Raw genomic sequence first — 47,430 nt, forward strand, 5'->3', positions numbered from 1 at the left:
CAGGTGTCGGGGGCTTTTTCTTAAACATCAGTAGCGCTGCCTACTAGCTGAGGCCAGACCTCCCCCCTTAGTGCCAAGCTCGCATATTTGAAGCGACGAAGTACAGCAACTGAAACTGATGAAGCTTCTTAAAAGCTAACAACCTGATAGCCAGTATGAGTCGTAAAGAGGCACATTTTTACAGCGACTAGCTTTTAAAAGTCGTGAGCTTCATCCCAAGCATGGATGAGTTCTTCCCGGCCGAGTGTGCGTGCAGCTTCTGCATAGGCTTCTAGGAATCTAGTGTCTTCCATCCAATCCTCTGCCCTTCCTTCGATCTTCCTTCCGTACACCTTTAGAAGCACGATCTGCATATCGACTTCGTCGTCTAATGTTTCCGCTTTGGCCATGCCCGAGTCACTGATTAGGGTCGTAAGCATTTCGACTTGGCTAATCGCCTCTGCTTGTGCCATCCGCACGAATAAGCTGACCATTCCCTCCGCGACCTCAACCGTTTCAATATACTCCCCCTGAGGCGAGCCATTGCGAACTGTCCGTGCCTGCTTGGCTTTCGCTTTTGCGCGCTTAACTCGTTTGGCCTGTTTTTTATCTGATGCCATGGTTACTTCCTTAGAGGGCTTTTTGATCGGCTAACAGCAGCTGAACGGGTGTTCCCCGAGGTTAACGCATTGAGTTAGCACTAAAACCTCATTTTTAGCGCCCGCGAAATTGATGGAAAACAGTTCAGAACGCTCAAGGGAGGGCATTAAGCGACTATCCTTGACGCTTCATTCTGATGAGTCACGGTCAATCGAGGGCAGCGACGCATCAAGCTTATCTTGGCTAATTCCGTGGCTATATGCGTTGTACTGCCATTTCAGAAACCGCTCTAGCAGGCGGCCATTTTCTGCTTTAAGACGATCGTTTTCGCTTTCAAGTCTTCTAATGCGCTGCTCTGCAATACTCAAGCTGGCAGGCCTTTTGGTCGCGACAAATCCGTTTCTAAGCTGTTCTTTCTTGTGCCCGAAGGCAATCTTTACTTGGACATGCGAGCTGAGCGTCTGTCGAGTAGGCCGCCCACCAATCAGAGGCGCAACCGCTCCGCACAGCGCATCCCAACCCAGTTTTCCTTCCCAGGCATCGATCAAGTTAACTAGGATCTCGATATCCTTGTTGGTCAAATGTTTAGCCATGATTTTCTCCAAACAGCGAGCGCAGCTCATCAAGTGCCGGCACTGTTGATGGCGATGGTGCAACAAGCTTGGGAAAACCTGAACGGGCAGCTAAATCACGCTTCAGTGCGCTGAATTCTTGATCGTTTCTCAACCGGATTACTGATCCCATCGGAACATTTGGCGACTCAAGTAACTCGATAAGCTGACTCACTCGTTGCAAAGTTTTTTGTTGATGCTGACTCCATCGATCAGCACCATACATCCCATCCAAAGTGGCCTCCCGTGCCTTTTCCAACTGCATACGAATGCCATTCCGCTGCAGCAGCAGACGCCCCAGCCTTTCCTCATCTCCCTTGATGCAAACCTGCTCAGTGCAGTTCAAGCAGTCTCGATGCTTCTGGCACGGCAACATAGAGAAATCATGCACGCAGAAGCCATACTCGGTTACGTGAGCGATACCCTCGCCTACGGCATCTAGGTCAGCAAACGTAACCGGAACATTTGTTTTAACTTTACCGAGAGCGCCCCCTACTCCAGCCAACCGAGCCAGATCAACGTATTCGTCGTCGCTCATGTGGTTGTAGGTAGCGTTCTGATGAATGTTCGCGCGACCTGACCACTTTGCGAGATCAAGCTGGCCGAGGTCCCCCCTTTGAGCAACTGTATTTAAGAAGTGCCGTAGCTGGTGCGAAGTCATGGAAATCTGCGTGCCATCCCGATTGGTGTAACCATGGCGACGCCAAATATTGCTTTCTTGGCCTGGGATGTAATTCAGATCTGTAGTAAAGGTGCTTTTGCCCGGAGTCCAAAGCAGCAAAGGACTGGTAGTACGATCAAGGTGCATCTCATGACGGCGGAAGCAGCAGAGTGCTTGCGAGTATCTGATGTGTCGTTCCTTGTTCTTCCAAGGCCAGCCTTCCGGTAGTTGGCTATGAGCAAACTTGTTCAGGAACGCCAAGGTCAAAGGCTCTCCTTTTTCCGTCAGCATCTGATAAGGCTCATAGCCCTTAAAGTACGGACTGAGATTCAGATGCTCCACCGACAACCCTAGCGCCTTTGCCGCCTGCTCATCTGTTAGCGGATCAAGCTCGCCAACATTTGGACAGTCCACGTGACGGTAGAACTTGTCAGGCTGCGTTTCATACCAAGTAGCCAGCCTACGCCCTTCTTCAGACATCTCGGTGAGGCGACGCACCGCCTCGACGGCTATCTCTCTCGTCACGGTTGAAACCCACTTGATATCAGCCCCGTAACCTTTACCGGCATAGAAACGCAGTCCAAGGCGCTCAACACCTTTGGTATCGATTTCTGAATGCAGGCAGTTCACCGGCAGGTCCTGGACCTCACTGATACGCGACGGTGCGCACATCAACAACGCAAAGGTCGAAGTTGTGAAGCGATCTCGAGGGGCTTGAGGATCGTTTGCGAACATCTCCCCCATGAATTCGAGTAAGTGCTGGTCGGGCATTTTTTCAGCCCGTTTCTTTTTCCCCTCAACGTCTGTCCGATGTATCTCCTTGGGTTTGGAGATCGGGTTTTTCCAAGTGATAGACGCTGGAATAATTTTACTTTCGTTGAGAAATTTAACGAGGTGAACCAGGCTGCTCCCTGCTTGATATGCCGTCGCGTTGTACTCTCGGGCGACCTCCGCAGCTACATCCATCACCTGAATGTCCGTCAGCGTGATATCGGCTCTCCCCTTGACTTGTAGAAGCGCTTTCTCGATGCAGCGGATCGCTTTGAACTCATTCTTGAGTTTGCTGGGGTTATGCCCTTGCTGATAGCGCACATAAGATTTGGCGAAAGGAACAATCTCGGGATTCAAAAGTTGGCTGTCGGTAAAGCCCCGAGCCGGTGCACCAATAACCGTGAAATTACCAACCCCCGGCCATGTGTCGCGACCCCAATCGAGATCAACGCCGAAAACCGTGAGCCTGTCACGACACATCTCGATGAAATCTTTGAGATTGGTTTTGGCATCAAGTAAATGCTTTGGCGTAAACAGGAGGACTTCAGCCACGAGCGACCTCTCTTCTCATTGCATTGCAGCGGCTAACCACATCGCTGACAGCAAGAATCAATCGGTCGTTAACGGAAGCAATTTTTCTGTCTTCCGTATGCTCTAGCACCCTGTCGCGCTCGTTGATCAAGCCATCCAGGACAGCTTCATGCGGACCGTTTAACCAAGGCTGGAAGTGATTGCAGGTGTAACAAGCAATAGGCGCCAATGCGCCGCAAAAACCGTAGCTGCCACAGTTGCCAAGGTTTACAGCGCCATTGGAAATTCTGCTGCTTGGGTCATTTCCTCGCTTTGCATGGCTCTCAGATACAACGAGCACACCTTGAAATGCTTGGGCGATGGGCGCTAGCTGCATAGCCACTGCCTTATCTATTCTCTCAACAATTTCGGGTATGTTCTTTACGTACACACCAGCATTCTGAATATCAGAATGATCGAGCGCCTCAGCGATGACGAACTCTCCCTTCCCTTCGCGAGCTAAGTTGGTACCAAGGGTGTAACGGAAGCGCGTTGGGTTGAGATGAACGGGCAAGCCCGTACGTTCGCTGATAACACTGATTATTTTCGCTACGCGATCCATCGCCTCTGTAACTGATGCGCTTGATGCGTGAAGGCGATCTCCGCGGAGTTGATCCTTCAGCTCCGACTCATCATTGAGAGCCTCCAAGGCCGGAAAAAGTGGTAACTCAGGAACCAACTCATCGGGAATTTTCGTCGCTAGCCTATTGGTAAATATTTGGCGAACCGCGAATGCCTGTTGCTGCAAAAGCAGCCAGAGGTCTTCGACCACGGCGAACTTATTGAACGTGGTACGCCAGGACTGATTCCGCTGCTTTGCACGGGGAAAATTGATGAAATAATTATCCGCCTGCCGGATGAGATCTTTTAGTTTCAAACCGGTGACCTGTACCGGACGCCTTCCCGTCATGGCCAATGTCATGGAGTAGCATGCGTCAACAAGGGAGAGTCGATTTTCGCTGTACGCCGAGACGACCGCCGCAACAACGCCTTCCATCTCAATATCGGTTAGCGGCCCACGGTCAGGGCACATGGACTGAACTGCATAGCCTTTCTCGTTTCCTTTGAGCGTCCATTTATCTAGCAAATTCAGCATCTCACTGGGAATACCGGCATATCCCAGTGCAGCCCATTGCCTGATAAACCCCCGCAAAGTACCCAACCGGTACTCGGTCTTATCATTTAACGTAGATCGAAACGATATCAACGACTCGACGCTGAATGGTGGATGCCCAGCAGTCGATTCGAGATAGTGCTTTCCGGAATAAAATATGTTCACTGCATGTGCTGGCGATCCTGTCTTGGCAAAAAATGCAAGTACATGTCTAAAAGACATATACATTTCCGTATTCAAATTGGCCGCCAATGCGGAAATCGGGATATCAATGTCCTTGCTCAGCTTCCAACGCATATCGTCAAACCTGACCCGATAGCCTTCACGTGAGTAAAACTCTTCGATAGTGATCGACTGCGCTACAGGCTTATTCATTCACCGCCTCCCTTCTGCGCTTTACTCAAATGCTTAATTTGTAGTTCAAGCACAGCCTTGCCGGCCTGTTCTTTAATATGCCTGCGATTGTAGGTCGCGGCAGTTCCAGAGGTTTCACTCCAGCCCATTAGATATGAACGGATCTTTTCTTCACGCTCAGGCGTGATGCCCTGCCCCTCGCAGGTTTTCGAGAACGAATAATTCCAGTGATGGCGTAGCGAGTGAGCATGAATGCCGCTCGCTCCTTCGACGATAGTACGCAACGCCGCCATGAATTTACCGAATCCAGCATTCGACAATGGCCGGCCTTGCGAAGGACCTAACTTATGTGTCACAAAAAGATAACCGTGCTTCTTGGCCCCAAGTACCTTATTGCGATGACTGAGCACATAACGATGGATCTCATCGACGAGTTCAGGAATCAACGGGAATGTACGCTCTCGCGTTTTGGCCACAGGCTGATAGGCTCTAACATCCTCCTTTGAGTCCGGGCGTCGAATGACTCTCAGAGTATTTTTTGCGAAGTCGATGTCTTCAATCATTAGATTCAACAGCTCACCGCGTCGAAGCCCCGTGATGCGGAGAATGGAAAACATCAAAGCGTTGCGCACCTGGACGGCATATTCGCGCACAGGATTGTTGCCTGCCCCTGGCTTCAATGCAGCTTCTAACTCATCAAGAAGCGTGTCGTCCAAGTGCTTTTCGTCTCTATCTATGCTGGATTTACTCGATGTCTTGGGACGGTTGGCTTTGATCTGCGCAACCATTCGCTCGGCACTGTCACGGCCAACAGGACTAGACGGCAATTGATGCTGGCCAGCAAGGAAGCCAAGGTAATCGGCTATCACTGACATACGCGCATATTGATTGCTTGTACTAACGGTTTTGGACCTGCGGGAAATCGAAACGACCTTGCCGTCATTTTCGTCGAGCAAAGGTTTCTGCATGAAATCACGCAGTGAATGGACTTCGTGGGCTTGGAGTAACTCGCGGCGTGAAAAGCGCGACTCGACATCAATGCCGTAATAGCTCTGCCAAGCGTATAAGGCCTTCAGCGCATTGAGCGCATTCTGGATTGTGTTCACGGCCAGCGACCGTCCACGCATATGCACAGTGACGTACAACGCGGGGTAGAAGAGGGGCATGCCCGACTCGTCGACGAGAACGACAAATCGCTCACCATTCGAGGACTTAATCCTGCGCACTGACAGTTCCATTGCAGCCCCTAATCTTTACGTTTTTACAGAGTATTAATTCAGCTCAGATTGCTCAAGGTATTTTTTACATCCGTAAAAACGCGAAACCCCCGCAGCGCGGGGGTCTCAAGACTAAACCTTACAATTTAGGCTAAGGTAACTCTCAGAACGGGATATCGTCATCAAAACTGTCGAAATCCGGAGCCGGTTGCGGAGCGGCCTGTTGTGGCGCTGGGCGCGACTCACGTTGTGGCTGCTGGCTTGGCTGCGGACGGGACTGCTGTGGGCGCGGTGCCGAGTTGGACATGCCGCCCTGGCCCTGTTGGTCGCCCTGTGGACGGCCGCCCAGCAGTTGCATGGTGCCTTGCATGTCGACCACGATTTCAGTGGTGTAACGCTTGATACCGTCTTTTTCCCACTCGCGGGTTTGCAGCTTGCCTTCGATGTAGACCTGCGAGCCTTTGCGCAGGTACTCACCGGCGATCTCTGCCACCTTGCCGAACATCGACACGCGGTGCCATTCGGTTTTCTCGACCTTCTGGCCGGTCTGCTTGTCGGTCCACTGTTCGCTGGTCGCCAGACTCAGGTTGGTCACGGCATTACCGTTAGGCAAGTAGCGAACTTCGGGATCCTGGCCGCATGTACCGACCAATATGACTTTGTTAACCCCACGGGCCATAACGTTCTCCTAAGCTGGGCGCGCTGTCGGCACTGGGTTGACCAGTTGCTCGAGCGTCGCGCGATCCAATAATTCGGTGTCCAATTTGATGTAAATGGCTGCTTCTTCAGCAACCACGACTGCATCGGTTACCCCAACGACGGCCTTGAGGCGCTCTACCAGACCGCTTTCACGGATCGCCTCGGGCGATAGCGGCAAACGCAGACTTGTGACGTAGGGAGGTTCGCGCATGGTAACAGCAAAGGCCAGCCAAAGTGCAGCCAGCCCGGCACATCCCAGGAACACAACCGACAAACCGCCGTGCTGGAACATCCAGCCACCCATGATGCCGCCCAGTGCAGAACCAAGGAACTGGCTGGTGGAGTACACCCCCATTGCCGTGCCCTTGCCACCGGCCGGTGAAACTTTACTGATCAGCGAAGGCAACGAGGCCTCCAGCAGGTTGAATGCGGTGAAGAACACCACCGTACCGATTACCAGTGCCCGCAGGCTGTCGCCGAACTGCCAGAAGAATAGCTCAGTGAGCATCAGCGTCGCGACGGCGCCGAGTAAAACTCGTTTCATTTTGCGTTTCTTCTCGCCGTAGATGATGAAGGGGATCATGGCGAAGAACGAAATCAGGAGGGCAGTCAGGTAGACCCACCAGTGCTGCTCCTTGGGCAACCCGGCTTTTTGCACCAGGGCCAGGGGCAAGGCGACGAAACTGCACATCAGCATTGCGTGTAATACGAAGATACCTAAATCCAGGCGCAGCAAATCCGGATGCTTGAGTGTCGGCAACAGGGCCTTGCGGGCGACGCCCGACTCACGGTGCTGCAACGTGCCGGTGGAGCGCGGCACCATGAAGGCCACGATCACGATCCCGAACAACGCCATGCCGCCGGTGGCCAGGAACAAGCCGTGCAAGCCAAAGGCGCGCGTCAGCAACGGGCCGACCACCATCGCCACGGCGAACGACAGACCGATGGTCATGCCGATCATGGCCATGGCCTTGGTGCGGTGTTGCTCGCGGGTGAGGTCGGACAGCAAGGCCATGACCGCTGCGGAAATTGCCCCGGCCCCCTGCAGGATACGTCCGGCGATCACGCCCCAGATCGAATCCGACTGGGCCGCGAGCACGCTGCCGAGAGCGAACACGATCAGCCCCAGGTAAATCACAGGGCGGCGGCCAATACGGTCGGAAATGATGCCGAATGGAATCTGGAAAATCGCCTGGGTCAGGCCATAGGCGCCAATGGCCAGGCCGATCAAGGCGGGGGTCGCTCCTGCGAGATCCATTCCATAGGTCGCCAGCACTGGCAACACCATAAACATGCCAAGCATACGGAAGGCGAACACCAGGGCCAGACCGCTTGCTGCTCGGGTCTCGCCGCTACTCATGCGTTCGCTGTGGGGATCGTGCATGGAAAAACCTCGTGTGAACCGGCGGCGATTCTACCAGTCCCATCGATTGAGAGGGTATATGCGGCGCTTTGCCGCGCAGCTTTCATGTAAGGCTGCACCCGGCACTTTGACAGTGTATATTCATCCAGTCTTTAGCCGTATACTCCTGCATTATTTACGCCCGCCGTGCGAGGCCATCTTGGACAAGATCCTGATTCGTGGGGCTAGAACCCACAACCTGAAGAACATCGACCTGACCCTGCCCCGGGACAAATTGATCGTCATCACCGGCTTGTCCGGCTCCGGCAAATCTTCCCTGGCGTTCGACACGCTGTATGCCGAAGGTCAGCGTCGCTATGTGGAATCGCTGTCGGCCTATGCCCGCCAGTTCCTGTCGATGATGGAAAAACCCGACGTCGACACCATTGAAGGCCTGTCGCCGGCGATTTCCATCGAACAGAAGTCGACGTCCCACAACCCGCGCTCCACCGTGGGCACCATCACCGAAATCTACGACTACCTGCGCCTGCTGTACGCGCGGGTGGGCATTCCCCGTTGCCCGGACCACGACATTCCACTGGAAGCCCAGACCGTCAGCCAGATGGTCGACCTGGTGCTGGCCCAACCGGAAGGCGCCAAGCTGATGCTGCTGGCGCCGGTGATTCGCGAACGCAAGGGTGAACACCTTTCCGTATTCGAAGAGCTGCGTGCGCAAGGCTTTGTGCGCGCACGCATCAACGGCAAGCTCTACGAACTGGACGAAGCGCCGAAGCTCGACAAGCAGAAGAAGCACTCGATCGATGTGGTGGTCGACCGCTTCAAAGTGCGGGCCGACCTGCAGCAGCGTCTGGCAGAATCGTTCGAGACTGCGTTGAAGCTGGCAGACGGTATAGCCCTAGTGGCGCCGATGGATGACGAGCCGGGCGAAGAGATCATCTTCTCCGCGCGCTTTGCCTGCCCGATCTGTGGCCATGCCATCAGCGAGCTGGAACCCAAGCTGTTCTCCTTCAACAACCCGGCCGGCGCCTGCCCGACCTGCGATGGCCTGGGCGTGAAGCAATTCTTCGACATCAAGCGCCTGGTTAACGGGGAGCTGACATTGGCGGAGGGCGCGATACGCGGCTGGGACAGGCGTAACGTCTACTACTTCCAGATGCTGGGGTCGCTGGCGTCCCACTACAAGTTCAGCCTTGAAGTGCCATTCAATCAACTGTCGGCAGAACAGCAGAAAGTCATCCTCAATGGCAGTGGCTCGCAGAACGTCGATTTCAAATACCTGAACGACCGTGGCGATATCGTCAAGCGCTCCCACCCGTTCGAAGGCATCGTGCCAAACCTGGAGCGGCGCTACCGCGAGACTGAATCGGCGAGCGTGCGCGAAGAACTGGCGAAGTTCCTCAGCACTCAACCCTGCCCGGATTGCCGCGGCACTCGCCTGCGCCGTGAGGCGCGGCATGTGTGGGTTGGCGAGAAGACGCTGCCGGCAGTCACCAACCTGCCAATCGGCGATGCATGCGAGTACTTCGGTGCACTCAAGCTGACCGGGCGCCGTGGGGAAATTGCCGACAAGATCCTCAAGGAAATCCGCGAGCGCCTGCAGTTCCTGGTCAACGTTGGCTTGGACTACCTGTCGCTGGATCGCAGCGCCGATACGCTATCAGGCGGCGAAGCCCAGCGGATTCGCCTGGCCAGCCAGATTGGCGCCGGCCTGGTGGGTGTGCTGTACATCCTCGATGAGCCGTCGATCGGTCTGCACCAGCGCGACAATGATCGTCTCCTGGGCACCTTGAAGCACCTTCGGGATATCGGCAACACGGTGATTGTGGTCGAGCATGATGAAGACGCTATCCGCCTGGCGGACTACGTAGTCGATATCGGCCCTGGGGCTGGCGTGCATGGCGGTCATATTGTCGCCGAGGGCACGCCCGCCGAAGTCATGGCTCACCCTGACTCGTTGACCGGCAAGTACCTGTCTGGCCGAGTGAAGATTGAAGTGCCAGCCAAGCGTACGCCACGTAACAAGAAGATGGCATTGCACCTCAAGGGCGCGCGGGGCAACAACTTGCGCAATGTCGACCTGGAAATTCCCCTGGGCTTGCTGACGTGCGTAACCGGTGTTTCCGGTTCAGGCAAATCCACGCTGATCAACAACACCCTGTTCCCACTGAGTGCCACCGCCCTGAACGGCGCGACCACCCTGGAAGCGGCGGCACACGACAGCATCAAGGGCCTGGAGCACCTGGACAAAGTGGTCGATATCGACCAGAGCCCGATTGGCCGCACACCACGCTCCAATCCGGCAACCTACACAGGGCTGTTCACGCCGATTCGCGAACTGTTCGCTGGCGTTCCGGAATCTCGCTCGCGGGGCTACGGGCCTGGCCGGTTCTCGTTCAACGTCAAAGGCGGGCGCTGCGAAGCATGCCAGGGTGATGGCTTGATCAAGGTGGAGATGCACTTCCTGCCAGACATCTATGTGCCGTGCGATGTGTGCAAGAGCAAGCGCTACAACCGCGAAACCCTGGAGATCAAGTACAAGGGCAAGAGCATCCACGAAACCCTGGAAATGACTATCGAGGAAGCGCGGGTGTTCTTCGATGCGGTCCCGGCGCTGGCGCGCAAGCTGCAAACGCTGATGGATGTGGGCTTGTCCTATATCAAACTTGGGCAGTCCGCGACCACTCTATCCGGTGGTGAAGCGCAACGGGTGAAGCTGTCTCGCGAGCTGTCCAAGCGCGATACCGGCAAGACCTTGTATATCCTGGATGAGCCAACTACCGGCCTGCATTTCGCGGATATTCAACAGTTGCTGGATGTCTTGCATCGCCTGCGCGACCACGGCAACACCGTGGTGGTGATCGAGCACAATCTGGATGTGATCAAGACGGCCGACTGGCTGGTTGACCTCGGCCCGGAAGGCGGTTCCAAGGGTGGCCAGATCATTGCGGTGGGCACGCCGGAGCAGGTCTCCGAAATGCCACAGTCCCACACGGGTTACTACCTCAAGCCCTTGCTGGCACGCGACCGGGCCTGATTTATCAAGCCCGATAAAAAGCCCCCGTCACTTCAGCAGTGACGGGGGCTTTTTTGTAGCCGGGAATCAGAACTGCGATTGCAGGTAATTCTCCAAGCCAACCAACTTGATCAGGCCCAACTGCTTTTCCAGCCAATAGGTGTGATCTTCTTCGGTGTCATTCAGCTGCACCCGCAGGATTTCCCGGGTGACATAGTCGTTGTGCTGCTCGCAGAGCTCGATGCCCTTGCAGAGCGCGGCACGCACCTTGTACTCGAGGCGCAGGTCGGCAGCGAGCATGTCAGGCACCGTGGTGCCCACATCAAGGTCATCGGGACGCATACGTGGCGTGCCCTCGAGCATCAGGATACGGCGCATCAGTGCGTCGGCATGCTGTGCCTCTTCTTCCATTTCGTGATTGATACGCTCATAGAGCTCGGTAAAGCCCCAGTCTTCATACATGCGCGAATGGATGAAATATTGGTCACGAGCAGCCAGTTCGCCCGTCAGCAACGTGTTGAGGTAATCGATTACGTCGGGGTGACCTTGCATCGCCCTACATCTCCCTGCTTGAAAGTCTGTAGTTTGAACCATGATGACTCCCAGGTCACGGGATCAACAGCAGAAAAGTGCAGATTTACTGAGAAAAGTGGTCGAATTAACGCAAAAACCGCCCAAATGAGGGCGGTTCTGCTTATCGTTTAGAGTCAGTTAAGCGATACACCGAGCGCCTTTGCGATTGCTTCTCCATAAGCAGGATCAGCCTTGAAAAAGTGCTGCAATTGGCGCTGAACGACATCGCTGGAAACACCGGCCATGGCTCCGGCGATGTTGCTGGTGAGCAACGCTTTCTGCTCATCATTCATCAGGCGGAACAACGCGCCGGCGTGGCTGTAATAGTCGGTGTCTTCGCGGTGATCGTAACGATCCGCCGCACCGCTCAGGGCCAAGGCAGGCTCAGCGTATTGTGGTGCTTGCTTCGGTGCGTCAGCGTAGCTGTTTGGCTCGTAGTTAGGAGCCGCGCCACCATTACTGCCGAATGCCATCGAACCATCACGCTGATAGCTGTTCACCGGGCTACGTGGGGCGTTTACCGGCAGTTGCTGATGATTGGTACCGACGCGGTAGCGGTGAGCATCTGCATAAGCGAAGACACGCCCCTGAAGCATACGGTCTGGAGACAGACCAACACCTGGCACCATGTTGCTTGGACCGAACGCTGCTTGTTCTACTTCGGCGAAGTAGTTCTGCGGGTTGCGGTTGAGTTCCAATTCACCGACTTCGATCAATGGGAATTCCTTCTGCGACCAGGTCTTGGTCACGTCAAAAGGGTTCTCGTAATGAGCGTTGGCCTGGGCCTCGGTCATGATCTGAATGCACACACGCCATTTCGGGAAGTCACCGCGCTCGATCGCACCGAACAGATCACGCTGTGCATAATCAGGATCGGTACCTGCCAGCCGCGCTGCTTCTGCCGGCGCCAGGTTCTTGATGCCCTGCTTGGTTTTGTAGTGCCACTTGACCCAGTGACGCTCACCCTTGGCATTAATCAGGCTGTAGGTGTGACTGCCGAAGCCATGCATGTGACGGTAGCCATCAGGAATGCCTCGGTCCGAAAACAGGATAGTGACCTGATGCAGCGCCTCTGGAGAGTGCGACCAGAAGTCCCACATCATCTGCGCGCTCTTCAAGTTGCTTTGCGGCAGGCGCTTTTGGGTGTGAATGAAGTCAGGGAATTTCAACGGATCGCGGATGAAGAACACCGGGGTGTTGTTACCGACGATGTCCCAGTTGCCTTCTTCGGTGTAGAACTTCAAGGCGAAACCACGTGGATCACGTTCAGTGTCAGCCGAACCACGCTCACCACCTACTGTGGAGAACCGCAGGAACGTCGGGGTTTGCTTGCCCACGGCTTCGAACAGCTTGGCACTGGTGTATTGAGTGATGTCTCGGGTGACCGTGAAGGTACCGTAGGCGCCCGAACCCTTGGCGTGCACACGACGCTCTGGAATATTTTCGCGGTTGAAGTGGGCGAGCTTCTCGATCAGGTGAAAGTCGTCGAGCAGCAACGGGCCTCGTGGGCCGGCGGAACGGGAATTCTGGTTGTCCGCAACGGGTGCACCGCTGGCGGTGGTAAGGATTTTGTTCTGGCTCATGTTCAATTTTCCTCTGGTCGGACTTGGAACTACAGGCTAATCGGCTTGGAGGAAGTATTAATCATCAACATGACGGCTACAAATTCATTAAATTGTGAGCCTCAATAGAAAATTTCTACCAACAATCCAAGCCCCATAGTGCCCAACGCCACAGCAGGAAACTTGTACATATCGCGCTTTTGTCGCGCGCACAAAAAACCGGGCACTAGGCCCGGTTCTTCGTTACAGACTGTCGTCTTACTCGGCGCTTACAGCTTCGCCGGCAGTAGCACGATCAACCAACTCGACGTACGCCATAGGCGCGTTGTCGCCAGTGCGGAAACCGCACTTGAGGATGCGCAGGTAGCCACCCTCACGGGTAGCATAACGCTTGCCCAGGTCGTTGAAGAGCTTACCAACGATAGCTTTCGAACGAGTACGGTCGAAAGCCAGACGGCGGTTAGCCAGGCTGTCTGTCTTAGCCAAAGTGATCAGCGGCTCAGCAACGCGACGCAGTTCTTTAGCTTTCGGCAGTGTAGTTTTGATCAGCTCGTGCTCGAACAGCGACACCGCCATGTTTTGGAACATGGCCTTGCGGTGCGAGCTGGTACGGCTCAGGTGACGACCACTTTTACGATGACGCATGGTTCATTCCTTACCAAACTCACGTTCGGTGATTACGACGATCAGGCAGTCGCCTTGTCGTCCTTCTTAAGACTTGCAGGCGGCCAGTTGTCGAGGCGCATGCCGAGGGACAGACCGCGGGAGGCCAGAACGTCCTTGATTTCAGTCAAGGATTTCTTGCCCAGGTTCGGAGTCTTCAACAGTTCTACTTCGGTACGCTGAATCAGGTCGCCGATGTAGTAAATGTTTTCCGCCTTAAGGCAGTTAGCCGAACGTACAGTCAGTTCCAGATCGTCAACCGGGCGAAGCAGGATCGGATCGATCTCGTCTTCCTGCTCGATTACCACTGGTTCGCTGTCACCTTTGAGGTCGACGAACGCAGCCAACTGCTGTTGCAGAATGGTTGCAGCGCGGCGGATAGCCTCTTCAGGATCCAGAGTACCGTTGGTTTCCAGATCAATAACCAGCTTGTCCAGGTTAGTACGCTGCTCGACACGGGCGTTTTCCACCACGTATGCGATACGGCGAACCGGGCTGAACGAAGAGTCAAGCTGCAAGCGACCAATGCTGCGGCTTTCGTCTTCATCGCTCTGACGCGAGTCGGCCGGTTCATAACCACGACCACGAGCTACAGTGAGCTTCATGTTCAGGGCGCCGTTAGACGCCAGGTTAGCGATTACGTGATCGGGGTTAACGATCTCGACATCATGATCCAGCTGAATATCGGCAGCGGTAACCACCCCCGAACCCTTCTTCGACAAGGTCAGCGTAACTTCGTCACGGCCGTGCAGCTTGATAGCCAGACCTTTAAGGTTCAACAGGATTTCAATTACGTCTTCCTGTACACCTTCGATGGCGCTGTACTCGTGGAGCACACCGTCAATCTCGGCCTCGACTACTGCACAGCCGGGCATTGAGGACAACAGGATGCGGCGCAGCGCGTTGCCCAGGGTGTGGCCAAAACCACGCTCGAGAGGCTCGAGAGTGATCTTGGCGCGGGTTGGACTGACAACCTGCACATCAATATGGCGGGGTGTCAGGAACTCATTTACCGAAATCTGCATGGATGCACCTATTTTCTAGCCCTTACTTGGAGTAGAGCTCGACAATCAGGCTTTCGTTGATGTCGGCGGACAGATCACTGCGAGCTGGAACGTTCTTGAAAACGCCCGACTTCTTCTCAGTGTCTACTTCTACCCATTCTACGCGGCCACGTTGGGCACACAGATCGAGAGCTTGGACAATGCGAAGTTGGTTTTTTGCTTTCTCGCGAACTGCGACCACGTCACCAGCACGAACCTGGTAGGACGGAACGTTTACGGTCTGGCCGTTAACGCTGATCGACTTGTGCGATACCAGCTGACGGGATTCGGCACGAGTAGAACCAAAGCCCATACGGTATACAACGTTGTCCAGACGGCATTCGAGCAGTTGCAGCAGGTTTTCACCGGTTGCACCTTTCTTGCCAGCAGCTTCTTTGTAGTAGCCGCTGAACTGACGCTCGAGAACGCCGTAGATACGACGGACCTTCTGCTTTTCACGCAGTTGGGTGCCGTAATCGGACTGGCGACCGCGGCGTTGGCCGTGGATACCAGGTGCTGCTTCGATGTTGCACTTCGATTCGATCGCGCGCACGCCGCTCTTCAGGAAGAGATCGGTGCCTTCGCGACGAGCGAGTTTGCATTTTGGACCAATGTAACGAGCCATTCTTTACAATCTCCTGGATTACACGCGGCGCTTCTTCGGCGGACGGCACCCGTTGTGCGGGATTGGCGTCACGTCGGTGATGCTGGCGATCTTATAGCCACAGCCGTTCAAAGCACGGACAGCAGACTCACGACCTGGACCTGGACCTTTGACGTTAACGTCGAGGTTTTTCAGGCCATATTCCAGCGCAGCTTGACCAGCACGTTCAGCAGCTACTTGAGCAGCAAACGGGGTGGACTTGCGGGAACCGCGGAAACCCGAACCACCGGAGGTAGCCCAAGAAAGCGCGTTACCTTGACGGTCGGTGATGGTCACGATGGTGTTGTTAAAAGATGCATGGATGTGGGCGATGCCATCAACCACTGTCTTTTTAACTTTTTTACGAGGACGAGCAGCAGGTTTTGCCATGATAATTTTCCTGTCGATTCGCTGGGGCGATTACTTGCGGATCGGCTTACGCGGACCTTTACGGGTACGCGCGTTAGTCTTGGTACGCTGACCGCGTACTGGAAGACCACGACGATGACGCAGACCGCGATAGCAACCGAGGTCCATCAAACGCTTGATTTTCATGTTGATTTCGCGACGCAGGTCACCTTCAGTGGTGAACTTCGCCACTTCGCCACGCAGCAATTCAATCTGCTCGTCGCTCAGATCCTTGATCTTAGCGGCTGGGTTTACCCCAGCAACTGCGCAAATTTTCTGCGCAGTAGTGCGACCAACACCATAGATGTAGGTCAGCGAGATAACAGTGTGCTTGTTATCTGGAATGTTAACGCCTGCAATACGGGCCATTCAGTGGGACTCCAATTGACAGCTACCTACGCCCCGGAAGCCAAGAAATAGGGCGCGAGATAATATCGCTGTAATAACAAATAATCAACCCGGCAGCGCACTAGCTGCCGGGCTTCAAGCGGATCACACTCAGCCTTGGCGCTGTTTGTGACGCGGTTCCGCGCTGCAAATTACTCGAACAACACCTTCGCGGCGAATAATCTTGCAGTTACGGCACAGCTTTTTCACCGATGCACGAACTTTCATCACCAACTCCTCGAACCTTATGGGTACTCAGCGCAACATGCCGCTGCCGTAACCCTTCAGGTTGGCTTTCTTCATCAGGGATTCGTACTGGTGCGAAACGAGGTGCGATTGTACTTGGGACATGAAGTCCATCACAACCACGACCACGATCAGCAACGAGGTCCCGCCAAGGTAGAACGGAACGTTTGCTGCAACCACCAGGAACTGGGGCAACAAGCAGACGGCCGTCATATATAGAGCACCGAACAGGGTCAAACGAGTCAGAACGCCATCAATGTAGCGTGCAGACTGCTCACCTGGACGGATGCCCGGAATAAAGGCACCGGACTTCTTCAGGTTTTCCGCTACGTCTTTCGGATTGAACATCAACGCCGTATAGAAGAAGCAGAAGAAAATAATCCCTGCACTAAACAGCAGAATATTCAACGGCTGACCAGGAGCGATCGACTGAGAGAGGTCCTGCAGCCAGCCCATATTTTCAGACTGACCAAACCAGGTACCCAACGAAGCCGGAAACAGCAAGATGCTGCTCGCGAAGATTGCCGGAATAACACCGGCCATATTCACTTTCAGCGGCAAGTGGCTGGTCTGCGCAGCAAAAACCTTGCGGCCCTGCTGACGCTTGGCGTAGTGAACAGCAATACGACGCTGGCCACGCTCAATGAACACCACAAAACCGATAATCGCTACTGCCAGCAAACCGATGGCAACCAAGGCGAAAATGTTGATATCACCCTGACGTGCAGACTCGAAAGACTGCCCGATTGCTCTCGGAAGACCGGCGACGATACCTGCGAAAATCAACATCGAGATACCGTTGCCAACACCACGCTCAGTAATCTGCTCACCCAGCCACATCATGAACATCGCACCAGCCACAAACGTGGATACCGCGACGAAATGGAAGCCAAAGTCACCAGTGAACGCAACACCCTGCCCCGCCAGGCCAACGGACATGCCGATAGCTTGAACCAGGGCGAGGATGACAGTGCCGTAGCGGGTGTACTGGCTAATCTTGCGACGGCCAGCTTCACCTTCCTTCTTCAACTGCTCCAGCTGCGGGCTGACGGCTGTCATCAGTTGCATGATGATCGATGCCGAGATGTACGGCATGATCCCCAGTGCAAAAATGCTCATCCGTTCCAGCGCGCCGCCAGAAAACATGTTGAACAAGCTAAGAATGGTCCCCTCATTCTGTCGAAACAGGTCTGCGAGTCGGTCCGGATTGATACCTGGAACCGGGATGTGTGCGCCTATTCGGTAGACGATAATCGCCAGGAACAGAAAACGCAGACGAGCCCAAAGTTCAGACATACCGCCTTTGCCGAGCGCTGAGAGAGCACCTTGCTTAGCCATTTATTCCTCGAACTTGCCGCCAGCTGCTTCGATAGCCGAACGCGCACCTTTGGTGGCGCCGATTCCCTTGCCGATAGTGACAGCGCGAGTCACTTCACCGGACAGCATGATTTTCACACGCTGTACGTTGACGTTGATCACGTTGGCATCTTTCAGGGTCTGCACAGTAACGATGTCGCCTTCCACTTTAGCCAGCTCGGACAGACGCACTTCTGCGCGGTCCATGGCCTTCAGGGAAACGAAACCGAACTTAGGCAGGCGACGATGCAGCGGCTGTTGACCGCCTTCAAAGCCTGGAGCAATGGTGCCACCGGAGCGGGAGGTTTGACCTTTGTGGCCACGGCCACCAGTCTTACCCAAACCGCTACCGATACCACGGCCCGGACGATGCTTTTCGCGACGGGAACCCGGCGCTGGACTCAGATCATTGAGTTTCATCGATTAACCCTCGACACGCAGCATGTAGTAAGCCTTGTTGATCATCCCGCGATTCTCGGGAGTATCCTGGACTTCTACAGTGTGACCGATGCGACGCAGACCCAAACCCTTAACGCACAATTTGTGGTTAGGGATGCGGCCGGTCATGCTTTTGATCAGCGTTACTTTAACGGTAGCCATGATCAGAAGATCTCCTTGACGCTTTTGCCACGCTTGGCGGCAATGGATTCAGGAGATTGCATAGCTTTCAAACCTTTGAAAGTGGCGTGAACCACGTTTACCGGGTTAGTCGAGCCGTAGCACTTGGCCAGAACGTTCTGAACGCCAGCAACTTCGAGGACAGCACGCATAGCGCCGCCAGCGATGATACCGGTACCTTCAGAAGCAGGCTGCATGTACACCTTCGAAGCGCCATGAGCAGACTTCATTGCGTACTGCAGAGTGGTGCCGTTCAGGTCAACTTGAATCATGTTGCGACGAGCAGCTTCCATTGCCTTCTGGATCGCAGCAGGCACTTCACGTGACTTGCCACGGCCGAAGCCAACACGCCCTTTACCATCACCAACCACGGTCAACGCGGTGAAAGTGAAGATACGGCCGCCTTTAACGGTTTTGGCTACGCGGTTAACTTGAACCAGCTTCTCAATGTAGCCTTCGTCGCGCTTTTGGTCGTTATTTGACATAACTTAGAACTCCAGCCCAGCTTCACGAGCAGCATCAGCCAGCGCTTTAACGCGGCCGTGGTACTTGAAGCCAGAGCGGTCGAAAGCCACTTGCGAGACGCCAGCGGCCTTAGCACGCGTAGCGACCAGCTGGCCAACCTTTGTGGCCGCGTCGATGTTGCCAGTGGCACCATCACGCAGTTCTTTATCCAAAGTCGAGGCGCTGGCCAGGACTTTGTTGCCGTCGGCCGAGATGACCTGGGCGTAGATGTGCTGCGACGAGCGGAACACGCAGAGACGCACGACTTCTAGTTCGTGCATTTTCAGGCGTGCTTTGCGAGCGCGACGCAGTCGAGTAACTTTTTTGTCGGTCATTTGCTATGCCCTACTTCTTCTTGGCTTCTTTACGACGGACGACTTCGTCCGCGTAGCGCACACCTTTGCCTTTGTACGGCTCTGGTGGACGGAAGTCGCGGATCTCAGCGGCCACCTGACCTACCAGCTGCTTATCGATGCCCTTGATCAGGATATCGGTCTGGCTAGGAGTCTCAGCGGTGATGCCTTCCGGCAGTTCGTAATCCACTGGGTGCGAGAAGCCAAGGGCCAGGTTCAAAACCGAGCCTTTTGCTTGCGCTTTGTAACCAACACCGACCAGCTGGAGCTTACGCTCGAAGCCTTGGCTTACGCCTTGGACCATGTTGTTTACCAACGCACGCGTGGTACCGGCCATTGCGCGAGTTTGTTGATCGCCATTGCGAGCAGCGAAACGCAGCTCACCAGCTTCTTCAACGATCTCAACGGACGAATGGATGTTCAGTTCAAGAGTACCCTTGGCACCCTTCACCGAAAGCTGTTGGCCTGCGAATTTGACTTCGACACCGGCTGGCAGCTTAACGGGGTTCTTAGCGACGCGAGACATGCTTATCCCCCCTTAGAACACAGTGCAAAGAACTTCGCCGCCGACACCGGCAGCGCGCGCAGCACGATCCGTCATCACACCTTTGTTGGTGGAGACGATAGACACGCCAAGACCGCCACGAACTTTCGGCAGATCCTCAACGGACTTGTACTGACGCAGGCCTGGACGGCTAACGCGCTTCACTTCCTCGATGACCGGACGGCCTTCGAAGTACTTCAGCTCGATGGACAGCAGTGGCTTGATTTCGCTGCTGATCTGATAACCCGCAATGTAGCCTTCGTCTTTCAGGACTTTGGCAACAGCTACCTTCAACGTGGAAGATGGCATGCTTACGACGGACTTTTCAGCCATCTGGGCATTACGGATACGAGTTAGCATGTCCGCTAACGGGTCCTGCATACTCATGGGCTAGACGCTCCTAATACAAAAAAATTAGCCTTACGGCTACATATGTCGCTGAGTATCTCCGGGCATAGAAAACACGGGCTCAGGCGAGCCGGGTATTCTAGACACACTCCGGAAATGAAACAAGCCCCAAAAGGGGCTTGTTCCAGATTCAAGGTACCGGCGGTCAGTATCTTGCGATCCCGACCACCCGGACTTTGAAAGTACTTACCAGCTGGCTTTAACCAGACCAGGTACGTCGCCACGCATTGCCGCTTCACGCAGTTTGTTACGGCCGAGGCCGAACTTGCGGTAAACGCCGTGTGGACGACCAGTCAGGCGGCAGCGGTTACGCATGCGCGAGGCGCTTGCGTCACGTGGCTGCTTCTGCAGAGCAACTGTAGCTTCCCAACGCGCTTCTGGACTTGCGTTCAGATCAACGATGATTGCTTTCAGTGCTGCACGCTTCTTGGCGTACTTGGCAACCGTGAGCTGACGTTTCAGCTCGCGGTTTTTCATGCTCATCTTGGCCATGGTCCTACTCCAATCAGTTGCGGAACGGGAATTTGAAAGCACGCAACAGGGCGCGACCTTCATCATCGTTCTTGGCAGTGGTGGTCAGGGTGATGTCCAGACCGCGGAGAGCATCGATCTTGTCGTAGTCGATTTCCGGGAAAATGATCTGCTCTTTCACGCCCATGCTGTAGTTACCACGACCATCGAAGGACTTGGCATTCAGGCCGCGGAAGTCGCGAACCCGAGGCAGGGAGATCGACAGCAAACGATCCAGGAATTCGTACATACGCTCACGGCGCAGAGTCACTTTGACGCCGATCGGCCAACCTTCACGGACTTTAAAGCCAGCGATGGATTTCCGAGCGTAAGTCACAACGACTTTTTGACCGGTGATCTTTTCCAGGTCAGCAACAGCGTGCTCGATGACTTTTTTGTCGCCGATCGCTTCGCCCAGACCCATGTTCAGGGTGATTTTGGTAACGCGCGGAACTTCCATCACGTTCCCGAGCTTAAGTTCTTCCTTAAGCTTGGGGGCGATTTCCTTCCGGTAAATCTCTTGTAGTCGTGCCATGGTCTTATCTACCTAGCAGTGTTCAAGCATCAACCGCTTTTTGGGTCGACTTGAAGACACGAATTTTCTTACCGTCTTCTACTTTGAAACCAACACGATCAGCCTTGTTGGTTTCGCCGTTGAAGATGGCGACGTTAGAAGCGTGCAATGGCGCTTCTTTCTCGACGATACCGCCCTGTACGCCCGACATCGGGTTAGGCTTGGTATGACGCTTGACCAGGTTCAGACCACCAACGACCAGACGGTCGTCAGCGAGAACCTTCAGCACCTTACCGCGCTTACCTTTGTCTTTGCCGGCGATCACGATGATCTCGTCGTCACGACGAATCTTTTGCATGTCGGATCTCCTTACAGCACTTCTGGGGCGAGCGAGACGATCTTCATGAACTTCTCAGTACGAAGTTCACGGGTCACTGGCCCAAAGATACGGGTGCCGATCGGCTCTTGCTTGTTGTTCAGAAGAACAGCAGCGTTGCCATCAAAGCGGATAATGGAGCCATCTGCACGACGTACGCCGTGACGAGTGCGGACTACAACAGCAGTCATCACTTGGCCTTTTTTCACTTTACCGCGAGGAATTGCTTCCTTGACGGTAACTTTGATGATGTCACCGATACCAGCGTAACGACGATGGGAGCCACCCAGCACCTTGATGCACATAACACGGCGAGCGCCGCTGTTATCGGCCACATCGAGCATGGATTGAGTCTGAATCATATAATTTCTCCGACCCCTAGTCCTTAGACTTCCACAGCGCGTTCGAGAACATCAACCAGTGCCCAAGACTTAGTCTTGGCCAGCGGACGAGTTTCACGAATAGTGACTTTGTCGCCGATGTGGCACTGATTGGTTTCGTCGTGCGCGTGCAGCTTAGTCGAACGCTTAACATATTTACCGTAGATCGGGTGCTTAACGCGACGCTCGATCAGAACGGTGATGGTTTTGTCCATCTTGTCGCTGACAACACGGCCAGTCAGCGTACGGACAGTCTTTTCGGCTTCAGCCATGATCACTTACCTGCCTGCTGGTTGAGCACAGTCTTCACGCGAGCAATGTCACGCTTAACTTGCGAGAGCAGATGAGACTGCCCCAACTGGCCAGTTGCTTTCTGCATACGCAGATTGAACTGGTCGCGCAGCAGGCCGAGCAGTTGCTCGTTCAGCTGCTGTGCGGATTTTTCACGAAGTTCATTCGCTTTCATCACATCACCGTCCGTTTAACAAAGGCGGTGGCGAGCGGCAGCTTTGCAGCAGCCAGGGCAAAAGCCTCACGCGCCAGCTCTTCAGTTACACCCTCGATTTCATACAGGACTTTGCCTGGCTGAATCTGGGCTACCCAGTATTCCACGTTACCCTTACCTTTACCCATCCGAACTTCGAGGGGCTTTTTGGAAATCGGCTTGTCCGGGAATACACGGATCCAGATCTTGCCGCCACGTTTTACGTGACGGGTCAGAGCACGACGCGCTGACTCGATCTGACGAGCGGTGAGACGACCACGAGCTACAGACTTCAGCGCGAATTCGCCGAAGCTGACTTTGCTACCGCGCTGAGCCAGACCACGGTTGTGGCCTGTCATCTGCTTGCGGAACTTCGTACGCTTTGGTTGCAACATTTGGCGTACCCCTTACTTAGCAGCTTTTTTACGAGGCGCTGGTGCTTGTGGTTTCAGTTCTTCTTGGCGACCACCAATTACTTCGCCTTTGAAGATCCAAACCTTTACACCGATCACACCGTAAGTGGTGTGAGCTTCGTAGTTGGCATAGTCGATGTCGGCACGCAGGGTGTGCAACGGCACACGACCTTCGCGATACCATTCAGTACGTGCGATTTCAGCACCGCCGAGACGACCGCTCACTTGGATTTTGATGCCTTTGGCACCAATGCGCATGGCGTTCTGTACAGCGCGCTTCATAGCGCGACGGAACATTACGCGACGCTCCAGCTGCTGAGCTACGCTCTGCGCAACCAGCATACCGTCGAGCTCCGGCTTGCGGATCTCTTCGATATTGATGTGCACAGGCACACCCATTTGCTTGGTCAGGTCCTGACGCAGTTTCTCAACATCTTCACCTTTCTTCCCGATAACGATACCTGGACGAGCGGTGTGGATGGTGATACGTGCAGTTTGCGCCGGACGATGGATATCGATACGGCTTACGGACGCGCTTTTTAGTTTGTCTTGGAGATACTCACGCACCTTCAGATCAGCGAACAAATAGTCCGCATAAGTCCGACCGTCTGCGTACCAGACGGAGGTGTGCTCCTTGACGATTCCCAGGCGAATGCCAATGGGATGTACTTTCTGACCCATCTCTTCGACTCCGTTACTTGTCAGCAACCTTGACAGTGATATGGCAAGACCGCTTGACGATGCGATCAGCACGGCCTTTGGCACGCGGCATGATACGCTTCAGCGAACGCCCTTCGTTGACGAAAACGGTGCTGACCTTCAGGTCATCAACGTCTGCGCCTTCGTTATGCTCGGCGTTGGCTACGGCCGACTCCAGCACTTTCTTCATGATCTCGGCGGCTTTCTTACTGCTGAAAGCCAACAGGTTGAGCGCTTCGCCCACCTTCTTCCCGCGGATCTGGTCGGCGACCAAGCGGGCTTTCTGGGCGGAGATTCGAGCGCCCGACAACTTAGCGGCTACTTCCATTTCCTTACCCCTTAACGCTTGGCTTTCTTGTCTGCCACGTGCCCACGATAAGTGCGGGTACCGGCAAACTCGCCTAGTTTGTGGCCGACCATGTCTTCGTTAACGAGAACTGGGACGTGCAGACGACCGTTGTGTACTGCGATGGTCAAACCGACCATTTGTGGCAGGATCATCGAACGACGCGACCAGGTCTTAACTGGTTTGCGATCGTTCTTTTCCGCCGCCACTTCGATCTTCTTCAGTAGGTGAAGATCAATAAAAGGACCTTTTTTCAGAGAACGTGGCACTGTCGTATCCCTCTATTTACTTGCGACGACGGACGATCATTTTGTCGGTACGCTTATTACCACGAGTCTTCGCGCCCTTAGTCGGGAAGCCCCATGGCGATACCGGATGACGACCACCAGAGGTACGACCTTCACCACCACCGTGTGGGTGGTCAACCGGGTTCATGGCAACACCACGAACGGTTGGGCGAACGCCACGCCAGCGTTTGGCACCAGCTTTACCCAGCGAACGCAGGCTGTGCTCGGAGTTCGAGACTTCACCCAGGGTCGCGCGGCATTCAGCCAGCACTTTACGCATCTCACCAGAACGCAGACGCAGGGTCACGTAGACACCTTCACGAGCGATCAGCTGAGCCGAAGCACCAGCGGAACGAGCGATTTGCGCGCCTTTACCTGGCTTCAATTCGATGCCGTGTACGGTGCTACCAACTGGAATGTTGCGCAGTTGCAGAGCGTTGCCCGGCTTGATCGGTGCCAAGGCACCTGCGATCAACTGGTCGCCAGCGCTCACGCCTTTAGGGGCGATGATGTAGCGACGCTCGCCATCTGCGTACAGCAGCAGAGCGATGTGAGCAGTACGGTTTGGATCGTATTCGATACGCTCGACAGTGGCAGCGATGCCATCTTTGTCGTTGCGACGGAAGTCGACCAGACGATAATGCTGCTTATGGCCACCACCGATGTGACGAGTGGTAATACGACCATTGTTGTTACGACCACCAGTCTTCGATTTCTTCTCGAGCAGCGGTGCGTGAGGAGCGCCTTTATGCAGCTCCTGGTTGACCACCTTGACCACAAAACGGCGGCCAGGGGAAGTCGGTTTGCATTTAACGATTGCCATGATGCACCCCTTCCTTACTCAGCACTGCTGCTGAAATCGAGATCTTGGCCTGGTTGAAGGGAGATAACTGCCTTCTTCCAGTCATTACGCTTGCCCAGACCGCGAGCAGTGCGCTTGCTCTTACCCAGAACATTCAGGGTAGTAACACGCTCTACTTTCACGCTGAACAGGCTTTCGACGGCCTTCTTGATTTCCAGCTTGGTTGCGTCAGTCGCAACCTTGAAAACGAACTGGCCTTTCTTGTCAGCCAGAACCGTAGCCTTTTCGGAAACGTGCGGGCCAAGCAGAACTTTAAATACGCGTTCCTGGTTCATCCCAGCAGCTCCTCGAATTTCTTCACGGCCGACACGGTGATCAACACCTTGTCGTATGCGATCAGACTAACTGGATCGGAACCCTGCACGTCACGTACATCAACGTGTGGCAGGTTGCGAGCAGCCAGGTACAGGTTCTGATCAACAGCTTCAGACACGATCAAGACGTCAGTCAGGCCCATGCCGTTCAGCTTGTTCAGCAGATCTTTGGTTTTCGGCGCTTCAACAGCGAAGTCCTGAACCACGACCAGACGATCAGTACGCACGAGTTCAGCAAGGATGGAGCGCAGTGCTGCGCGATACATCTTCTTGTTGAGCTTCTGAGTGTGATCCTGCGGACGAGCTGCGAAAGTGGTACCGCCGCCACGCCAGATTGGGCTACGGATAGTACCGGCACGAGCACGGCCAGTACCTTTCTGACGCCAAGGGCGCTTACCGCCACCACGAACGTCGGAACGGGTCTTTTGCTGCTTGCTACCTTGACGGCCGCCGGCCATGTAGGCCACGACTGCTTGGTGAACCAGCGTCTCGTTGAATTCGCCGCCAAATGTCAGTTCGGAAACTTCGATCGCTTGAGCGTCATTTACATTTAATTGCATGTCAGCTTCCCCTTAACCGCGAGCCTTGGCCGCTGGACGTACAACCAGGTTGCCGCCAGTAGCGCCAGGAACAGCACCCTTGACCAACAACAGATTGCGTTCAGCGTCGACGCGCACTACTTCGAGGGACTGCACGGTCACGCGCTCAGCGCCCATATGACCGGACATTTTTTTGCCCTTGAATACACGACCAGGAGTCTGGCACTGGCCAATAGAGCCCGGGACGCGGTGGGAAACGGAGTTACCGTGAGTGTTGTCTTGGCCACGGAAATTCCAACGCTTGATCGTACCCTGGAAGCCTTTACCCTTGGACTGACCGGTTACATCAACCAGTTGACCAGCGGCGAAGATTTCAGCGTTGATCAGATCGCCTGCCTGGTAGTCGCCTTCTTCAAGACGGAACTCCATAACAGTACGACCAGCTGCAACGTTTGCTTTAGCGAAGTGACCTGCTTGAGCAGCAGTCACGCGCGAAGCACGACGCTCGCCGACAGTGACTTGCACTGCACGATAGCCATCGGTTTCTTCAGTTTTGAACTGGGTGACGCGATTCGGCTCGATCTCAATGACCGTGACCGGAATGGAGACACCTTCTTCGGTGAAAATACGGGTCATACCGCATTTACGACCGACTACACCAATAGTCATGTTGTAAACCTCATGAGTGTACGGGGCTTTCACCCGCTATGGCCGCCCATTTCAGAGCGTTACACGACTAAGACCCAAGTCTTAGCCGAGGCTGATCTGTACTTCCACACCGGCCGCCAGATCAAGCTTCATAAGTGCATCAACGGTTTTATCCGTTGGCTGGACGATGTCCAGTACGCGCTTATGAGTACGGATCTCGTACTGGTCACGCGCGTCTTTGTTGACGTGCGGGGAGACCAGAACGGTGAACCGCTCTTTACGGGTAGGCAGTGGAATTGGACCACGCACTTGTGCACCAGTACGTTTCGCGGTTTCCACGATTTCCTGGGTGGATTGGTCGATCAGGCGATGGTCAAAAGCCTTCAACCTGATACGGATTTGCTGATTTTGCATTGGATTTCAGACTCCGGCTGCTATTCCCACCGGGCGCAATACGCCCGTTAAAAGGAGGCGCAATTCTATAGACGCCCCCAGTAGGTGTCAACCCAATAAAAAAGCCCCCGCTGAGCGGGGGCTTTCTCAAAGCATCGGAGCTAACTCAAAAAGAGCTTACTCGATGATTTTAGCTACAACGCCAGCACCAACGGTACGGCCGCCTTCACGAATAGCGAAGCGCAGACCGTCTTCCATTGCGATGGTTTTGATCAGGGTGACAACCATTTTGATGTTGTCGCCTGGCATTACCATTTCAACGCCTTCCGGCAGTTCGCAGTTACCAGTCACGTCAGTAGTACGGAAGTAGAACTGTGGACGGTAGCCTTTGAAGAACGGAGTGTGACGACCGCCTTCTTCTTTGCTCAGCACGTACACTTCAGCTTCGAACTTGGTGTGCGGCTTAACCGAACCTGGCTTAACCAGAACCTGGCCACGCTCAACGTCGTCACGCTTGGTACCACGCAGCAGAACGCCGCAGTTCTCGCCTGCACGACCTTCGTCGAGCAGTTTACGGAACATTTCAACACCGGTGCAGGTGGTGACGGTAGTGTCACGCAGACCAACGATTTCCAGTGGATCTTGAACCTTAACGATACCGCGCTCGATACGACCGGTAACAACAGTACCACGACCAGAGATCGAGAATACGTCTTCGATCGGCATCAGGAATGGCTTGTCGATAACGCGAACTGGATCTGGGATGTAGCTGTCCAGAGTCTCAACCAGTTTCTTAACGGACGTGGTGCCCATTTCGTTGTCGTCTTTGCCTTCCAGAGCCATACGAGCAGAACCGATGATGATCGGAGTGTCGTCGCCTGGGAAGTCGTAAGTGCTCAGCAGATCGCGCACTTCCATCTCAACCAGTTCCAGCAGCTCAGCGTCGTCTACCAGGTCAGCCTTGTTCAGGTAAACCACGATGTACGGAACGCCAACCTGACGGGACAGCAGGATGTGCTCACGGGTTTGTGGCATCGGACCATCAGCGGCCGAGCAAACCAGGATAGCGCCGTCCATCTGGGCAGCACCGGTGATCATGTTCTTCACATAGTCAGCGTGACCTGGGCAGTCAACGTGAGCGTAGTGACGGATCGAAGAGTTGTACTCAACGTGCGCGGTGTTGATGGTGATACCACGAGCTTTTTCTTCTGGTGCGCTGTCGATTTTATCGAAATCAACGATTGCGGAACCGAATACTTCGGAGCAAACGCGAGTCAGAGCAGCAGTCAGAGTGGTTTTACCGTGGTCAACGTGACCGATGGTGCCAACGTTGACGTGCGGTAGGGAACGATCAAATTTTTCTTTAGCCACGACAATTAACTCCTTGCCTAAAGGACTGAATCAGCCTTGTTTTTTGGATACAGTTTCAGCGATGTGCGCCGGAGCTGTGTTGTATTTTTTGAATTCCATAGAGTAGCTTGCGCGACCCTGGGACATGGAGCGAACGTCGGTCGCATAACCGAACATCTCACCCAACGGAACCTCGGCGCGAATCACTTTGCCGGAAACCGTGTCTTCCATACCCAAGATCATGCCGCGACGACGGTTAAGGTCGCCCATGACATCACCCATATAGTCTTCAGGTGTAACAACTTCTACCGCCATGATTGGCTCAAGCAACTCACCACCGCCCTTCTGGGCCAGTTGCTTGGTTGCCATGGAAGCAGCCACCTTAAACGCCATCTCGTTGGAGTCGACGTCGTGGTAAGAACCGTCAAAAACGGTTGCTTTCAGGCCGATCAGCGGATAGCCGGCAACAACACCGTTCTTCATCTGCTCTTCGATACCCTTCTGGATAGCCGGGATGTATTCCTTAGGAACAACACCACCAACTACTTCGTTCACGAATTGCAGACCTTCTTGACCTTCGTCAGCAGGAGCAAAACGGATCCAGCAGTGACCGAACTGACCACGACCGCCGGATTGACGAACGAACTTGCCTTCGATTTCACAGTTCTTCGTGATGCGCTCACGATAGGAAACCTGAGGCTTACCGATGTTGGCTTCGACGTTGAACTCACGGCGCATCCGGTCAACCAGGATGTCCAGGTGCAACTCGCCCATGCCGGAGATGATCGTTTGACCAGTCTCTTCATCAGTCTTGACGCGGAAAGATGGATCTTCCTGAGCAAGCTTGCCCAGAGCGATACCCATTTTTTCCTGGTCATCCTTGGTCTTAGGCTCTACGGCAACCGAAATAACCGGCTCCGGGAAGTCCATGCGAACCAGGATGATTGGCTTAGCAGCGTCGCACAAAGTCTCACCAGTGGTGACGTCCTTCATGCCGATCAAGGCCGCGATGTCACCAGCGCGCACTTCCTTGATCTCTTCACGGGCGTTTGCGTGCATTTGCACCATACGACCCACGCGCTCTTTCTTACCTTTAACCGAGTTGATCACGCCGTCGCCGGAGGCCAACACGCCCGAGTAAACGCGGACGAAGGTCAAGGTACCCACGAATGGGTCGGTAGCGATCTTGAACGCCAGGGCCGAGAAAGGCTCGCTGTCGTCTGCATGACGCTCCATCTCTTCTTCCTCGTTATCAGGGTTAGTACCCTTGATAGCAGGAATGTCGGTTGGAGCCGGCAGGTAGTCGATCACAGCATCGAGAACCAGGGGAACACCCTTGTTCTTGAACGAGGAACCGCAAACAGCCAAGACGATCTCGCCAGCAATAGTACGCTGACGCAGAGCAGCCTTGATTTCCACGTTGGTGAGCTCTTCACCTTCGAGGTACTTGTTCATCAGCTCTTCGCTGGCTTCGGCCGCAGCCTCCACCATGTTGTTGCGCCACTCGTCAGCCAGTTCCTGCAGTTCTGCAGGGATAGGCTTGCGAACAGGGACCATACCTTTGTCAGCGTCGTTCCAGTAGACAGCTTCCATGGCGATCAGATCGATCTGACCCTGGAAGTTATCTTCGGAACCGATAGCCAATTGGATAGGCACCGGAGTGTGACCCAGACGCTGCTTGATCTGACCGATCACGCGCAGGAAGTTGGCACCAGCACGGTCCATCTTGTTTACATAAACAAGACGTGGAACGCCGTACTTGTTGGCTTGACGCCATACGGTTTCCGACTGAGGCTCAACACCCGAGGTACCGCAAAACACAACGACAGCGCCGTCGAGTACGCGCAGGGAACGCTCAACTTCAATAGTGAAGTCTACGTGGCCTGGGGTATCGATAACGTTGAAGCGGTGCTCGTCCTTGTACTGCTTCTCGGAACCTTTCCAGAAGGCGGTAATAGCAGCAGAAGTAATGGTAATACCACGCTCCTGCTCCTGAACCATCCAGTCTGTGGTCGCGGCGCCGTCATGCACCTCGCCCATCTTGTGACTTTTGCCAGTGTAAAAAAGGACGCGCTCGGTGGTGGTGGTTTTACCAGCATCCACGTGAGCAACGATACCAATGTTACGGTAGCGATTAATCGGTGTAGTACGAGCCATAAAGCCCTCGCAAAATTAGTGACGCTGGATTTAGAAGCGGTAGTGCGAGAAAGCTTTGTTAGCTTCAGCCATACGGTGCACGTCTTCACGCTTCTTAACTGCAGCGCCTTTGCCTTCAGCAGCGTCCAACAGTTCGCCAGCCAAACGCAGAGCCATAGACTTCTCGCCGCGCTTACGGGCGAAGTCTACCAACCAGCGCATTGCCAGAGCATTACGACGGGACGGACGAACTTCAACCGGAACCTGGTAGGTAGCACCGCCTACACGGCGCGACTTCACTTCGACCAGCGGAGCGATGGCGTCGAGAGCTTTCTCGAAGATTTCCAGGGGGTCGCTGTTCTTGCGTTCTTTAACCTTTTCCAGCGCGCCATAAACGATACGTTCGGCAACGGCTTTCTTGCCGCTTTCCATCACGTGGTTCATGAACTTGGCCAGGATCTGGCTTCCGTATTTTGGATCGTCAAGCACTTCGCGCTTGGCTGCTACGCGTCTTCTTGGCATGGATAAGCCCTCAAACGGTCTTCAGGTTCGCTCGGAATTGGTGCCCTTCAGGGGCGCCTCCGACCTTACTCTTATCGACTCAGAAAATAAGATGATTCAGTTTTGCAAAAAGCCGCTACTACTTAGGCTTCTTGGTACCGTACTTCGAACGACCCTGGTTACGACCTTTAACGCCGGAAGTATCCAAGGAGCCGCGTACGGTGTGGTAACGAACACCTGGCAAGTCTTTTACACGACCGCCGCGGATCAGTACCACGCTGTGCTCTTGCAGGTTGTGGCCTTCACCACCGATGTACGAGGAAACCTCGAAACCGTTGGTCAGACGCACACGGCATACTTTACGCAGTGCCGAGTTAGGTTTTTTCGGCGTAGTGGTATACACGCGAGTGCATACGCCACGACGTTGCGGGCAGTTCTGCAGCGCAGGCACGTCGGATTTCTCGACGATACGCTTACGCGGCTGACGTACCAGCTGGTTGATAGTTGCCATCTACTAGCTCCACTGTTGTCTTGCGACGCTATTGTCTTACAAGAAAAGCAAAATGGCAGGAACGAATTCCCGCCAAATTTAGGGGTACAAGAGTCTAAAGAGGATCTTGCCCCCAGTCAAGGCAAGGCCCCGACGTCCCCTCTCATCGAACCGGGGCAATACTGCCTCGATCCGACGAATGGGGGCTGCCAGGGCCCGGACTTATTTATCGCTGAACTCAGTTACCGCTTGAGTTCAGTGCTTCGGTCAGTGCAGCTTCCACTTCACTGGCGCTTACGCGCAGCGGCTTGTCAGCTTCACGGCGGCGCTTACGCTCGCTGTGGTAAGCCAAACCGGTACCGGCCGGGATCAGTCGACCCACAACCACGTTTTCTTTCAGGCCACGCAGGTAATCGCGCTTGCCGGTTACCGCCGCTTCGGTCAGTACGCGAGTGGTCTCCTGGAAGGAGGCCGCCGAGATGAACGACTCAGTGGACAACGACGCCTTGGTGATACCCAGCAGCACGCGAGTGAACTTGGAAACAAACTTGTCTTCCGCGCTCAAGCGCTCGTTCTCTACCAGCACGTGAGTCAGTTCCATCTGGTCGCCCTTGATGAAACTGGAATCGCCGGATTCAGCGATTTCAACTTTACGCAGCATCTGACGCAGGATGGTCTCGATGTGCTTATCGTTGATCTTCACGCCTTGCAGGCGGTAAACGTCCTGGATCTCGTTAACGATGTACTTGGCCAGCGCACTTACACCCAGCAGACGCAGGATGTCGTGTGGATCGCTTGGACCGTCAGAGATAACTTCGCCGCGGTTTACCTGTTCGCCTTCGAAGACGTTCAGGTGACGCCACTTCGGAATCAGCTCTTCATACGGATCGCTACCGTCGTTCGGGGTAATGACCAGACGACGCTTGCCCTTGGTCTCTTTACCGAACGCGATGGTGCCGCTGACTTCAGCCAGAATCGACGCTTCTTTCGGACGACGAGCTTCGAACAAGTCGGCAACACGCGGCAGACCACCGGTGATGTCACGGGTCTTCGAAGTTTCTTGCGGGATACGCGCGATAACATCACCGATCGCGATCTTCGCACCATCCGCTACACCGACCAGGGCGTTGGCTGGCAGGAAGTACTGAGCGATTACGTCAGTACCTGGCAGCAACAGATCCTTACCGTTGTCATCCACCATCTTCACGGCAGGACGGATGTCTTTACCGGCAGCTGGACGATCTTTCGCGTCGAGTACTTCAATGTTGGTCATACCGGTCAATTCGTCAGTCTGACGCTTGATCGTGATGCCTTCTTCCATGCCCACGTAGGTCACGGTACCTTTCATTTCGGTAACGATTGGGTGAGTGTGCGGATCCCACTTGGCCACGATTGCGCCAGCGTCGACCTTGTCACCCTCTTTAACCGAAATCACAGCACCGTACGGCAGCTTGTAGCGCTCGCGCTCACGACCGTAGTCATCAGCGATTGCCAGCTCACCGGAACGGGACACGGCAACCAGGTGACCATCCACTCGCTCAACGTGCTTCAGGTTGTGCAGACGGACGGTACCGCCATTCTTCACCTGAACGCTATCGGCTGCGGAGGTCCGGCTTGCCGCACCACCGATGTGGAACGTACGCATGGTCAGCTGGGTACCCGGCTCACCGATGGACTGGGCAGCGATAACGCCGACCGCTTCACCGATGTTCACCTGATGACCACGAGCCAAGTCACGGCCGTAGCACTTGGCGCAAATGCCATAGCGGGTTTCGCAGCTGATCGGCGAGCGAACGATCACTTCGTCGATGCTGTTGAGCTCGATGAACTCGACCCACTTCTCATCTACCAGGGTGCCAGCAGGAACGATAATTTCCTCGGTACCTGGCTTGAATACGTCACGGGCGATGACTCGACCCAGTACGCGCTCACCCAACGGCTCAACAACGTCACCGCCTTCGATGTGCGGAGTCATCAGCAGACCGTGTTCGGTGCCGCAGTCGACTTCAGTCACAACCAAGTCTTGCGCCACGTCTACCAGACGACGAGTCAGGTAACCGGAGTTAGCGGTTTTCAACGCGGTATCCGCCAGACCTTTACGAGCACCGTGAGTCGAGATGAAGTACTGAAGTACGCTCAAACCTTCACGGAAGTTCGCGGTAATCGGCGTCTCAATGATGGAACCGTCCGGCTTGGCCATCAGGCCACGCATACCGGCGAGCTGACGGATCTGCGCAGCAGAACCCCGCGCACCCGAGTCGGCCATCATGTACATCGAGTTGAACGACTCTTGGTCGACTTCCACACCATGACGGTCAATAACCTTCTCTTTCGAGAGGTTAGCCATCATTGCCTTCGACACTTCGTCGTTGGCTTTGGACCAAAGGTCGATCACTTTGTTGTACTTCTCGCCCTGGGTTACCAGGCCGGAGGCGTATTGGCTTTCGATCTCTTTCACTTCATCGGTAGCAGCGCCGATGATCTGAGCTTTTTCATCCGGGATAACGAAGTCGTTAACACCGATGGAAACGCCGGAAATAGTCGAGTAAGCAAAACCGGTGTACATCAACTGGTCAGCGAAGATCACGGTCTCTTTCAAACCAACCACGCGGTAGCACTGGTTGATCAGCTTGGAGATCGCCTTTTTCTTCATCGGCAGGTTGACGACGTCGTACGACAGACCTTTTGGCACAACTTGATACAACAGCGCACGACCGACAGTGGTGTCGACGATACGGGTGTTGGTCACGCTGCCGCCGTCACGGTCGTTGACGGTTTCGTTGATCCGCACCTTGACCTTGGCGTGCAGTGCGGCTTCGCCGGCACGGAACACACGGTCAACTTCCTGCAGGTCAGCGAACACACGACCTTCGCCCTTGGCGTTGATCGCTTCACGCGTCATGTAGTACAGACCCAATACAACGTCCTGCGACGGAACGATGATTGGCTCACCGTTGGCTGGCGACAGGATGTTGTTGGTCGACATCATCAACGCACGCGCTTCCAACTGGGCTTCCAGTGTCAGCGGTACGTGCACGGCCATTTGGTCACCGTCGAAGTCGGCGTTGTACGCAGCACAGACCAGAGGGTGCAGCTGGATAGCCTTACCTTCGATCAGTACCGGTTCAAACGCCTGGATACCCAGACGATGAAGGGTCGGTGCACGGTTGAGGAGAACCGGGTGTTCGCGAATCACTTCAGCAAGAACGTCCCAGACCTCTGGCAGTTCGCGCTCGACCATTTTCTTGGCCGCTTTGATGGTGGTCGCGAGACCGCGCATTTCCAGCTTGCCGAAAATGAACGGCTTGAACAGCTCGAGAGCCATCTTCTTAGGCAGACCGCACTGGTGCAGACGCAGGGTCGGGCCTACGGTAATTACCGAACGACCGGAGTAGTCAACACGCTTACCGAGCAAGTTCTGACGGAAACGACCTTGCTTACCCTTGATCATGTCAGCCAAGGATTTCAGAGGACGCTTGTTGGAACCGGTGATAGCGCGGCCACGACGACCGTTGTCCAGCAGGGCATCGACCGCTTCCTGCAACATACGCTTTTCGTTGCGCACAATGATGTCCGGAGCGGACAGATCAAGCAGGCGCTTCAAGCGGTTGTTACGGTTGATCACTCGGCGATACAGATCGTTGAGGTCGGACGTCGCGAAACGACCACCGTCCAACGGCACCAGCGGACGCAGGTCTGGCGGCAGAACCGGCAGAACGGTCAGCACCATCCACTCTGGCAAGTTGCCGGAACCTTGGAAGGCCTCCATCAACTTCAGACGCTTGGACAGCTTCTTGATCTTGGTTTCGGAGTTGGTTTGCGGAATTTCTTCACGCAGGCGACCAATCTCGTGCTCCAGGTCGATAGCGTGCAGCAATTCACGGACCGCTTCGGCACCCATGCGGGCATCGAAATCGTCACCGAACTCTTCCAGCGCTTCGAAGTACTGCTCGTCGTTCAGCAGTTGGCCTTTTTCAAGGGTGGTCATGCCTGGATCGATAACGACATAGCTCTCGAAGTAGAGAACGCGTTCGATATCACGCAGGGTCATGTCCATCAGCAAGCCGATACGGGACGGCAGCGATTTCAGGAACCAGATGTGGGCAACCGGCGAAGCCAGCTCGATGTGCGCCATGCGCTCACGACGAACCTTGGCCAATGCAACTTCAACGCCGCACTTCTCGCAGATCACACCACGGTGCTTCAAGCGCTTGTACTTACCGCACAGGCACTCGTAATCCTTTACCGGGCCAAAGATCTTGGCGCAGAACAGGCCGTCACGCTCAGGTTTGAACGTACGGTAGTTGATGGTTTCCGGCTTTTTAACTTCACCGAACGACCACGAACGGATCATCTCAGGCGATGCCAACCCAATACGGATGGCGTCGAACTCTTCGACTTGACCCTGGTTTTTCAGCAAATTCAGTAGGTCTTTCAAGGCCTTTCCTCCTGACGGAGCAGAGAGCGGGCTAAACAACCCCGCTCTCGATTCGCGTCACGTGTTATTCGGTTTCCAGATCGATATCGATGCCGAGGGAACGAATTTCTTTGATCAACACGTTGAAGGACTCGGGCATGCCCGGCTCCATACGGTGATCGCCGTCCACGATGTTTTTGTACATCTTGGTCCGACCGTTCACATCGTCCGACTTCACTGTGAGCATTTCTTGCAGAGTGTAAGCAGCACCGTATGCCTCTAGTGCCCAGACCTCCATCTCCCCGAAACGCTGACCACCGAACTGAGCCTTACCACCCAGCGGCTGCTGGGTAACCAGGCTGTACGAACCGGTAGAACGAGCGTGCATCTTGTCGTCTACCAAGTGGTTCAGCTTCAGCATGTACATGTAGCCAACAGTAACCGGGCGTTCAAACTTGTTGCCGGTACGGCCGTCGAACAGCTGCATCTGGCCGCTTTCTGGCAGGTCTGCCAGTTTGAGCATGGCCTTGATTTCGCTTTCCTTGGCACCATCGAACACCGGGGTAGCCATTGGAACGCCGCCGCGCAGGTTTTTCGCCAGATCCAGGATTTCCTGGTCGGAGAAAGTGTCCAGCTCTTCTTTGCGACCGCCGATCTCGTTGTAGATCTCGTGCAGGAACTTACGCAGGTCAGCAACCTTGCGCTGCTCTTCGATCATACGGTTGATCTTCTCACCCAGGCCTTTAGCCGCGAGGCCCAGGTGGGTTTCGAGGATCTGACCAACGTTCATACGCGATGGTACGCCCAACGGGTTGAGGACGACGTCGACCGGGGTGCCATTGGCATCGTGCGGCATGTCTTCAACCGGCATGATCACGGAGACCACACCCTTGTTACCGTGACGACCGGCCATCTTGTCGCCCGGCTGGATGCGACGACGGATTGCCAGGTAAACCTTGACGATTTTCAGCACACCTGGAGCCAGGTCATCGCCCTGCTGCAGTTTGCGCTTCTTGTCTTCGAACTTGTCGTCCAGCAGACGGCGGCGATCAACGATATAGGCCTGGGCCTTCTCGAGCTGCTCGTTCAGAGCATCTTCAGCCATGCGCAGTTTGAACCACTGGCCGTGCTCAAGACCGTCGAGCACTTCGTCGGTGATGTCCTGACCTTTCTTAAGGCCCGCACCACCTTCAGCCTTGTGACCTACCAGGGCGGAACGCAGACGCTCGAAGGTTGCGCCTTCAACGATACGAAACTCTTCGTTCAGGTCCTTGCGGATCTCGTCGAGCTGGGTCTTCTCGATGGACAGTGCACGAGCATCACGCTCAACGCCGTCACGGGTGAAGACCTGTACGTCGATGACAGTACCCTTGGTACCGGTCGGTACGCGCAGGGAAGTGTCTTTAACGTCGCTGGCTTTTTCACCGAAGATGGCACGCAACAGCTTCTCTTCCGGAGTCAGTTGGGTCTCGCCTTTCGGAGTGACCTTACCAACCAGGATGTCGCCCGCGCCAACTTCAGCACCTACATAAACGATACCGGCTTCGTCCAGTTTGTTCAGTGCAGCTTCACCCACGTTCGGGATGTCTGCAGTGATTTCCTCTGGCCCAAGCTTGGTATCACGCGCCACACAGGTCAGTTCCTGGATGTGGATCGTGGTGAAGCGGTCTTCTTGAACAACACGCTCGGACAGGCAGATGGAGTCTTCGAAGTTGAAGCCGTTCCATGCCATGAACGCAATGCGCATGTTCTGGCCCAGCGCCAGTTCACCCATGTCGGTGGACGGGCCGTCGGCCATGATGTCGCTACGCTGAACTCGATCACCCTTACGCACCAGCGGACGCTGGTTGATGCAGGTGTTCTGGTTCGAGCGGGTGTATTTGGTCAGGTTGTAGATGTCGACACCGGCTTCGCCAGTTTCAACTTCGTCATCAGCAACACGAACCACGATACGGCTGGCATCAACGGAGTCGATCACGCCGCCACGACGAGCCACGACGCAAACGCCGGAGTCACGAGCTACGTTACGCTCCATGCCGGTACCCACCAGCGGCTTGTCGGCACGCAGTGTAGGTACAGCTTGACGCTGCATGTTAGAACCCATCAACGCACGGTTGGCGTCATCGTGCTCCAGGAACGGGATCAGCGACGCAGCAACCGAGACTACCTGCTTCGGCGATACGTCCATCAAGGTGACGTCTTCCGGCGCCTTGACGGTGAACTCGTTCAAGTGACGAACAGCTACCAACTCGTCAATCAGTACTTTCTTGTCGTTCATCGTGGCCGAAGCCTGAGCGATCACGTGATCAGCTTCTTCGATGGCGGACAGGAATACGATCTCGTCGGTGACCAGGGCGTCTTTCACCACGCGGTACGGGCTTTCAAGGAAACCGTACTGGTTGGTGCGCGCATAGGCCGCCAGGGAGTTGATCAGGCCGATGTTCGGACCTTCCGGCGTTTCGATCGGGCATACACGACCATAGTGAGTCGGGTGTACGTCACGAACTTCAAAACCTGCACGCTCACGGGTCAGACCGCCCGGGCCCAGTGCGGAAACACGGCGCTTGTGGGTGATCTCGGAGAGCGGGTTGTTCTGGTCCATGAACTGCGAGAGCTGGCTGGAACCGAAGAACTCTTTCACCGCCGCAGCCACTGGCTTGGCGTTGATCAGGTCTTGCGGCATCAGGCCTTCGCTTTCAGCCATCGACAGACGCTCTTTGACCGCACGCTCAACACGCACCAGGCCAACGCGGAACTGGTTCTCGGCCATTTCGCCTACGCAGCGAACACGACGGTTACCCAGGTGGTCGATGTCATCAACGATGCCCTTACCGTTGCGGATGTCGACCAGAGTCTTCAGGACCGCAACGATGTCTTCCTTGCACAGCACGCCCGAACCTTCGATTTCGGTGCGACCGATACGACGGTTGAACTTCATCCGGCCGACCGCAGACAGGTCATAGCGCTCAGGGCTGAAGAACAGGTTGTTGAACAGGGTTTCGGCAGCGTCTTTGGTTGGTGGCTCGCCAGGACGCATCATGCGATAGATCTCGACCAGCGCTTCCAATTGGTTGCTGGTGGAGTCGATCTTCAGGGTGTCGGAAACGAACGGACCGCAGTCGATATCGTTGGTGTACAAAGTCTCGATGCGAACGACCTGGGCCTTGGCGATTTTTGCCAGGATTTCGGTGTTCAGCTCAGTGTTGCACTCAGCCAGGATCTCGCCTGTGGCTGGGTGAACGATGACCTTGGCGGTCGTGCGACCCAGGACGTAGTCCAAAGGCACGTCCAGCGACTTGATACCGGCTTTTTCGATCTGGTTGATGTGGCGCGCAGTAATACGACGGCCAGCCTCAACAATGACCTTGCCCTTTTCATCCTGGATGTCCAGAACAGCAATTTCACCACGCAGACGCGAAGCAATCAGCTCCAGGCTGAGGGTTTCATCCTTCAGGCTGAATACGTTGGTGGTGTAGAAAGCGTCCAGCACTTGCTCAGTGGTGTAGCCAAGCGCGCGCAGCAATACCGAGGCTGGCAGCTTGCGACGACGGTCGATACGCACGAACACGCAGTCTTTCGGGTCGAACTCGAAGTCCAACCACGAACCACGGTACGGAATGATCCGCGCGGAGTACAGGAGTTTGCCGGAGCTGTGCGTCTTGCCGCGGTCGTGGTCGAAGAACACGCCCGGAGAACGGTGCAGCTGGGAAACGATAACACGCTCGGTACCGTTGATAACGAAGGTACCGTTTTCAGTCATCAATGGGATTTCGCCCATGTAGACTTCTTGCTCTTTGATGTCCTTGATCGCTTTGTTCGACGATTCTTTGTCGAAAATGATCAGACGGACTTTTACCCGCAAAGGTACGGCGTACGTAACACCGCGCAACACGCATTCTTTGACATCAAATGCCGGTTCGCCCAGGCGATAACCCACGTACTCCAGCGCAGCATTGCCGGAGTAGCTGATGATCGGGAAAACGGATTTGAAGGCCGCATGCAGGCCCACGTCGCGGAACTGATCTTTGGTCGCTCCCGCCTGCAAGAATTCACGATACGAATCCAGCTGGATAGCCAGAAGGTACGGGACATCCATGACGTCCGGCAACTTGCTAAAGTCCTTGCGGATACGTTTTTTCTCAGTATATGAGTAAGCCATCAGCGTTCCCCAGCTTGGTCACCTGCTTGTTTGGCCCCTCCCGACGGGAGCAGCCAGAAAATCTTGCAAACCCCATGGTTTGCACCACCGCTTCGGGTGGCTACAGCGCGTTAATGGCGGCGACCGAGTCGACAGCCAAGAACGGAAAAAGGCCGGTGGCAAGAGCCACCAGCCATCAGCCTTCAGCTTAACGCTTGGGCTGGAGACGCAAGGTCGATGCTTACTTCAGCTCGACTTTAGCGCCTGCTTCTTCCAGTGCTGCTTTGGCTTTGTCAGCTGCGTCTTTAGCAACAGCTTCCAGAACCATTGCAGGAGCGCCGTCAACTACAGCCTTGGCTTCTTTCAGGCCCAGACCGGTCAGTTCACGAACTGCCTTGATCACGTTTACTTTCTTCTCGCCAGCTTCCAGCAGCATGACGTTGAATTCGGTTTGCTCTTCAGCAGCGACAGCAGCAACAGCTGGACCAGCGGAAGCAGCAGCTGCGGAAACGCCGAATTTTTCTTCGAAAGCTTTGATCAGCTCAACAACCTGCAGAACCGACATTTCAGCTACGGCGTTGAGGATATCTTCTTGGGAGATAGACATTACTGTATTTCCTGAATTGGGGGACGGCCTACGCGGCCATCGAAATAAACAAAAATACGCGAGAGAAAATGCTCAGCCTTAGGCTGCGGCAGCTTCTTTTTGCTCGCGAACTGCAGCCAGAGTACGAGCCAGCTTGCTGGTGGCGCCTTGAATCACGCTCATCAACTGCGAAATAGCTTCGTTGCGGGTCGGCAGTGTTGCCAGTACGTCGATTTGGTTAGCTGCGAGGAACTTGCCCTCGAACGCAGCTGCCTTGATCTCGAACTTTTCCTGACTCTTGGCGAACTCTTTGAACAAACGGGCAGCAGCGCCTGGATGCTCTTTGGAGAACGCAATCAGAGTCGGGCCGGTGAACACGTCGTTGAGAACACTGTATTCAGTGTCAGCAACTGCGCGCTTGAGCAGGGTGTTACGTACAACACGTACGTATACGCCAGCTTCACGAGCCTCTTTACGGAGTCCGGTCATAGCGCCTACTGTCACACCACGGGCATCAGCCACGACAGCGGACAGAGCAGCTTTGGCAGCCTCGTTGACTTCAGCGACGATGGCCTTCTTGTCTTCGAGATTAATTGCCACGGGTTTAACTCCTGCTTGTTACCGTTTCATCTGGCCGGAGCCGGATGTCGTTTTGGTGTCTGATTCGGTAAGGAACCGGGAGCACCATCTGCGTAGGCTTGAGGTTTAAGACTTGCGTCGCCTACGGTCTTGGATAGCCCCCGCCAGGCAGGGACCCCAATTTTTCAATTGGCACGATCTCTCGTGCCAATTTATGTCTTATACGTCCAGCGAGCCTTGGTCGATGACCAGACCTGGGCCCATAGTTGTGCTCAGGGTAACGCGCTTGACGTAGATACCTTTCGAAGAAGCTGGCTTGATACGCTTCAGATCAGCGATCAGGGCTTCAACGTTTTCCTTCAGCTTGACGGCATCAAAACCGACTTTGCCAACGGAGGTGTGAATGATGCCGTTTTTGTCGGTGCGATAACGAACCTGACCAGCCTTGGCGTTTTTAACCGCGGTAGCTACGTCTGGCGTTACAGTGCCGACTTTAGGGTTAGGCATCAGACCACGTGGACCGAGGATCTGACCCAGCTGACCTACAACGCGCATTGCATCCGGGGAGGCAATAACGACGTCATAGTTCAAGTCGCCGCCTTTCATTTCGGCGGCCAGGTCATCCATGCCAACGCGATCGGCACCAGCGGCCAGAGCAGCTTCAGCTGCCGGACCTTGGGTGAAGACAGCTACACGTACAGTCTTGCCAGTACCGTGTGGCAGCACAGTTGCGCTACGAACGACCTGGTCGGATTTACGTGGGTCAACACCCAGGTTCACAGCAACGTCAACAGACTCGCTGAACTTTACAGTCGACAGCTCGGTCAGCAGGGCAGCAGCGTCTACAAAGTTGTAGGCCTTGCCTGCTTCGATTTTGCCGGCGATAGCCTTTTGGCGCTTGGTCAGCTTAGCCATTACACACCCTCCACGTTAAGGCCCATGCTACGAGCAGAACCGGCGATGGTACGCACGGCTGCATCCATATCAGCTGCTGTCAGATCCGCGTTTTTGGTTTTCGCGATTTCTTCCAGCTGAGCACGAGTCACGGTGCCAACCTTAACGGTGTTCGGACGAGCGGAACCGCTAGTCAGACCAGCAGCTTTCTTCAACAGAACCGAAGCCGGGGTCGACTTGGTTTCGAAGGTGAAGCTACGGTCGCTGTATACAGTGATGATCACTGGAGTCGGCAGACCTGGCTCAAGACCCTGAGTACGGGCGTTGAAGGCCTTGCAGAATTCCATGATGTTCACGCCGTGCTGACCCAGAGCAGGACCGACGGGTGGGCTAGGGTTGGCCTGAGCGGCCTTCACTTGCAGCTTGATGTAAGCGGTAATCTTCTTGGCCATGAGGCACTCCAATTACGGGTTCGAACGCCTCGAAAGGCTCCCCGGTTACTTGCGCGTTTATCCCAGTGACGACAAAACCCCACAGCCTAGGCTGCGGGGTTGGGATGATTGCTCAGCTAGACCTTTTCGACCTGACTGAACTCCAACTCTACCGGAGTAGAGCGTCCGAAAATGAGCACCGCCACTTGGATCCGGCTCTTTTCGTAGTTAACTTCTTCGACAGTACCGTTGAAATCAGCAAACGGACCATCGGTGACACGAACAACCTCGCCCGGCTCGAACAATGTCTTCGGCTTGGGCTTGTCGCTACCGTCAGCAACACGACGCAGAATCGCTTCTGCCTCTTTGTCGGTGATCGGAGCAGGCTTATCAGCAGTACCACCAATAAAGCCCATGACACGAGGGGTATCCTTGACCAAGTGCCAAGTACCTTCATTCATGTCCATCTGAACCAGCACGTAGCCAGGGAAGAACTTGCGCTCACTCTTGCGCTTCTGGCCATTCCGCATTTCAACCACTTCTTCAGTGGGAACCAGAATTTCGCCGAAGCCATCTTCCATGCCTGCCAGCTTTACGCGCTCCAGCAAAGAGCGCATAACATGCTTCTCGTAACCCGAGTAAGCATGCACAACGTACCAACGCTTAGCCACGGGACACCCTTAGCCAACAATCAAGGAAACAAGCCAGCCGAGCAGGGAATCAAGCCCCCACAACAGCAACGCCATAACCAGAACAACAGCCACAACAATCAACGTGGTCTGCGTGGTTTCTTGGCGAGTCGGCCAAACGACTTTACGAATTTCGGTGCGAGCTTCCTTTACCAAGACCGCGAAAGACTTGCCTTTGGCAGTCTGCAGGCCTACAAAGGCAGCTACAGCAGCAAGGGCGAGCAAAGCGAGTACGCGGTACAGGATCGGCGAAGCAGAATAGTACTGATTGCCAACAACGCCTACGACCACCAATGCGACTACAGCAAGCCACTTGACCAGATCGAAACGAGAGCTTTGAGCTTCAGCCTTAGGAGTCATCTATGAAGATCCTGTGAAAAGAAAGCCAGACACACCACGTGAATCTGGCAGGTCAGGAGGGAATCGAACCCCCAACCTACGGTTTTGGAGACCGTCGCTCTGCCAATTGAGCTACTGACCTAAAACAAAATCAGGCCGACCATTATGCAGGCCTGAAAAAGACTTTACAACAACCAACCCCAAGAGACTTGAAATGACCAAGAAAACCAAACCAGGTCAGGCCAGACGCCATCAAGCCGAGGCAGCCATTAAAACAAAGGCAGATATTTTCATATCTGCCTTGTTATATGGAGCTCTTGAGCGGATTTGAACCGCTGACCTCACCCTTACCAAGGGTGTGCTCTACCAACTGAGCTACAAGAGCGAAACACCTTGCACAACCTGCAAACTTGGAGCGGGTAGCGGGAATCGAACCCGCATCATCAGCTTGGAAGGCTGAGGTTCTACCACTAAACTATACCCGCGGAGCTTGCAGCTCACGCTAAAAATGGTGGAGGGGGAAGGATTCGAACCTTCGAAGTCGTAGACGTCAGATTTACAGTCTGATCCCTTTGGCCGCTCGGGAACCCCTCCTAAGCGAGCCGGCATTTTACATTACGCCGACCTTCTGTCAAGCATTTTCTCAGTAAAAATATGAGGTTAGCTGCGTTGACGTTCGCTTCACCCTGTTGACCTAAAAGGTCTTCACTGCGAAGCGGGCGCCATTCTATGCAAACTATTCGCTAGTTGCAATGCCTTCGCACAGCATTATTTTATGTTTTAACTCATTGAATTCCTTAGCAAGGTTTTCAAACGGCAGATCGTCAGCCAGGCGACGACTCTCAGGGGCCACCCGAAGCCAATAGCCTGAGGCGTCAGAAGCGCTCAACAATTGAACCTTGACCTTTATATCCAGACTCGTCAGACGCTGCTCGAGAGTCTGAGCCTGATGCAGATCAGAAAAACCGCCTATGTATAAACAGGTATTTTGTGCATCCGGCGTCTTTGCCCGGTCACGCCGGACCATCGCATCAGCGGACTCACTCAGTAGTCGAATATCTTGCTGCGAGCCTCGGTAGAGACTCAAAGGCGTGACATCCTTTGCGCGCAAAGGAGCCTCCTGCTGATGCCAGACGTAATAGAAAGCATTGAGTACGAGCAATAGCAAAAACAGCCAACGCATAAACACCTCAGGATAAAGGACATGCCATTGCAAGGCCGACAAACACCAGGTCCGGAACGAGTCGAGCCTGCGGCACGGCATCCCAGACCAGGTCGGCATCCCCCCCAGTGAGAAACACAGTGAAATCATCACCCCAATAAGCCAGAGCCAACTCCAACTGCGTCAGCACAAACCCTCTGATCATCAACGTACAGCCACGCTCAACCGCCTCTACGGTCGTGCGCCCTGGAGAGAGCCGCTCAAGCGCCCTCTCAGCTGCCGCATCGTCGTAACGTATCTTGCGGGTATGGGTACGCAACTGGTTGCGCATGAGCGGCATGCCCGGGCAAATGAAACCACCTAGATGCTCACCATCCGCAGCGATAAAATCTGCGGTAGCCGCAGTACCAAAGTCCAGAACCAGGCAAGGGCCAGCTGCTAATTTGAATCCCCCCAGCATAGCCAACCAACGATCAAGCCCGAGACGCTCGAAATCTTCGTAACCATTGCGCACTCCAGCCATCTCTCGCGAAGAAACAGCGCAGCATACGGTAACGCCGAATGCCTCCTCCAGCGCCGCTATCAGCTTATTGGTTTCCTCTGGGGCCCGTACACTCACCATTCGACAGCGTGTCAGCAACAACCCTGGAAGCGCTTCCAGCGTCTCAATCAACGCGACATCCGAACCAACAACCCCCTCTGCAGAGGCACCCACCTTATTCACATCAAGTACGCGCCACTTGATAAAGCTATTCCCACAGTCGAGTTCAAGAATCATCACGCAACCTCAGGCTTAGCTCACCACCGCTATAGATTTTCTCAGCGCCATCAACACTCAAACGCAACGCACCCTGGTGGTCGACGCCTAATACCACGCCTTCGATTCGATTGACACCGGCGATCAGCGACACAGCTCTTCCTTGCCACGCATGATTCTGCTCCCACTCCTCCTGGAGCCCAGCAAAACCAAGAGTCATATGTTTATGCAAATAGCCTTGCAGCCTCAGACTCAGTTGAGCCACCAGATAATTACGATTAATCGGAATACCCGTTTCGAGCTGCACCGAAGTCCATTGCTGATCGACATCAACGGCCTTCTGCATATTCACATTGATGCCTATCCCCAGGACGACGTGACAGATATCAGCAGGATCCCCCACCAACTCGAGCAAGATGCCGGCAATTTTTTTCTGTCCAACCAAGACGTCATTCGGCCACTTCAAGGCTGCGCCCTGTACGCCAGCGTCACGCAAAGCCTGCATGACCGCCAACCCTACAACGAGACTCAGCCCCTCCAACTGCCGCAGACCACCTTCAATACGCAACACAACACTGTAATAAATATTTTGCGCAAACGGACTAACCCACTTACGACCTCGCCTTCCCCTACCTGCTGTTTGCTGCTCCGCAAGCACTATAAAAGGTGCCGCGCAGTTCGCCTCAACAAGGCGCAAGGCCTCAGCATTCGTAGAGTCAATGGAATCGAAAATATGGACAGGCCAAGGCAAAGAGGCCGCATGCAGAACGATATCTTCAGCATTCAAAAATACCAAAGGCGAAGCCAACTGATACCCACGACCGCGGACTTTATGAATAGGTAGATTTAACTCGGCCTCGAGATGCTGGAGCTGCTTCCACACAGCGCTGCGGCTGATACCAAGGGCAGCACCTAGCGCCTCTCCAGAATGGAATCGACCATCTTTCAGTAGTTTCAACAACGTCAGCATGCAAGTATCGCCTCACAATGAGGCACGCATGATAGCCATGCGTAAGGTCATTGCATAGAAAGGCCGGACACAGGACTGAACTGAAGGGAGCAGCGATAAACCATTCAACGCTTTTCGACCGCCCAAAACAAAACCCCATCTGCTTTCGCAAATGGGGTTTCGGAATTTAATCTTGACGATGACCTACTCTCACATGGGGAAACCCCACACTACCATCGGCGATGCATCGTTTCACTACTGAGTTCGGGATGGGATCAGGTGGTTCCAATGCTCTATGGTCGTCAAGAAATTCGGGTACTGAGTCGTGGCCAGTTGGCCTCGCTTCAGCAAATTGGGTATGTGATAGCTTTCGGTGTTTTGTGAACTTCGAACTTTCGGTTCGTTTCGTCTTCACACACCGCAATCTGGTGCCTTTTCAGGTCAGCAAATTGCTTGGGTGTTATATGGTCAAGCCTCACGGGCAATTAGTATTGGTTAGCTCAACGCCTCACAGCGCTTACACACCCAACCTATCAACGTCGTAGTCTTCGACGGCCCTTCAGGGGACTCAAGGTCCCAGTGAGATCTCATCTTGAGGCTAGTTTCCCGCTTAGATGCTTTCAGCGGTTATCTATTCCGAACATAGCTACCCGGCAATGCCACTGGCGTGACAACCGGAACACCAGAGGTTCGTCCACTCCGGTCCTCTCGTACTAGGAGCAGCCCCTCTCAAATCTCAAACGTCCACGGCAGATAGGGACCGAACTGTCTCACGACGTTCTAAACCCAGCTCGCGTACCACTTTAAATGGCGAACAGCCATACCCTTGGGACCGGCTTCAGCCCCAGGATGTGATGAGCCGACATCGAGGTGCCAAACACCGCCGTCGATATGAACTCTTGGGCGGTATCAGCCTGTTATCCCCGGAGTACCTTTTATCCGTTGAGCGATGGCCCTTCCATACAGAACCACCGGATCACTAAGACC

General features: G+C 54.7%; 53 protein-coding genes, 4 tRNA genes and 2 rRNA genes (1 of these 59 only partly in view). 1 reads left to right on the top strand and 58 read right to left on the bottom strand.

Annotation, left to right across the window (positions count from 1 at the left end):
• Positions 1 to 194 precede the first annotated feature (194 nt).
• The 7 genes from P2T68_RS32700 to P2T68_RS32730 all read right to left on the bottom strand — a co-directional run bounded on the left by P2T68_RS32700 (position 195) and on the right by P2T68_RS32730 (position 7,960).
• Positions 195 to 599, bottom strand: coding sequence for a hypothetical protein (locus P2T68_RS32700; protein WP_277378812.1), 405 nt, complete (start codon positions 597 to 599; stop codon positions 195 to 197).
• A 168-nt stretch (positions 600 to 767) separates the two neighbouring features.
• Positions 768 to 1,172, bottom strand: a complete 405-nt coding sequence (locus P2T68_RS32705) for a hypothetical protein (RefSeq protein ID WP_277378813.1) — start codon at positions 1,170 to 1,172, stop codon at positions 768 to 770.
• On the bottom strand, positions 1,165 to 3,174 hold the full coding sequence (locus tag P2T68_RS32710; RefSeq protein ID WP_277378814.1) for an integrase: 2,010 nt from the start codon (positions 3,172 to 3,174) through the stop codon (positions 1,165 to 1,167). Before P2T68_RS32710 ends, P2T68_RS32705 begins: the two co-directional genes overlap by 8 nt.
• Positions 3,167 to 4,681, bottom strand: coding sequence for a site-specific integrase (locus tag P2T68_RS32715; RefSeq protein ID WP_277378815.1), 1,515 nt, complete (start codon positions 4,679 to 4,681; stop codon positions 3,167 to 3,169). The genes P2T68_RS32710 and P2T68_RS32715 overlap by 8 nt, the downstream gene beginning before the upstream one ends.
• Complete coding sequence (locus P2T68_RS32720; RefSeq protein WP_277378816.1) at positions 4,678 to 5,898, bottom strand: site-specific integrase; 1,221 nt, start codon at positions 5,896 to 5,898, stop codon at positions 4,678 to 4,680. Before P2T68_RS32720 ends, P2T68_RS32715 begins: the two co-directional genes overlap by 4 nt.
• Positions 5,899 to 6,040: 142 nt before the next feature.
• Positions 6,041 to 6,556, bottom strand: a complete 516-nt coding sequence (locus P2T68_RS32725; RefSeq protein ID WP_003232445.1) for a single-stranded DNA-binding protein — start codon at positions 6,554 to 6,556, stop codon at positions 6,041 to 6,043.
• A 9-nt stretch (positions 6,557 to 6,565) separates the two neighbouring features.
• Complete coding sequence (locus P2T68_RS32730) at positions 6,566 to 7,960, bottom strand: MFS transporter (protein WP_024077673.1); 1,395 nt, start codon at positions 7,958 to 7,960, stop codon at positions 6,566 to 6,568.
• Between the two features lie 178 nt (positions 7,961 to 8,138).
• Between P2T68_RS32730 and uvrA the strand changes: the two genes are divergently transcribed.
• Entirely contained in the window at positions 8,139 to 10,973 is a 2,835-nt protein-coding gene (gene uvrA, locus P2T68_RS32735; protein WP_069077106.1) for an excinuclease ABC subunit UvrA, read from the top strand.
• A 66-nt stretch (positions 10,974 to 11,039) separates the two neighbouring features.
• Here uvrA and bfr read toward each other — a convergent pair whose 3' ends face one another.
• The 51 genes from bfr to P2T68_RS32990 all read right to left on the bottom strand — a co-directional run.
• Positions 11,040 to 11,504, bottom strand: coding sequence for a bacterioferritin (bfr, locus tag P2T68_RS32740; RefSeq protein ID WP_015886133.1), 465 nt, complete (start codon positions 11,502 to 11,504; stop codon positions 11,040 to 11,042).
• Between the two features lie 155 nt (positions 11,505 to 11,659).
• Positions 11,660 to 13,108 carry a catalase gene (locus P2T68_RS32745; protein WP_150295741.1) on the bottom strand — a complete coding sequence of 483 codons (1,449 nt, stop codon included), beginning with the start codon at positions 13,106 to 13,108 and terminating at the stop codon, positions 11,660 to 11,662.
• Between the two features lie 237 nt (positions 13,109 to 13,345).
• Positions 13,346 to 13,732, bottom strand: a complete 387-nt coding sequence (rplQ, locus tag P2T68_RS32750; RefSeq protein ID WP_007918448.1) for a 50S ribosomal protein L17 — start codon at positions 13,730 to 13,732, stop codon at positions 13,346 to 13,348.
• 41 nt (positions 13,733 to 13,773) lie between these two features.
• Positions 13,774 to 14,775 carry a DNA-directed RNA polymerase subunit alpha gene (gene rpoA / locus P2T68_RS32755; RefSeq protein ID WP_003176403.1) on the bottom strand — a complete coding sequence of 334 codons (1,002 nt, stop codon included), beginning with the start codon at positions 14,773 to 14,775 and terminating at the stop codon, positions 13,774 to 13,776.
• Between the two features lie 22 nt (positions 14,776 to 14,797).
• Positions 14,798 to 15,418: a 30S ribosomal protein S4 gene (gene rpsD / locus P2T68_RS32760; RefSeq protein ID WP_003176404.1), complete on the bottom strand. Its 621-nt coding sequence runs from the start codon at positions 15,416 to 15,418 to the stop codon at positions 14,798 to 14,800.
• Between the two features lie 18 nt (positions 15,419 to 15,436).
• A complete protein-coding gene (rpsK, locus tag P2T68_RS32765) occupies positions 15,437 to 15,826 on the bottom strand; it encodes a 30S ribosomal protein S11 (protein WP_002555466.1) in 390 nt (129 codons plus the stop codon).
• A 30-nt stretch (positions 15,827 to 15,856) separates the two neighbouring features.
• Complete coding sequence (rpsM, locus tag P2T68_RS32770; RefSeq protein WP_024077676.1) at positions 15,857 to 16,213, bottom strand: 30S ribosomal protein S13; 357 nt, start codon at positions 16,211 to 16,213, stop codon at positions 15,857 to 15,859.
• Positions 16,214 to 16,342: 129 nt separating this feature from the next.
• Positions 16,343 to 16,459 carry a 50S ribosomal protein L36 gene (rpmJ, locus tag P2T68_RS32775; RefSeq protein WP_002555468.1) on the bottom strand — a complete coding sequence of 39 codons (117 nt, stop codon included), beginning with the start codon at positions 16,457 to 16,459 and terminating at the stop codon, positions 16,343 to 16,345.
• A 27-nt stretch (positions 16,460 to 16,486) separates the two neighbouring features.
• Complete coding sequence (gene secY / locus P2T68_RS32780) at positions 16,487 to 17,815, bottom strand: preprotein translocase subunit SecY (RefSeq protein WP_003176406.1); 1,329 nt, start codon at positions 17,813 to 17,815, stop codon at positions 16,487 to 16,489.
• Positions 17,816 to 18,253: a 50S ribosomal protein L15 gene (gene rplO / locus P2T68_RS32785; protein ID WP_003176407.1), complete on the bottom strand. Its 438-nt coding sequence runs from the start codon at positions 18,251 to 18,253 to the stop codon at positions 17,816 to 17,818.
• Between the two features lie 3 nt (positions 18,254 to 18,256).
• On the bottom strand, positions 18,257 to 18,433 hold the full coding sequence (gene rpmD, locus P2T68_RS32790; protein ID WP_003176408.1) for a 50S ribosomal protein L30: 177 nt from the start codon (positions 18,431 to 18,433) through the stop codon (positions 18,257 to 18,259).
• Between the two features lie 2 nt (positions 18,434 to 18,435).
• On the bottom strand, positions 18,436 to 18,936 hold the full coding sequence (gene rpsE / locus P2T68_RS32795; protein ID WP_003186035.1) for a 30S ribosomal protein S5: 501 nt from the start codon (positions 18,934 to 18,936) through the stop codon (positions 18,436 to 18,438).
• Positions 18,937 to 18,939: 3 nt separating this feature from the next.
• The gene (gene rplR, locus P2T68_RS32800) at positions 18,940 to 19,290 is read right to left on the bottom strand and encodes a 50S ribosomal protein L18 (protein WP_003186037.1); all 351 of its coding nucleotides are present in this window, start codon (positions 19,288 to 19,290) and stop codon (positions 18,940 to 18,942) included.
• A gap of 10 nt (positions 19,291 to 19,300) precedes the next feature.
• Positions 19,301 to 19,834: a 50S ribosomal protein L6 gene (gene rplF / locus P2T68_RS32805; RefSeq protein WP_024077677.1), complete on the bottom strand. Its 534-nt coding sequence runs from the start codon at positions 19,832 to 19,834 to the stop codon at positions 19,301 to 19,303.
• Positions 19,835 to 19,846: 12 nt separating this feature from the next.
• Entirely contained in the window at positions 19,847 to 20,239 is a 393-nt protein-coding gene (gene rpsH, locus P2T68_RS32810; RefSeq protein ID WP_017848802.1) for a 30S ribosomal protein S8, read from the bottom strand.
• A 207-nt stretch (positions 20,240 to 20,446) separates the two neighbouring features.
• Positions 20,447 to 20,752 carry a 30S ribosomal protein S14 gene (rpsN, locus tag P2T68_RS32815; RefSeq protein ID WP_003176414.1) on the bottom strand — a complete coding sequence of 102 codons (306 nt, stop codon included), beginning with the start codon at positions 20,750 to 20,752 and terminating at the stop codon, positions 20,447 to 20,449.
• A 13-nt stretch (positions 20,753 to 20,765) separates the two neighbouring features.
• Positions 20,766 to 21,305 (bottom strand): 50S ribosomal protein L5, encoded by a 540-nt coding sequence (gene rplE / locus P2T68_RS32820; protein ID WP_003194642.1) that lies wholly within the window; start codon positions 21,303 to 21,305, stop codon positions 20,766 to 20,768.
• A 22-nt stretch (positions 21,306 to 21,327) separates the two neighbouring features.
• The gene (gene rplX, locus P2T68_RS32825; protein ID WP_007896770.1) at positions 21,328 to 21,642 is read right to left on the bottom strand and encodes a 50S ribosomal protein L24; all 315 of its coding nucleotides are present in this window, start codon (positions 21,640 to 21,642) and stop codon (positions 21,328 to 21,330) included.
• An 11-nt stretch (positions 21,643 to 21,653) separates the two neighbouring features.
• On the bottom strand, positions 21,654 to 22,022 hold the full coding sequence (rplN, locus tag P2T68_RS32830; RefSeq protein ID WP_002555479.1) for a 50S ribosomal protein L14: 369 nt from the start codon (positions 22,020 to 22,022) through the stop codon (positions 21,654 to 21,656).
• A gap of 23 nt (positions 22,023 to 22,045) precedes the next feature.
• Entirely contained in the window at positions 22,046 to 22,312 is a 267-nt protein-coding gene (gene rpsQ, locus P2T68_RS32835; RefSeq protein WP_003176419.1) for a 30S ribosomal protein S17, read from the bottom strand.
• Between the two features lie 2 nt (positions 22,313 to 22,314).
• Positions 22,315 to 22,506, bottom strand: coding sequence for a 50S ribosomal protein L29 (gene rpmC, locus P2T68_RS32840; protein WP_002555481.1), 192 nt, complete (start codon positions 22,504 to 22,506; stop codon positions 22,315 to 22,317).
• On the bottom strand, positions 22,506 to 22,919 hold the full coding sequence (rplP, locus tag P2T68_RS32845; RefSeq protein WP_003232424.1) for a 50S ribosomal protein L16: 414 nt from the start codon (positions 22,917 to 22,919) through the stop codon (positions 22,506 to 22,508). The genes rpmC and rplP overlap by 1 nt, the downstream gene beginning before the upstream one ends.
• A gap of 12 nt (positions 22,920 to 22,931) precedes the next feature.
• Complete coding sequence (gene rpsC / locus P2T68_RS32850; RefSeq protein WP_003176422.1) at positions 22,932 to 23,618, bottom strand: 30S ribosomal protein S3; 687 nt, start codon at positions 23,616 to 23,618, stop codon at positions 22,932 to 22,934.
• A 13-nt stretch (positions 23,619 to 23,631) separates the two neighbouring features.
• Entirely contained in the window at positions 23,632 to 23,964 is a 333-nt protein-coding gene (gene rplV / locus P2T68_RS32855; protein ID WP_003103908.1) for a 50S ribosomal protein L22, read from the bottom strand.
• An 11-nt stretch (positions 23,965 to 23,975) separates the two neighbouring features.
• The gene (rpsS, locus tag P2T68_RS32860) at positions 23,976 to 24,251 is read right to left on the bottom strand and encodes a 30S ribosomal protein S19 (RefSeq protein WP_003232420.1); all 276 of its coding nucleotides are present in this window, start codon (positions 24,249 to 24,251) and stop codon (positions 23,976 to 23,978) included.
• 16 nt (positions 24,252 to 24,267) lie between these two features.
• Positions 24,268 to 25,092 carry a 50S ribosomal protein L2 gene (gene rplB / locus P2T68_RS32865; protein WP_003210080.1) on the bottom strand — a complete coding sequence of 275 codons (825 nt, stop codon included), beginning with the start codon at positions 25,090 to 25,092 and terminating at the stop codon, positions 24,268 to 24,270.
• A 14-nt stretch (positions 25,093 to 25,106) separates the two neighbouring features.
• Positions 25,107 to 25,406: a 50S ribosomal protein L23 gene (rplW, locus tag P2T68_RS32870; protein WP_002555488.1), complete on the bottom strand. Its 300-nt coding sequence runs from the start codon at positions 25,404 to 25,406 to the stop codon at positions 25,107 to 25,109.
• Complete coding sequence (gene rplD / locus P2T68_RS32875; protein WP_003210082.1) at positions 25,403 to 26,005, bottom strand: 50S ribosomal protein L4; 603 nt, start codon at positions 26,003 to 26,005, stop codon at positions 25,403 to 25,405. Before rplD ends, rplW begins: the two co-directional genes overlap by 4 nt.
• Positions 26,006 to 26,017: 12 nt before the next feature.
• Complete coding sequence (gene rplC, locus P2T68_RS32880) at positions 26,018 to 26,653, bottom strand: 50S ribosomal protein L3 (protein WP_007253310.1); 636 nt, start codon at positions 26,651 to 26,653, stop codon at positions 26,018 to 26,020.
• Positions 26,654 to 26,734: 81 nt separating this feature from the next.
• Positions 26,735 to 27,046 (bottom strand): 30S ribosomal protein S10, encoded by a 312-nt coding sequence (gene rpsJ / locus P2T68_RS32885; protein ID WP_003186070.1) that lies wholly within the window; start codon positions 27,044 to 27,046, stop codon positions 26,735 to 26,737.
• 156 nt (positions 27,047 to 27,202) lie between these two features.
• Positions 27,203 to 28,396 (bottom strand): elongation factor Tu, encoded by a 1,194-nt coding sequence (gene tuf / locus P2T68_RS32890; protein ID WP_010566854.1) that lies wholly within the window; start codon positions 28,394 to 28,396, stop codon positions 27,203 to 27,205.
• Positions 28,397 to 28,426: 30 nt separating this feature from the next.
• Entirely contained in the window at positions 28,427 to 30,532 is a 2,106-nt protein-coding gene (gene fusA, locus P2T68_RS32895; RefSeq protein ID WP_024077678.1) for an elongation factor G, read from the bottom strand.
• A gap of 30 nt (positions 30,533 to 30,562) precedes the next feature.
• Positions 30,563 to 31,033, bottom strand: coding sequence for a 30S ribosomal protein S7 (gene rpsG, locus P2T68_RS32900; RefSeq protein ID WP_002555493.1), 471 nt, complete (start codon positions 31,031 to 31,033; stop codon positions 30,563 to 30,565).
• A gap of 118 nt (positions 31,034 to 31,151) precedes the next feature.
• Entirely contained in the window at positions 31,152 to 31,523 is a 372-nt protein-coding gene (gene rpsL, locus P2T68_RS32905; protein ID WP_002555494.1) for a 30S ribosomal protein S12, read from the bottom strand.
• 217 nt (positions 31,524 to 31,740) lie between these two features.
• Positions 31,741 to 35,940, bottom strand: a complete 4,200-nt coding sequence (gene rpoC, locus P2T68_RS32910) for a DNA-directed RNA polymerase subunit beta' (protein ID WP_024077679.1) — start codon at positions 35,938 to 35,940, stop codon at positions 31,741 to 31,743.
• A gap of 64 nt (positions 35,941 to 36,004) precedes the next feature.
• Positions 36,005 to 40,078, bottom strand: coding sequence for a DNA-directed RNA polymerase subunit beta (rpoB, locus tag P2T68_RS32915; RefSeq protein ID WP_024077680.1), 4,074 nt, complete (start codon positions 40,076 to 40,078; stop codon positions 36,005 to 36,007).
• A gap of 220 nt (positions 40,079 to 40,298) precedes the next feature.
• Positions 40,299 to 40,664 carry a 50S ribosomal protein L7/L12 gene (gene rplL, locus P2T68_RS32920; protein ID WP_024077681.1) on the bottom strand — a complete coding sequence of 122 codons (366 nt, stop codon included), beginning with the start codon at positions 40,662 to 40,664 and terminating at the stop codon, positions 40,299 to 40,301.
• Positions 40,665 to 40,742: 78 nt separating this feature from the next.
• Positions 40,743 to 41,243 (bottom strand): 50S ribosomal protein L10, encoded by a 501-nt coding sequence (rplJ, locus tag P2T68_RS32925; protein ID WP_024077682.1) that lies wholly within the window; start codon positions 41,241 to 41,243, stop codon positions 40,743 to 40,745.
• Positions 41,244 to 41,441: 198 nt separating this feature from the next.
• Positions 41,442 to 42,137 carry a 50S ribosomal protein L1 gene (gene rplA / locus P2T68_RS32930; protein ID WP_003232403.1) on the bottom strand — a complete coding sequence of 232 codons (696 nt, stop codon included), beginning with the start codon at positions 42,135 to 42,137 and terminating at the stop codon, positions 41,442 to 41,444.
• Positions 42,137 to 42,568: a 50S ribosomal protein L11 gene (gene rplK, locus P2T68_RS32935; protein WP_003176435.1), complete on the bottom strand. Its 432-nt coding sequence runs from the start codon at positions 42,566 to 42,568 to the stop codon at positions 42,137 to 42,139. Before rplK ends, rplA begins: the two co-directional genes overlap by 1 nt.
• 116 nt (positions 42,569 to 42,684) lie before the next feature.
• Entirely contained in the window at positions 42,685 to 43,218 is a 534-nt protein-coding gene (nusG, locus tag P2T68_RS32940) for a transcription termination/antitermination protein NusG (RefSeq protein ID WP_003176436.1), read from the bottom strand.
• Between the two features lie 9 nt (positions 43,219 to 43,227).
• Positions 43,228 to 43,596, bottom strand: coding sequence for a preprotein translocase subunit SecE (gene secE, locus P2T68_RS32945; protein WP_003194658.1), 369 nt, complete (start codon positions 43,594 to 43,596; stop codon positions 43,228 to 43,230).
• Between the two features lie 45 nt (positions 43,597 to 43,641).
• Positions 43,642 to 43,717, bottom strand: a tRNA-Trp gene (locus tag P2T68_RS32950).
• A gap of 167 nt (positions 43,718 to 43,884) precedes the next feature.
• Positions 43,885 to 43,960, bottom strand: a tRNA-Thr gene (locus P2T68_RS32955).
• Between the two features lie 26 nt (positions 43,961 to 43,986).
• A tRNA-Gly gene (locus P2T68_RS32960) sits at positions 43,987 to 44,060 on the bottom strand.
• 24 nt (positions 44,061 to 44,084) lie between these two features.
• Positions 44,085 to 44,169 (bottom strand) — tRNA-Tyr (locus P2T68_RS32965).
• Between the two features lie 142 nt (positions 44,170 to 44,311).
• Entirely contained in the window at positions 44,312 to 44,758 is a 447-nt protein-coding gene (locus P2T68_RS32970; protein WP_024077683.1) for a hypothetical protein, read from the bottom strand.
• A gap of 7 nt (positions 44,759 to 44,765) precedes the next feature.
• Positions 44,766 to 45,515, bottom strand: a complete 750-nt coding sequence (locus P2T68_RS32975; protein WP_277378817.1) for a pantothenate kinase — start codon at positions 45,513 to 45,515, stop codon at positions 44,766 to 44,768.
• Positions 45,505 to 46,464: a bifunctional biotin--[acetyl-CoA-carboxylase] ligase/biotin operon repressor BirA gene (birA, locus tag P2T68_RS32980; protein WP_069077105.1), complete on the bottom strand. Its 960-nt coding sequence runs from the start codon at positions 46,462 to 46,464 to the stop codon at positions 45,505 to 45,507. The genes P2T68_RS32975 and birA overlap by 11 nt, the downstream gene beginning before the upstream one ends.
• Positions 46,465 to 46,634: 170 nt before the next feature.
• Positions 46,635 to 46,750, bottom strand: a 5S ribosomal RNA gene (rrf, locus tag P2T68_RS32985).
• A 157-nt stretch (positions 46,751 to 46,907) separates the two neighbouring features.
• Positions 46,908 to 47,430, bottom strand: a 23S ribosomal RNA gene (locus P2T68_RS32990); it runs 2,369 nt beyond the window's last position.

Source organism: Pseudomonas sp. G11, assembly GCF_029457515.1.
GTDB lineage: Bacteria > Pseudomonadota > Gammaproteobacteria > Pseudomonadales > Pseudomonadaceae > Aquipseudomonas > Aquipseudomonas gorinensis.

What these genes read in the sequence shown, in the direction of transcription:
- P2T68_RS32700 (WP_277378812.1), bottom strand. Translation starts at nt 599, where the DNA reads ATGGCATCAGATAAAAAACAGGCCAAACGAGTTAAGCGCGCAAAAGCG.
- P2T68_RS32705 (WP_277378813.1), bottom strand. Translation starts at nt 1,172, where the DNA reads ATGGCTAAACATTTGACCAACAAGGATATCGAGATCCTAGTTAACTTG.
- P2T68_RS32715 (WP_277378815.1), bottom strand. Translation starts at nt 4,681, where the DNA reads ATGAATAAGCCTGTAGCGCAGTCGATCACTATCGAAGAGTTTTACTCA.
- P2T68_RS32720 (WP_277378816.1), bottom strand. Translation starts at nt 5,898, where the DNA reads ATGGAACTGTCAGTGCGCAGGATTAAGTCCTCGAATGGTGAGCGATTT.
- P2T68_RS32725 (WP_003232445.1), bottom strand. Translation starts at nt 6,556, where the DNA reads ATGGCCCGTGGGGTTAACAAAGTCATATTGGTCGGTACATGCGGCCAG.
- P2T68_RS32730 (WP_024077673.1), bottom strand. Translation starts at nt 7,960, where the DNA reads ATGCACGATCCCCACAGCGAACGCATGAGTAGCGGCGAGACCCGAGCA.
- bfr (WP_015886133.1), bottom strand. Translation starts at nt 11,504, where the DNA reads ATGCAAGGTCACCCCGACGTAATCGATTACCTCAACACGTTGCTGACG.
- P2T68_RS32745 (WP_150295741.1), bottom strand. Translation starts at nt 13,108, where the DNA reads ATGAGCCAGAACAAAATCCTTACCACCGCCAGCGGTGCACCCGTTGCG.
- rplQ (WP_007918448.1), bottom strand. Translation starts at nt 13,732, where the DNA reads ATGCGTCATCGTAAAAGTGGTCGTCACCTGAGCCGTACCAGCTCGCAC.
- rpoA (WP_003176403.1), bottom strand. Translation starts at nt 14,775, where the DNA reads ATGCAGATTTCGGTAAATGAGTTCCTGACACCCCGCCATATTGATGTG.
- rpsD (WP_003176404.1), bottom strand. Translation starts at nt 15,418, where the DNA reads ATGGCTCGTTACATTGGTCCAAAATGCAAACTCGCTCGTCGCGAAGGC.
- rpsK (WP_002555466.1), bottom strand. Translation starts at nt 15,826, where the DNA reads ATGGCAAAACCTGCTGCTCGTCCTCGTAAAAAAGTTAAAAAGACAGTG.
- rpsM (WP_024077676.1), bottom strand. Translation starts at nt 16,213, where the DNA reads ATGGCCCGTATTGCAGGCGTTAACATTCCAGATAACAAGCACACTGTT.
- rpmJ (WP_002555468.1), bottom strand. Translation starts at nt 16,459, where the DNA reads ATGAAAGTTCGTGCATCGGTGAAAAAGCTGTGCCGTAACTGCAAGATT.
- secY (WP_003176406.1), bottom strand. Translation starts at nt 17,815, where the DNA reads ATGGCTAAGCAAGGTGCTCTCTCAGCGCTCGGCAAAGGCGGTATGTCT.
- rplO (WP_003176407.1), bottom strand. Translation starts at nt 18,253, where the DNA reads ATGAAACTCAATGATCTGAGTCCAGCGCCGGGTTCCCGTCGCGAAAAG.
- rpmD (WP_003176408.1), bottom strand. Translation starts at nt 18,433, where the DNA reads ATGGCTACCGTTAAAGTAACGCTGATCAAAAGCATGACCGGCCGCATC.
- rpsE (WP_003186035.1), bottom strand. Translation starts at nt 18,936, where the DNA reads ATGTCAAATAACGACCAAAAGCGCGACGAAGGCTACATTGAGAAGCTG.
- rplR (WP_003186037.1), bottom strand. Translation starts at nt 19,290, where the DNA reads ATGACCGACAAAAAAGTTACTCGACTGCGTCGCGCTCGCAAAGCACGC.
- rplF (WP_024077677.1), bottom strand. Translation starts at nt 19,834, where the DNA reads ATGTCTCGCGTCGCTAAGAACCCCGTTAAGCTGCCAGCCGGTGTCGAA.
- rpsH (WP_017848802.1), bottom strand. Translation starts at nt 20,239, where the DNA reads ATGAGTATGCAGGACCCGTTAGCGGACATGCTAACTCGTATCCGTAAT.
- rpsN (WP_003176414.1), bottom strand. Translation starts at nt 20,752, where the DNA reads ATGGCCAAGATGAGCATGAAAAACCGCGAGCTGAAACGTCAGCTCACG.
- rplE (WP_003194642.1), bottom strand. Translation starts at nt 21,305, where the DNA reads ATGGCACGACTACAAGAGATTTACCGGAAGGAAATCGCCCCCAAGCTT.
- rplX (WP_007896770.1), bottom strand. Translation starts at nt 21,642, where the DNA reads ATGCAAAAGATTCGTCGTGACGACGAGATCATCGTGATCGCCGGCAAA.
- rplN (WP_002555479.1), bottom strand. Translation starts at nt 22,022, where the DNA reads ATGATTCAGACTCAATCCATGCTCGATGTGGCCGATAACAGCGGCGCT.
- rpsQ (WP_003176419.1), bottom strand. Translation starts at nt 22,312, where the DNA reads ATGGCTGAAGCCGAAAAGACTGTCCGTACGCTGACTGGCCGTGTTGTC.
- rpmC (WP_002555481.1), bottom strand. Translation starts at nt 22,506, where the DNA reads ATGAAAGCGAATGAACTTCGTGAAAAATCCGCACAGCAGCTGAACGAG.
- rplP (WP_003232424.1), bottom strand. Translation starts at nt 22,919, where the DNA reads ATGTTGCAACCAAAGCGTACGAAGTTCCGCAAGCAGATGACAGGCCAC.
- rpsC (WP_003176422.1), bottom strand. Translation starts at nt 23,618, where the DNA reads ATGGGTCAGAAAGTACATCCCATTGGCATTCGCCTGGGAATCGTCAAG.
- rplV (WP_003103908.1), bottom strand. Translation starts at nt 23,964, where the DNA reads ATGGAAGTAGCCGCTAAGTTGTCGGGCGCTCGAATCTCCGCCCAGAAA.
- rplB (WP_003210080.1), bottom strand. Translation starts at nt 25,092, where the DNA reads ATGGCAATCGTTAAATGCAAACCGACTTCCCCTGGCCGCCGTTTTGTG.
- rplW (WP_002555488.1), bottom strand. Translation starts at nt 25,406, where the DNA reads ATGAACCAGGAACGCGTATTTAAAGTTCTGCTTGGCCCGCACGTTTCC.
- rplD (WP_003210082.1), bottom strand. Translation starts at nt 26,005, where the DNA reads ATGCAATTAAATGTAAATGACGCTCAAGCGATCGAAGTTTCCGAACTG.
- rplC (WP_007253310.1), bottom strand. Translation starts at nt 26,653, where the DNA reads ATGACTATTGGTGTAGTCGGTCGTAAATGCGGTATGACCCGTATTTTC.
- rpsJ (WP_003186070.1), bottom strand. Translation starts at nt 27,046, where the DNA reads ATGCAAAATCAGCAAATCCGTATCAGGTTGAAGGCTTTTGACCATCGC.
- fusA (WP_024077678.1), bottom strand. Translation starts at nt 30,532, where the DNA reads ATGGCTCGTACTACACCGATTAATCGCTACCGTAACATTGGTATCGTT.
- rpsG (WP_002555493.1), bottom strand. Translation starts at nt 31,033, where the DNA reads ATGCCAAGAAGACGCGTAGCAGCCAAGCGCGAAGTGCTTGACGATCCA.
- rpsL (WP_002555494.1), bottom strand. Translation starts at nt 31,523, where the DNA reads ATGGCAACTATCAACCAGCTGGTACGTCAGCCGCGTAAGCGTATCGTC.
- rpoB (WP_024077680.1), bottom strand. Translation starts at nt 40,078, where the DNA reads ATGGCTTACTCATATACTGAGAAAAAACGTATCCGCAAGGACTTTAGC.
- rplL (WP_024077681.1), bottom strand. Translation starts at nt 40,664, where the DNA reads ATGTCTATCTCCCAAGAAGATATCCTCAACGCCGTAGCTGAAATGTCG.
- rplA (WP_003232403.1), bottom strand. Translation starts at nt 42,137, where the DNA reads ATGGCTAAGCTGACCAAGCGCCAAAAGGCTATCGCCGGCAAAATCGAA.
- rplK (WP_003176435.1), bottom strand. Translation starts at nt 42,568, where the DNA reads ATGGCCAAGAAGATTACCGCTTACATCAAGCTGCAAGTGAAGGCCGCT.
- secE (WP_003194658.1), bottom strand. Translation starts at nt 43,596, where the DNA reads ATGACTCCTAAGGCTGAAGCTCAAAGCTCTCGTTTCGATCTGGTCAAG.
- P2T68_RS32970 (WP_024077683.1), bottom strand. Translation starts at nt 44,758, where the DNA reads ATGCGTTGGCTGTTTTTGCTATTGCTCGTACTCAATGCTTTCTATTAC.
- P2T68_RS32975 (WP_277378817.1), bottom strand. Translation starts at nt 45,515, where the DNA reads ATGATTCTTGAACTCGACTGTGGGAATAGCTTTATCAAGTGGCGCGTA.
- birA (WP_069077105.1), bottom strand. Translation starts at nt 46,464, where the DNA reads ATGCTGACGTTGTTGAAACTACTGAAAGATGGTCGATTCCATTCTGGA.